The 57,671-nt window shown below is 49.4% G+C and carries 59 protein-coding genes (2 of these 59 cut by a window edge); 33 read left to right on the top strand and 26 right to left on the bottom strand.

Annotated features, from left to right (window positions below; all coding sequences use genetic code 11):
- The 12 genes from rfaP to coaD form a co-directional block, all read left to right on the top strand.
- Window positions 1-355, top strand: the final stretch of a protein-coding gene (rfaP, locus tag A8F97_RS19585; RefSeq protein ID WP_025919720.1) for a lipopolysaccharide core heptose(I) kinase RfaP. The gene continues 446 nt to the left of window position 1, outside the view; only the last 355 of its 801 coding nucleotides appear in the window; the start codon falls outside the window, past its left edge; the stop codon is at window positions 353-355.
- 22 nt (window positions 356-377) lie between these two features.
- Entirely contained in the window at window positions 378-1,466 is a 1,089-nt protein-coding gene (gene waaB, locus A8F97_RS19580; RefSeq protein WP_025919721.1) for a lipopolysaccharide 1,6-galactosyltransferase, read from the top strand.
- 18 nt (window positions 1,467-1,484) lie between these two features.
- Window positions 1,485-2,507 (top strand): lipopolysaccharide 3-alpha-galactosyltransferase, encoded by a 1,023-nt coding sequence (waaO, locus tag A8F97_RS19575; RefSeq protein WP_033072469.1) that lies wholly within the window; start codon window positions 1,485-1,487, stop codon window positions 2,505-2,507.
- A 1-nt stretch (window position 2,508) separates the two neighbouring features.
- Window positions 2,509-3,510, top strand: coding sequence for a glycosyltransferase family 8 protein (locus A8F97_RS19570; RefSeq protein ID WP_025919723.1), 1,002 nt, complete (start codon window positions 2,509-2,511; stop codon window positions 3,508-3,510).
- 11 nt (window positions 3,511-3,521) lie between these two features.
- On the top strand, window positions 3,522-4,505 hold the full coding sequence (locus tag A8F97_RS19565) for a WaaS/CpsH family glycosyltransferase (protein ID WP_033072468.1): 984 nt from the start codon (window positions 3,522-3,524) through the stop codon (window positions 4,503-4,505).
- A gap of 38 nt (window positions 4,506-4,543) precedes the next feature.
- Window positions 4,544-5,317, top strand: a complete 774-nt coding sequence (locus A8F97_RS19560; RefSeq protein ID WP_033072467.1) for a CatB-related O-acetyltransferase — start codon at window positions 4,544-4,546, stop codon at window positions 5,315-5,317.
- A gap of 203 nt (window positions 5,318-5,520) precedes the next feature.
- Window positions 5,521-6,213: an inositol monophosphatase family protein gene (locus tag A8F97_RS19555; protein WP_049825599.1), complete on the top strand. Its 693-nt coding sequence runs from the start codon at window positions 5,521-5,523 to the stop codon at window positions 6,211-6,213.
- Window positions 6,170-7,672 (top strand): N-acetylneuraminate synthase family protein, encoded by a 1,503-nt coding sequence (locus A8F97_RS19550; RefSeq protein ID WP_158515011.1) that lies wholly within the window; start codon window positions 6,170-6,172, stop codon window positions 7,670-7,672. The genes A8F97_RS19555 and A8F97_RS19550 overlap by 44 nt, the downstream gene beginning before the upstream one ends.
- On the top strand, window positions 7,641-8,387 hold the full coding sequence (locus A8F97_RS19545) for an acylneuraminate cytidylyltransferase family protein (RefSeq protein ID WP_050512700.1): 747 nt from the start codon (window positions 7,641-7,643) through the stop codon (window positions 8,385-8,387). Before A8F97_RS19550 ends, A8F97_RS19545 begins: the two co-directional genes overlap by 32 nt.
- Window positions 8,388-8,964: 577 nt before the next feature.
- Window positions 8,965-10,218, top strand: coding sequence for a hypothetical protein (locus A8F97_RS19540; protein WP_025919729.1), 1,254 nt, complete (start codon window positions 8,965-8,967; stop codon window positions 10,216-10,218).
- 122 nt (window positions 10,219-10,340) lie between these two features.
- Window positions 10,341-11,618: a lipid IV(A) 3-deoxy-D-manno-octulosonic acid transferase gene (gene waaA, locus A8F97_RS19535; RefSeq protein ID WP_033072465.1), complete on the top strand. Its 1,278-nt coding sequence runs from the start codon at window positions 10,341-10,343 to the stop codon at window positions 11,616-11,618.
- Between the two features lie 36 nt (window positions 11,619-11,654).
- Window positions 11,655-12,143: a pantetheine-phosphate adenylyltransferase gene (gene coaD / locus A8F97_RS19530; RefSeq protein ID WP_033072464.1), complete on the top strand. Its 489-nt coding sequence runs from the start codon at window positions 11,655-11,657 to the stop codon at window positions 12,141-12,143.
- Window positions 12,144-12,148: 5 nt separating this feature from the next.
- Here coaD and A8F97_RS19525 read toward each other — a convergent pair whose 3' ends face one another.
- From A8F97_RS19525 to radC, 5 genes are all read right to left on the bottom strand, one after another.
- Complete coding sequence (locus A8F97_RS19525) at window positions 12,149-13,138, bottom strand: glycosyltransferase (protein ID WP_033072463.1); 990 nt, start codon at window positions 13,136-13,138, stop codon at window positions 12,149-12,151.
- Window positions 13,139-13,191: 53 nt separating this feature from the next.
- Window positions 13,192-14,001 carry a bifunctional DNA-formamidopyrimidine glycosylase/DNA-(apurinic or apyrimidinic site) lyase gene (gene mutM / locus A8F97_RS19520; protein ID WP_033072462.1) on the bottom strand — a complete coding sequence of 270 codons (810 nt, stop codon included), beginning with the start codon at window positions 13,999-14,001 and terminating at the stop codon, window positions 13,192-13,194.
- Between the two features lie 206 nt (window positions 14,002-14,207).
- Window positions 14,208-14,375, bottom strand: a complete 168-nt coding sequence (gene rpmG / locus A8F97_RS23600; RefSeq protein WP_002208990.1) for a 50S ribosomal protein L33 — start codon at window positions 14,373-14,375, stop codon at window positions 14,208-14,210.
- A gap of 11 nt (window positions 14,376-14,386) precedes the next feature.
- Complete coding sequence (gene rpmB / locus A8F97_RS19510; protein WP_005967968.1) at window positions 14,387-14,623, bottom strand: 50S ribosomal protein L28; 237 nt, start codon at window positions 14,621-14,623, stop codon at window positions 14,387-14,389.
- 237 nt (window positions 14,624-14,860) lie between these two features.
- Window positions 14,861-15,526: a RadC family protein gene (gene radC / locus A8F97_RS19505; protein WP_014701965.1), complete on the bottom strand. Its 666-nt coding sequence runs from the start codon at window positions 15,524-15,526 to the stop codon at window positions 14,861-14,863.
- A gap of 153 nt (window positions 15,527-15,679) precedes the next feature.
- Here radC and coaBC point away from each other — a divergent pair, with 153 nt between their 5' ends.
- The 3 genes from coaBC (at window position 15,680) to slmA (ending at window position 18,108) form a co-directional block, all read left to right on the top strand.
- Complete coding sequence (gene coaBC, locus A8F97_RS19500; protein ID WP_373370592.1) at window positions 15,680-16,957, top strand: bifunctional phosphopantothenoylcysteine decarboxylase/phosphopantothenate--cysteine ligase CoaBC; 1,278 nt, start codon at window positions 15,680-15,682, stop codon at window positions 16,955-16,957.
- On the top strand, window positions 16,935-17,393 hold the full coding sequence (gene dut, locus A8F97_RS19495) for a dUTP diphosphatase (protein ID WP_005967975.1): 459 nt from the start codon (window positions 16,935-16,937) through the stop codon (window positions 17,391-17,393). The genes coaBC and dut overlap by 23 nt, the downstream gene beginning before the upstream one ends.
- A 118-nt stretch (window positions 17,394-17,511) precedes the next feature.
- Window positions 17,512-18,108 (top strand): nucleoid occlusion factor SlmA, encoded by a 597-nt coding sequence (gene slmA, locus A8F97_RS19490; protein ID WP_005967978.1) that lies wholly within the window; start codon window positions 17,512-17,514, stop codon window positions 18,106-18,108.
- Window positions 18,109-18,199: 91 nt separating this feature from the next.
- Here the strand turns inward: slmA and pyrE are convergent, their stop codons facing one another.
- Together pyrE and rph are read right to left on the bottom strand one after the other, a co-directional pair.
- Window positions 18,200-18,841 (bottom strand): orotate phosphoribosyltransferase, encoded by a 642-nt coding sequence (gene pyrE, locus A8F97_RS19485; RefSeq protein ID WP_015731500.1) that lies wholly within the window; start codon window positions 18,839-18,841, stop codon window positions 18,200-18,202.
- Window positions 18,842-19,026: 185 nt separating this feature from the next.
- Window positions 19,027-19,743 carry a ribonuclease PH gene (rph, locus tag A8F97_RS19480; protein ID WP_014701968.1) on the bottom strand — a complete coding sequence of 239 codons (717 nt, stop codon included), beginning with the start codon at window positions 19,741-19,743 and terminating at the stop codon, window positions 19,027-19,029.
- Between the two features lie 245 nt (window positions 19,744-19,988).
- On the opposite strand from rph, the gene ycjG reads away from it, so the two are divergent.
- The 13 genes from ycjG to A8F97_RS19415 all read left to right on the top strand — a co-directional run bounded on the left by ycjG (window position 19,989) and on the right by A8F97_RS19415 (window position 33,202).
- A complete protein-coding gene (ycjG, locus tag A8F97_RS19475) occupies window positions 19,989-20,954 on the top strand; it encodes an L-Ala-D/L-Glu epimerase (protein ID WP_025919733.1) in 966 nt (321 codons plus the stop codon).
- A 44-nt stretch (window positions 20,955-20,998) separates the two neighbouring features.
- Window positions 20,999-22,870 carry an ABC transporter ATP-binding protein gene (locus tag A8F97_RS19470; RefSeq protein ID WP_014701970.1) on the top strand — a complete coding sequence of 624 codons (1,872 nt, stop codon included), beginning with the start codon at window positions 20,999-21,001 and terminating at the stop codon, window positions 22,868-22,870.
- Between the two features lie 87 nt (window positions 22,871-22,957).
- The gene (locus A8F97_RS19465) at window positions 22,958-24,499 is read left to right on the top strand and encodes a glutathione ABC transporter substrate-binding protein (protein WP_014701971.1); all 1,542 of its coding nucleotides are present in this window, start codon (window positions 22,958-22,960) and stop codon (window positions 24,497-24,499) included.
- A gap of 18 nt (window positions 24,500-24,517) precedes the next feature.
- The gene (locus tag A8F97_RS19460; protein ID WP_005967994.1) at window positions 24,518-25,438 is read left to right on the top strand and encodes an ABC transporter permease; all 921 of its coding nucleotides are present in this window, start codon (window positions 24,518-24,520) and stop codon (window positions 25,436-25,438) included.
- An 8-nt stretch (window positions 25,439-25,446) separates the two neighbouring features.
- On the top strand, window positions 25,447-26,346 hold the full coding sequence (locus tag A8F97_RS19455) for an ABC transporter permease subunit (protein WP_014701972.1): 900 nt from the start codon (window positions 25,447-25,449) through the stop codon (window positions 26,344-26,346).
- 8 nt (window positions 26,347-26,354) lie between these two features.
- Window positions 26,355-27,437: a DmpA family aminopeptidase gene (locus A8F97_RS19450; RefSeq protein ID WP_033072460.1), complete on the top strand. Its 1,083-nt coding sequence runs from the start codon at window positions 26,355-26,357 to the stop codon at window positions 27,435-27,437.
- A 2-nt stretch (window positions 27,438-27,439) separates the two neighbouring features.
- A complete protein-coding gene (locus A8F97_RS19445; RefSeq protein ID WP_014701974.1) occupies window positions 27,440-28,261 on the top strand; it encodes a M55 family metallopeptidase in 822 nt (273 codons plus the stop codon).
- Window positions 28,262-28,310: 49 nt separating this feature from the next.
- Window positions 28,311-29,258: an isoaspartyl peptidase/L-asparaginase family protein gene (locus tag A8F97_RS19440; protein ID WP_033072459.1), complete on the top strand. Its 948-nt coding sequence runs from the start codon at window positions 28,311-28,313 to the stop codon at window positions 29,256-29,258.
- Window positions 29,259-29,730: 472 nt separating this feature from the next.
- Window positions 29,731-30,639 carry a LysR family transcriptional regulator gene (locus A8F97_RS19435; protein ID WP_033072458.1) on the top strand — a complete coding sequence of 303 codons (909 nt, stop codon included), beginning with the start codon at window positions 29,731-29,733 and terminating at the stop codon, window positions 30,637-30,639.
- A gap of 98 nt (window positions 30,640-30,737) precedes the next feature.
- Entirely contained in the window at window positions 30,738-31,601 is an 864-nt protein-coding gene (locus A8F97_RS19430; protein WP_033072457.1) for a YicC/YloC family endoribonuclease, read from the top strand.
- Between the two features lie 134 nt (window positions 31,602-31,735).
- Window positions 31,736-32,062, top strand: coding sequence for a helix-turn-helix domain-containing protein (locus A8F97_RS19425; protein WP_033072456.1), 327 nt, complete (start codon window positions 31,736-31,738; stop codon window positions 32,060-32,062).
- A 262-nt stretch (window positions 32,063-32,324) separates the two neighbouring features.
- On the top strand, window positions 32,325-32,498 hold the full coding sequence (locus tag A8F97_RS24470; RefSeq protein WP_014702006.1) for a hypothetical protein: 174 nt from the start codon (window positions 32,325-32,327) through the stop codon (window positions 32,496-32,498).
- Between the two features lie 146 nt (window positions 32,499-32,644).
- Window positions 32,645-33,202, top strand: a complete 558-nt coding sequence (locus tag A8F97_RS19415; protein WP_014702007.1) for a hypothetical protein — start codon at window positions 32,645-32,647, stop codon at window positions 33,200-33,202.
- Between the two features lie 47 nt (window positions 33,203-33,249).
- On the opposite strand, the gene A8F97_RS19410 is transcribed toward A8F97_RS19415, so the two are convergent.
- Window positions 33,250-33,795 (bottom strand): hypothetical protein, encoded by a 546-nt coding sequence (locus A8F97_RS19410; RefSeq protein WP_183042269.1) that lies wholly within the window; start codon window positions 33,793-33,795, stop codon window positions 33,250-33,252.
- 113 nt (window positions 33,796-33,908) lie between these two features.
- Here A8F97_RS19410 and A8F97_RS19405 point away from each other — a divergent pair, with 113 nt between their 5' ends.
- A complete protein-coding gene (locus A8F97_RS19405; RefSeq protein WP_183042270.1) occupies window positions 33,909-34,295 on the top strand; it encodes a hypothetical protein in 387 nt (128 codons plus the stop codon).
- Between the two features lie 154 nt (window positions 34,296-34,449).
- On the opposite strand, the gene A8F97_RS19400 is transcribed toward A8F97_RS19405, so the two are convergent.
- From A8F97_RS19400 to A8F97_RS19340, 13 genes are all read right to left on the bottom strand, one after another.
- Complete coding sequence (locus A8F97_RS19400) at window positions 34,450-35,619, bottom strand: AI-2E family transporter (RefSeq protein WP_014702010.1); 1,170 nt, start codon at window positions 35,617-35,619, stop codon at window positions 34,450-34,452.
- Window positions 35,620-35,712: 93 nt separating this feature from the next.
- Window positions 35,713-36,213, bottom strand: coding sequence for a GrpB family protein (locus A8F97_RS19395; protein WP_014702011.1), 501 nt, complete (start codon window positions 36,211-36,213; stop codon window positions 35,713-35,715).
- A 112-nt stretch (window positions 36,214-36,325) separates the two neighbouring features.
- Window positions 36,326-37,486, bottom strand: coding sequence for an FMN-dependent L-lactate dehydrogenase LldD (gene lldD / locus A8F97_RS19390; protein ID WP_033072454.1), 1,161 nt, complete (start codon window positions 37,484-37,486; stop codon window positions 36,326-36,328).
- A 184-nt stretch (window positions 37,487-37,670) separates the two neighbouring features.
- The gene (gene aldA, locus A8F97_RS19385; RefSeq protein WP_033072453.1) at window positions 37,671-39,110 is read right to left on the bottom strand and encodes an aldehyde dehydrogenase; all 1,440 of its coding nucleotides are present in this window, start codon (window positions 39,108-39,110) and stop codon (window positions 37,671-37,673) included.
- 289 nt (window positions 39,111-39,399) lie between these two features.
- Window positions 39,400-40,329 carry a lysozyme inhibitor LprI family protein gene (locus A8F97_RS19380; RefSeq protein WP_033072452.1) on the bottom strand — a complete coding sequence of 310 codons (930 nt, stop codon included), beginning with the start codon at window positions 40,327-40,329 and terminating at the stop codon, window positions 39,400-39,402.
- A 66-nt stretch (window positions 40,330-40,395) separates the two neighbouring features.
- The gene (locus A8F97_RS19375; protein WP_014702015.1) at window positions 40,396-41,487 is read right to left on the bottom strand and encodes a fatty acid desaturase family protein; all 1,092 of its coding nucleotides are present in this window, start codon (window positions 41,485-41,487) and stop codon (window positions 40,396-40,398) included.
- Window positions 41,487-42,626, bottom strand: coding sequence for a fatty acid desaturase family protein (locus A8F97_RS19370; RefSeq protein WP_033072451.1), 1,140 nt, complete (start codon window positions 42,624-42,626; stop codon window positions 41,487-41,489). Before A8F97_RS19370 ends, A8F97_RS19375 begins: the two co-directional genes overlap by 1 nt.
- Window positions 42,619-43,743: a sterol desaturase family protein gene (locus A8F97_RS19365; RefSeq protein WP_033072450.1), complete on the bottom strand. Its 1,125-nt coding sequence runs from the start codon at window positions 43,741-43,743 to the stop codon at window positions 42,619-42,621. Before A8F97_RS19365 ends, A8F97_RS19370 begins: the two co-directional genes overlap by 8 nt.
- 4 nt (window positions 43,744-43,747) lie before the next feature.
- On the bottom strand, window positions 43,748-44,401 hold the full coding sequence (locus A8F97_RS19360; protein ID WP_014702018.1) for a phosphatase PAP2 family protein: 654 nt from the start codon (window positions 44,399-44,401) through the stop codon (window positions 43,748-43,750).
- On the bottom strand, window positions 44,401-45,687 hold the full coding sequence (locus tag A8F97_RS19355; protein WP_033072448.1) for a F390 synthetase-related protein: 1,287 nt from the start codon (window positions 45,685-45,687) through the stop codon (window positions 44,401-44,403). Before A8F97_RS19355 ends, A8F97_RS19360 begins: the two co-directional genes overlap by 1 nt.
- Window positions 45,684-46,490 (bottom strand): MBL fold metallo-hydrolase, encoded by an 807-nt coding sequence (locus tag A8F97_RS19350; protein WP_033072447.1) that lies wholly within the window; start codon window positions 46,488-46,490, stop codon window positions 45,684-45,686. The genes A8F97_RS19355 and A8F97_RS19350 overlap by 4 nt, the downstream gene beginning before the upstream one ends.
- Window positions 46,483-47,511 carry an NAD-dependent epimerase/dehydratase family protein gene (locus A8F97_RS19345; protein ID WP_015731515.1) on the bottom strand — a complete coding sequence of 343 codons (1,029 nt, stop codon included), beginning with the start codon at window positions 47,509-47,511 and terminating at the stop codon, window positions 46,483-46,485. The genes A8F97_RS19350 and A8F97_RS19345 overlap by 8 nt, the downstream gene beginning before the upstream one ends.
- On the bottom strand, window positions 47,508-48,521 hold the full coding sequence (locus tag A8F97_RS19340) for a 3-oxoacyl-[acyl-carrier-protein] synthase III C-terminal domain-containing protein (protein ID WP_033072446.1): 1,014 nt from the start codon (window positions 48,519-48,521) through the stop codon (window positions 47,508-47,510). Before A8F97_RS19340 ends, A8F97_RS19345 begins: the two co-directional genes overlap by 4 nt.
- Window positions 48,522-48,722: 201 nt before the next feature.
- Here A8F97_RS19340 and A8F97_RS19335 point away from each other — a divergent pair, with 201 nt between their 5' ends.
- From A8F97_RS19335 to A8F97_RS19325, 3 genes are all read left to right on the top strand, one after another.
- Window positions 48,723-49,064: a GlpM family protein gene (locus A8F97_RS19335; RefSeq protein WP_005968046.1), complete on the top strand. Its 342-nt coding sequence runs from the start codon at window positions 48,723-48,725 to the stop codon at window positions 49,062-49,064.
- A gap of 28 nt (window positions 49,065-49,092) precedes the next feature.
- A complete protein-coding gene (gene pemB / locus A8F97_RS19330) occupies window positions 49,093-50,295 on the top strand; it encodes a pectinesterase PemB (RefSeq protein ID WP_033072445.1) in 1,203 nt (400 codons plus the stop codon).
- A gap of 351 nt (window positions 50,296-50,646) precedes the next feature.
- Window positions 50,647-51,375 (top strand): helix-turn-helix transcriptional regulator, encoded by a 729-nt coding sequence (locus A8F97_RS19325; protein WP_033072444.1) that lies wholly within the window; start codon window positions 50,647-50,649, stop codon window positions 51,373-51,375.
- On the opposite strand, the gene carI is transcribed toward A8F97_RS19325, so the two are convergent.
- The gene (gene carI / locus A8F97_RS19320; protein ID WP_033072443.1) at window positions 51,359-52,009 is read right to left on the bottom strand and encodes an acyl-homoserine-lactone synthase CarI; all 651 of its coding nucleotides are present in this window, start codon (window positions 52,007-52,009) and stop codon (window positions 51,359-51,361) included. The genes A8F97_RS19325 and carI overlap by 17 nt on opposite strands.
- A gap of 265 nt (window positions 52,010-52,274) precedes the next feature.
- Entirely contained in the window at window positions 52,275-53,621 is a 1,347-nt protein-coding gene (gene argG / locus A8F97_RS19315; RefSeq protein WP_014702026.1) for an argininosuccinate synthase, read from the bottom strand.
- 536 nt (window positions 53,622-54,157) lie between these two features.
- Here argG and A8F97_RS19310 point away from each other — a divergent pair.
- Window positions 54,158-54,733 carry a DJ-1/PfpI family protein gene (locus A8F97_RS19310; protein WP_014702027.1) on the top strand — a complete coding sequence of 192 codons (576 nt, stop codon included), beginning with the start codon at window positions 54,158-54,160 and terminating at the stop codon, window positions 54,731-54,733.
- A 70-nt stretch (window positions 54,734-54,803) separates the two neighbouring features.
- On the opposite strand, the gene xylR is transcribed toward A8F97_RS19310, so the two are convergent.
- From xylR to A8F97_RS19295, 3 genes are all read right to left on the bottom strand, one after another.
- The gene (gene xylR, locus A8F97_RS19305; protein ID WP_014702028.1) at window positions 54,804-55,982 is read right to left on the bottom strand and encodes a D-xylose utilization transcriptional activator XylR; all 1,179 of its coding nucleotides are present in this window, start codon (window positions 55,980-55,982) and stop codon (window positions 54,804-54,806) included.
- 136 nt (window positions 55,983-56,118) lie between these two features.
- Window positions 56,119-57,249 carry a xylose ABC transporter permease XylH gene (gene xylH / locus A8F97_RS19300; protein ID WP_220273881.1) on the bottom strand — a complete coding sequence of 377 codons (1,131 nt, stop codon included), beginning with the start codon at window positions 57,247-57,249 and terminating at the stop codon, window positions 56,119-56,121.
- Between the two features lie 28 nt (window positions 57,250-57,277).
- A protein-coding gene (locus tag A8F97_RS19295) for a xylose ABC transporter ATP-binding protein (protein WP_033072442.1) crosses the window boundary here: on the bottom strand, window positions 57,278-57,671 show its 3' end. Its footprint extends 1,148 nt past the window's final position; the window shows 394 of its 1,542 coding nt (coding positions 1,149-1,542); its start codon lies beyond the right edge, outside the window; the stop codon is at window positions 57,278-57,280.

The raw sequence follows: 57,671 nt of genomic DNA, 5'->3' as shown, positions 1-57,671 counted from the left end.
GGTTAGAAAGATGCATGCTGGTGGTGTTAATCATAGAGATTGTTATATTTGCCATTTCTTACTGCACTTGCCGTATCAACCAACGGATACACAATTTAAAATTTCAGTTATTGACCTACACCGAGCACAAATTCGCGATCGTGTACCTCTGCGCTGGCGAAATAAGGATCTTATTGGCCTTTATTTTTCATCGCTTGATATTGGGCTAACAAAAAAAGATTTACTGTGGTTTTTAAAGATATATTTTTATCGGCAAACGTTGCGCAGCACATTGCAACACGAGCAGTCTCTATTTCAACAAGCACGCGTGAAGGCAGAAAAAATTCGTGTGCGTACGGAGCGTAAGGCATTGTAAATGCCTGTATCTGATAACACTTATGAATATACTCTTTGTTGGTGAGGCCACTTCCGGGTTTGGCGGTATAGAAACCGTGCTGCAAAAAGTGACCAGCTTTCTCGAAAATGACGTCGAGACAAAAAACGATTACACCCTATACTTTCTGTGTCGCGACGATCGCATGGATAAAGCCTGGCTGGCGGGAAAGCGGTTTGTTTGCCATCGCTCCAGCATTAAGATCTCGTTTCTGCGCCGAATGAATTACTCCTGTACACTCGCTCGTTTCATTAAGCAAAACCAACCCGATGCTGTTATTGCTTTTGATGCACCATCCTGTCGAGTTGCAGCACAAGCGATCCGTTATAGTAAAAAAACGCTGCCTTTGATTTCATGGTTGCATTATTCTCTCGATCATAAAAAACATGCGGAGCAGGTACTGGCTGCGAATTATCACTTGGCTATTAGTTCAGGTATCAAGCAGCAGTTAATAAAGCGTGGCGTACCTTCGGAACGTATTTCTGTCATTTTCAATCCTGTCACACCACAGAACACTGTCATCCCTCGCCCGACGGATAAAGCCGTCTTTATCTATGTAGGGCGCCTTAAGTTTGAGGGGCAAAAGCGCCTCAAAGATATGTTGGACGCTTTTTCTGGGCTGAACGGCGATTGGGAATGTCATTTTATTGGCGATGGCTCTGATGCCAAAGTGTGCCAGTCCTACGCGCAACAACTGGGTATTACGGATCATTTACACTGGCACGGTTGGCAAGAAAAACCGTGGGAATATATTCAGGATAAAATCAAACATGTCTCGGCTTTTGTTATGAGCTCTGCTTTTGAGGGGCTGCCTATGACGTTGCTCGAAGCAATGTCTTATGGAATTTACTGTGTTAGCAGTGATTGCCCTTCTGGGCCGGAAGATATCATCAGGAATGGCATCAATGGGCAGCTTTATCCACCTAGTGATACGACCACACTGCGGAGTAGTTTGCAGGACGTGGTCAATAGACAGACTTTACTGGATGCGAAACAAATCTCAGTGTCCATTCACCGTTTCTATGATGAAACCTATTATAAAGAAATGAAAGCAGTTATCAATACCGCCATCCACCACCAAGTGATGGAATAATCACCTACTGGATTTCTTATGTATTTCAAAAAAGAAGATGTCATAACAGAAACGCTCTGTTTCTCATATATTCCGGTGGATCCCGATAAAAACCCATTGAATATTGCATTTGGCACCGATAAAAATTTTCTATTTGGCTGTGCGATTGCGATTACTTCAATACTAATTAAAAACCCTAAGCAGCAGTTGGCATTTCACATATTTACCGACACATTAAACGAAGATAGCAGAAAACGTTTTCAAGCACTCGCCGAGCAATACCACACCACCATTACCTTATATAAGGTTAACTGTGAGTGGCTTAAACGTCTACCTAGTACCAAGAACTGGTCATACGCTATTTATTTTCGCTTTCTCGTTACTGACTATTTTTATCAACAACTCGATAAGATTATCTATCTTGATTCAGACATTGTGTGCAACGGTTCCCTACAAGAGCTCGCCACGCTTAATATCGGCGAAAATATTGTTGCTGCCGTCGCTGAAGGCGAAAGTTCGTGGTGGGAAAAATGTGCACAGCGCCTAGAAACACCAAGTATTAAAAATGGCTATTTTAACTCAGGTTTCCTACTCATTAATCTGGCTAACTGGCATAAGCATGATGTTACAACCAAAACAATGGCCATGTTATCAGATCCCCAAATCGCAAATAGGATCTCTTATCCGGATCAAGATATCCTGAATATGCTTTTACCGGGTTATATTCAGTTTCTGGATAAAAAATATAACACACAGTTTAGTCTTAATTATGAGTTGAAATGCAAAACGGGTGAAGCCTATCCACACCCCATAACGGTGTCGACAGTTTTTATCCATTATATTGGGCCAACTAAACCTTGGCATGAGTGGGCGGTTTATCCTAGTTCAAGTTATTTTTATAGTGCTAAGGAGTCTTCGCCATGGAAAGATGTACCGCTGGAAAAAGCCACGTCAGCTAATCAACTTCGTTACAGTGCAAAGCATGAAATGCATAAAATAAAGATACTAAAAAGCATAAAGCATTACATACTATATTTTATAAAGAAAATAAATAGAGAATAACATGAAATTTGAAATAGAAAATATTATTTTAAAAAAAACATCCATTAACGAGAAAAATATTCACTCAGACTATTTTTTCGACGTTTCATATGGCGTAGATAGAAATTTTTTATTTGGCGCAGCCATTTCAATCACATCATTGATTATTAATAATAAAGAAATTAACTTCAGATTTCATATATTTACGGATTACATAAATGATGATTTTATTGAAAGAGCAAGGGAGTTAAGTAAAAAATTTAATACTACAATAGAAATTTACTTAATTGATTCGAGCTATCTTAAAGAGTTACCAAGTAAAAAATGGCCACTAGCAACATATTTTAGATTTATAATTTTCAAATTACTTAGCAGTACGATATCTAAACTTCTTTATCTCGATGCAGATATTATTTGCAAAGGCCCTATTAATGATCTTTTAAAAATAAACCTAGATAATAAATTTGCATGCGTCGTTCCAGACATTGAGCCAATGCAAGCTCTAGCGGCCGAGAGACTTGAAGTGGAGGAAATAAATGGATTATATTTTAATGCTGGATTTTTATATATAAACCTAGAAGAATGGGAAAAACATGGACTTACAGAAAAAGCGATATCGCTGTTATCTGACCCTATAAAAGGGAAAAATTTAAAATATCAAGATCAAGACGTATTGAATCTATTCTTCTTAAAAAGAACAATTATCTTACCACGTAAATTTAATTGTATTTACTCAATTAAAAGCGAACTAAAAGATAAAACACACCAGAAATATAAGGAAATAATCACAGAGGAAAGTATATTCATCCATTATGTAGGCGCCACTAAACCTTGGCATAGTTGGAGTATATATCCTTCAACATACTTTTTTCAAAAAGCACATATAGAGTCCACATGGGACAATGTGCCGTTACTTGAACCAATAACAGCATTACAATGGAAGAAAAAATCAAAACATGAGTTTAAAAAATTTAAATTTTTAAAAGGGATATTGAGCAGAGCACATTATTATCTTTTTAGATAAAAGGAGAATATATGAAGGTATTCTTTATAGAATGGAATGCAAGCTATGAAAAGTTGATGATTACGAATTTAAAGAATGAATATGGTATTATAGACATCAATAATGCCATGAAGCATTTTACAAAAAAAAATATAAAATTAAAAAAAATTGGCATTAACTCTTGGTTTGTTAATATTCATGCTTTTATAAAGTTAAGGAAAATAAAAAAAGACGATCTTTTGATTTGTAATGGATACAGTATTTTAGGTTTTTTAGATTTAATAAAAAAAATAAAATGTAATAAAGCATTGGTTATTCGAGATACGATAATTCATCTTGAAAATGAAATGATATATAGAAAAAAATGGCTTATATCGGGAAATGAGTTTATAAATGAGGTCAAAGACCATTTTGATAAAATTTATAGCTTTGATCCAAGTGATTGTCAAAAATATAACTTAATATATTTGAATCAGTTTTTACCATTCACATATCCCAATATAATAAATATAAAGCACAACTCTTCATTATTGATTGAGAAAAAAGATAGAAACTGTTTCTTTGTCGGCGAGTACAGAAAAGATAGAGAAGAATATTTAAAATCCATAGCTTCACTATTGAAAAAAAATGAATACATTTCAGATTTTTATCTTATTGATAGAAAAAATGAAGGGGGTAATTATTTCAATGGGAAACAGCTAAATTATGAAGAAAATATAGAAAAGGTTATTTCTTCAGAAATAGTAGTAGAGATAAATCACAAAGGGCAAGATGGATTGACATTAAGAACTATTGAAGCCCTTACATTTAATAAAAAAATAATAACAAACAATATTAAGGTAATGGACTATGATTTTTACACACCAAATAGATTTTTTATATTAAACTATGATACCGAAGATAATTTCCATACTTTTCTTTCTTGCAAAATAGAAGAAGAAAAAATTGAGGTAATAAAAAAATACACAGCAGAACATATGCTCCAGCGTATTAAAAAGGATTTTGATTTATTTTAATGTCCTATTAATAACACTCAAATGCATTGAGATAAAAAATGAATTATCCATTTACATTTAGATGGACAAAAAAACACGAGAATTTTTGTATATCTAAAAAAATATTTCTTGACTCTATATTTAGAATAAAAAACGTTTACAAGAAAAGAAATCTCCTATTGCTAAGGCCTGGTAAAAAAATCACATTAACTTGTGATATCTTCGCTGAACCATACGCAACTATGCCACATAAAAGTTTTTGTTCAATAGGTGCTTATTCATATAGCAGCAGTGCTTTTCCGAATGAAATGTCGATTGGTAGATTTTGTAGCATTGCGTCAAAAGTGACTATCATGGGAACCATGCATCCAACCGACAGATTTACAACAAGCCCATTAACATACAATAAAGAGTTTTCAAAAATACTGAAATTAGAAAATGAAAATAATATACATGAATTTAATGAAAACCTACCACTTCCAACTATCGGACATGATGTTTGGATTGGAGAGAATGTCGTTCTAAAAGGAGGCATTACAATTGGACACGGAGCTATCGTCGGCGCGAATGCGGTTGTTACAAAAAATGTACCACCTTATGCCGTAGTGATCGGAGTACCCGCTAAAGTTATTAGATTTAGATTTAACAATGATATAATAGAAAAATTATTATCTTTAGCATGGTGGGAATACCAGTATACCGACATTCCATTTAGGCATCTTCATGATATTAAAGATTTTATTTTTTCACTAGAGAATAAAATAGAAAACAAAGAGATACATAAAAAAGCCCATGCTAAAATAAATTTATCCGATGAATTTATGAATTTATGAATTTATGAATTTATGAATTTATGAATTTATGAATTTATGAATTTATGAATTTATGAATTTATGAATTCATTTTCAATAAAAAATAAATTATTTTTTGAAAAAATCGGAGACAAATTGGTTCCTTTGTAGTCTGCACCTGCAGACTACAGGCTTTCCTAATATTCCCCTAACACTTATCATAAGAAATTTAATAAGGATATAATGTGGAAATTGAAATAAGAAATTTATTAGATGAATGTGCCGATATCGTAACAAATAACTTATCTGAAATTAAAAAATTACGTTATAAAATAAAATATAAAGAAGATAATAGTCCAGTAACAGAAGCAGATCGGTTTATTGAAAATTACATTTCTGAATGGCTGAAAAATAAATTACCAAACCTCACATTTGTAGGTGAAGAAAGTTTTGATTTCAGGATTCAAAAATATGATGGCTACGTTGCACTACTCGATCCTATTGATGGTACAGAGAATTTTTGTTCCGGCCTAAAAGAATGGGGAACATCACTAGGAATATGGAGGGATGGCCAACACCTTGGTAGTATGCTGATGATGCCAGAATTAAATGAAAAACTTGTTACAGGGGATAAAATCCCTTATTTAAATTCACGAATTACTGGGTTTTCTTCATCATTTCATGAAGACATACCAAAAGGTATGTGCCTAGCAGAAGAATACAGAGTGACAGGTTGCGCGGTTTATAATTTATACAACGTAGCAAGGGGCGCATTTAAGCGCTTTATTAATCCTAAAGGTGCTTACGCTTGGGATTTATTACCTGGATTAATGATTGCACTTGAACATAACTGTGAGATTAAAGTAAACGATGAGCCATTCCATGGACAATTTCTTGAGCCAACTAAAAAATATCGCGTCGACATACAGCACCAATAATATTTTCATTTTGGGTAAAGGCCCTTCTGCAGATCTCGTCCGCCCAGAAATTTATGCTGGATCATTAGTTATTGGCGTAAATGATTCTGAACGTATTGCGCCAACTGATATCACTATTTTCCATGAGAATTGGGTGGCAGCAGGGCTACAAGAAGGTGGATTTCGTTCCCAACTATACATCACCTCGATGAGTGATTTCTCCCCGAAAAACCGGACGATTGTACACGCACCATATATCCCATTGACGCAGGAATCCTCAGAGTTAATTATGCAGCGTCTAATGAGCCATGAACTGTATATCGAAGATATGCTGTTTATGACCGCGCTAAAAGTAGCTCGTAATGTAGCAGATATTCGAGGAAAACCTCAAAATGTTTACATGATCGGATTTGATTTTGACCCTAATGCTGGATACAGTAAACAACTTGGCCATGACTATTCGCCATATCGCGAAGAAGAAAAAACCATTAGAATATCATTACAAGAATTTTATTTTATTAATGCATTATATTTTCTACGCAACACCAATATTTCTGTCAACCATGTTGGAAAACACGGATTTAGCTCACTGACACCAGATGAAATGAACCAAACGGTAGAACGCAAGGTTCAAGGAAAAAATAAGTATGATGTATCTATTGTTGCTGAACTAACAACTAATCATTTCGGTGATCGCCTTCGCTTGGAGAGAATGATAAGAGCGAGCAAAGCGGCCGGAGCTGACTTTATTAAATTACAAAAAAGGGATGTTGATAGTTTTTATACTAAAGATCAGTTGAAATCGCAGTACATTTCACCATTTGGTAAAACATTCGCTGATTATCGACACCATTTAGAACTAAGTAAAGATGATTTTGAATTCGTTAATAATTTGTGCAAAGATCTCAATATAAACTGGTTTGCTTCTGTTTTGGATAAAGCATCGTTTCAGTTCATGATGGATATTGGCTTATCAATGGTAAAATTACCATCGACAATTTCAGAGCATACTGATTACCTCACTTATATTGCCAATAATTATAGAGGTTCGGTCGTTTTATCAACGGGAATGACTGACAGTAAATATGAGAAATTTATAACGGAAACATTTATTCATTGCGAAAATTTATATCTATTGCAATGCAACTCTGCTTATCCAACCCCACTTGAAGATTGTAATATCGCAGTTGTGAGACATTATCATGAACTTTCCAAGGCAGATCCTCGTATCATTCCAGGTTACTCAAGCCATGACTTCGGATGGAAAGCGTCTGCTTTAGCGGTTGCAGCTGGGGCAAAGATGGTAGAAAAACATGTTAAACTTGGGAATACAGAATGGGCACACTTTGATGCAGTAGCTATTGATTTAACAACTTCAGCATTCAAAGAATATGTTGATCAAATTCGGGATGCAGAAACAATATTAGGTTCTAGTGAGAAAAAGGTGAATGAAAGTGAACATCATAAATATAGAAAATAATAACTTATGGGCCGTAGTACCTGCCAGATGTGGCTCTAAAGGTTTTCCCGGGAAGAATATATATCCATTAGATAACACGCCCCTTCTTGCACATTCAATTATGTTTGCGAAGTCATTACCATTTGTAAATAAAGTCATTCTTTCTACTGATAGTGATGAATATTCTGTTATAGGAAAACAATATGGTGCTGAGATTCCTTTTCTTAGGAGCTCTAATGCAGCAAAAGATGACTCTATGGAGGAGGATGTTCTTTTAGATATTTTAAACCAATGTATAGTAAATGGAATTACGCCTCCCGACCATATTCTTTGGCTACGCCCAACACACCCTTTTAGAGATAAAAAAACATTCTTAGACGCATATGAAAAATATCGTACTGAAGAATTTAGCTCTATTTGCATTGTCACAAGAGAAGACCCTAGAATATTTAAAGAAAAAAATCATATATTGACACCATTAATAAAAGAGTTTGAAGACCGTTCTATGGTTAGACGACAGGATTGTGAACCGTCATTTAGGATATTCTCAGGTGAATTATTTAAGTTCCCAGGAAAATATGAAAAGAAATTTTTAGGGGAAAAAATTGGTTATGTTGTTTCCCCAAACGTTTGCAAATTTGATATAGATTACAAAGAAGATATAGATTATATAAATTATTTGCTGTCTACAAAAAATGGAAGGGAAATATATGGTCCATACCTTAAAAAATATTAACACGACCTCCTTGTCATTCCTCCTAAAAATGAATTCAGAGGGCGACGAAATGACAAATGAAACATATTTCCTCAGAACGTAAGTTTCTCGCGTGGATAAACTGCCCGTGCCAGCTGAGCTGGTGGCCTGCCGCGATATTAAGCGCGCCTAGCAACACTGGCAAATAAAGGGATTTATCTGGCGAGTGAATCGACCTTTTATCAAGTACTGCGGCGCCATGGAGAGCTCACCACAGCAGCCATCACATCAAGCAGAGTCGGGTAAAACCACCAACTACGCTCAGGGCATCCGGCTCCTGTCAGGTATGGGCGTGGGACATCACCTTGGTGCGAGACCGTTGCAGCGGCATACAAGCGTTGTTGGTGCACCGAGGTTTATCAAGTAGCGAGAACAGCCAACCCAAATATTGTTCACAGCAGACGCAAAACTGGCAATGGCAGAAAAGCGTGACATTAAATCCAAAGCGGGAAAAACAAGCCGCGCAAATTAACTTAAGGCGACAACTGCATTGACATTTACCGACATAACCTTCTTGTCATGTAAAATACAATATAACTAAAAAAGTGATAATGGAATAATGTATAAAAAATACCTAAAAAATAGAAAGGAAATGTCTCTTATTTATAATGGATATGATTTATCCAACATAATGTCTTTTGATATAGCATGCCTATCTTATGGACAGAAGAAATCATTCCGCAAACATTTAATCAACATTTTTTTTGCGCAAAAAATATCCATCCCGTTATTTAATGATGATATTTTATTTAGCATGGGCCCATATGGGAAAAGAGCGGACTATAATGAAATAATACATCACGCAATGTCTGAAGTTGATATTAAAAACATATTCAAGGTTGAGGAAAAGCCAAAACTTGAATTTTTATTCTCTCTTAAAGGATTTAAATTTACGACATTCGAATTCTTTAAAAGAAAGATAGATCTACCAATTAAAAGCAAATTGATATTATTTCTAACCATGTTGCACTATATAAACACTATAGAGTTGTTACAAAAAAAATCAATATCATGGAAATACAAAAAATATTGTAGCTTTTGTAGCTCATTACCTTTAGAAGCTATTATTGATAATTATTTCAGATTACATAATGTCACAACATACACCCTGCAACATGCTATTTACTCATTCCCTAACACACCTCAAATAGATATTGTCACTCTTGACAACATGCCTTCTGATTATATATTGTGCTGGGGGGAATATACAAAGGATGAGTTTTTAAGGTACGGTAGCATCTCCCCAGCGAAAATAAAAATTAGTGGGTATCCACATCCAATAAAAAACCTCTCCCCATACGAAATAAAAGGTAGATGTAGAATTTTATTCTTATGTTCTAGAAAAATTTATAGCGATGAGAATATTAAAATAATTAGCATTATATCTTCTTGCCTTAACGAAATAAACATTGACGTCACAATAAAACCACACCCCGGGTTAGATATAGAAGAGTATAGAAAAATCTCAGAGTCATTCGGGTTAAAATTTTATGAGTCTAGTTCTGTGAGTGATGCTCTAAATTCGAAAAAATTTGATATTGTCATTACTTATAATTCGACTGCATATTATGATGCTTACATGAATAATATAATTGCATTAAAATACAAAAATGATAGAAATGAAATAAATTTTGACATTATGGAAAATGACAGTTTCTCCTCTAAAGCTGAGTTATTAGCTCAATTAAAAATAATAATAGAAGAATCTAAAAATGAAAATACGTGGATTAATATAAAAAATAAATTACATTATGCCACTGGGTATGGAATAAATAATTATTCTGATTCCCTTGCGTCTTCAGTACCCGCATAAAAATCACATAGAAATATATTAAATCTTTGAGTATATGAAGAGCTATCATTTTGATAACTCATAGCAATCGCCTCACGAACCCGATAAAATCCCCCCAGCGATAACTGATAACAGTAGATCTTATGTTACAAACTCTCTACACCATCATCCTGTACCTCATCCAACCGTTGATTTGGCTCCGCCTTTGGCTTCGTGGCCGCAAGGCACCTGCCTATCGCCGACGCTGGGGTGAACGCTACGGTTTTTGTGCAGAGAAGGTTAAACCAGACGGTATCATGCTGCATTCCGTTTCGGTGGGTGAAACACTGGCCGCCATTCCCTTGGTGAGGGCACTGCGCCATCGTTATCCCAATCTGCCGATCACGGTGACAACCATGACGCCAACTGGCTCCGAGCGCGTGCGTTCGGCTTTTGGCGACACGGTCTATCACGTTTATCTACCTTATGATTTGCCCTGTGCTCTGAAACGCTTTTTTGACCAGGTTCGCCCGAAGATCGTCATCATTATGGAAACTGAGCTGTGGCCAAACATGATCGCGGAACTACATAAACGCGACATTCCGCTGGTCATTGCAAATGCACGGCTGTCTGAGCGTTCTGCTGCTGGTTATAAAAAGATCGGGAAACTAATGCGCCATATCTTACGGCGCATTACCCTTGTCGCCGCACAGAATCAGGAAGATGGGAATCGATTTATCGATCTTGGCCTGAAGCGTTCAAGCCTGAAAGTGACTGGTAGCCTCAAATTTGATATTTCCGTGACACCGGAACTGGCAGCACGAGCGATTACATTACGCCGCCAATGGGCGCCACACCGTCCAGTATGGATAGCGACCAGCACACATGAAGGTGAAGAAGAAATCGTTCTGGCCGCTCACCGCCAGTTGCTTGGCACTTACCCTGACTTATTATTGATACTTGTGCCTCGTCACCCAGAACGTTTCTCTACCACACAGGCGCTGGCAGAAACTCAGGGATTCACCTACACGCTGCGCAGCGGTGGTGAGCAGCCTTCTGCGAACACGCAGGTGGTAATTGGTGACACCATGGGTGAGCTGATGTTGTTGTACGGCATCGCCGATCTGGCGTTTGTTGGTGGGAGCTTAGTTGAGCGTGGCGGACATAATCCGCTAGAGGCTGCGGCCCACGCCATTCCAGTCTTGATGGGACCACACACTTTCAATTTCAAAGACATCTGCAACAAACTCGATCAAGCTGATGGGTTGATTACCGTGACCGATGCAGACTCACTGGGAAGAGAAGTGGGAAAACTGCTCGCTGACGAAGACTATCGTCTCTACTATGGTCGACATGCCGTAGAAGTATTACACCAAAATCAGGGTGCGCTACAGATGCTGCTAACGCTATTGGAGCCTTATTTGCCCCAGCGGACACAGTGAAGTAGCTACCGAGATTGTGAATAAAGGGCTGATGTAATGACAACCAAAGCGATTTATCCTGGAACGTTCGATCCATTAACCAATGGCCATTTGGATCTGCTGACGCGTGCATCACGACTGTTCGACCATGTGGTGCTGGCCATCGCTGCCAGCCCGAGCAAGCATACACTTTTCACTCTGGATGAACGCGTGGCGCTAGCAAAGGGGGCGACGCAGCATTTATCGAACGTCGAAGTAGTCGGTTTCAGCGATCTTATGGCGCACTTCGCACAACAGCAAAAAGCCAATATTCTTGTGCGTGGTTTGCGAGCCGTTGCCGATTTCGAATATGAACTCCAGCTCGCAAAAATGAATCACCACCTGATGCCTACTCTCGAAAGCGTCTTCCTGATGCCATCAGAAGAATGGTCGTTTATTTCATCTTCTCTGGTCAAAGAAGTGGCTCGCCACGGCGGTGACGTATCGCATTTCTTACCCGATGCCATCGTGAGCGCACTACACAGCAAATTATCGGAGAATCTGTAGTGAAACTATTTTTTCTTTGAAAATAGATAAACAGTAAGATTGAAACGTAGGGCATACCAAAAATCATTAAATGAACCCATTCCCTTGAATAAATTCTTACCGATACCAGTAGCCATGAATTTCTGGGCTAATTGTTTCCGCATAGAATGAGACGATATTTTTTTACGCAAAAGCCCAAAAAAATGGCGACTCTCTCGGTTGGTATGACGAGTTAATGCTTTATTTAAAATAACGTTGTCTTTTTTCAGGTTAGCAAGGTCAACCAGGCCATGCATGATGTCAATATAACTGTTTGCTCTGCGTGATATTTTCTCAATCGACACGGATTTTGTGATCGAATTCGCATTACCCCTTCGATAGCCATAGCCTACTTTTTCACAAAAACCTACTCGTTTAGCTACCAGCGCTAAATTTGCCGTCCATAGAATATCTTCATGCATCATATCCGGGATAAAGCTTAATTTATTCAATGAAATGATATCGCGGTGTATTAGCTGCAACCATGCAAAATGGCACCATTCGTTATTTCTTACGCTACGAATGATCCATTCGTCTCCGCTAATTACCTCATCCCAAGGTTGCTTTGTCTGAATAGGCTCTTTTACTTCTTGTTCTGGGTTTTCATTAAACTTAAAACCGTTGCCTATCAATAGATCGAGACGTTGTTCCTGCGCTTTTTCAAACCATGTCGATAGCGTACTTTTTTCCAACCAGTCATCACCATCTACGAATGCAATCCACTCCCCACTGGCGTGCCGAATTCCTGTATTTCTCGCCTCAGACAACCCTTTATTCTCTTGGCTGACAATAATCAAATTCGTAGCCGACTTGCCTATTTCATTCAATTTCAGAAGACTGCCATCTGTGGAACCATCATTCACTGCAATAATTTCAAAAGCGACATTATCCTGAGCAAGCAACGACGAAAAAAGAGGCTCGATGTACTCTTCACAGTTATAAATAGGAACAATGACACTGATATCCACACGACTCATAATGCCCTCTAAAGCATCTTATATTTAAGCGACAAAAGCTGAATTAAATGATATTAATGCTGACAACAGCGACAAAAAAAAGTGCTACGCTGCCCATGTTTCGCGGTTTCTATTGGTGTCCCACATGTCCGGCAAGGTTCGCCGCTGCGGCCATAGACTCGTAGCTCCTGCGCGAAATAACCGGGCTTACCATCTGATTGCAAAAAGTCACGCAGCGTCGTGCCACCCTGCTCAATCGAAAGCTGTAGCACCTGTTTAATCACGCGAACCAATACCGTTGCATCGCTTTCATTTAACGATCCGGCCGCTCTGTCAGGGTGGATACCAGCAGCAAACAACGATTCGCTTGCGTAAATATTACCTACGCCAACCACCACTTTGTTATCCATAATCCACTGTTTGATCGCCGTTTTTTTATTTCGTGAAGCCTGATAGAGATAATCCGAGGAGAATTCCGCCTCTAATGGCTCCGGCCCCAGATGTGCCAATACCGAGCAGGTTTCTAGATTATCCGTCCACAGCCAGGCACCAAAACGTCGGGGATCGGTGTAACGCAGCACTTTACCGCTGTCCATCACCAAATCAACATGATCGTGCTTTTCAGGTTCGGTATATTCCGGCAACACCCGCAGGCTGCCAGACATACCAAGATGCACGATAATCCAGCCACGAGTGAGCTCAATCAGCAGGTATTTTGCCCGTCGACGCACGCTTAGCACAGGCTCATCGCTTAGTGAAAGAATTTCAGCCGATACCGGCCAGCGCAGGCGCGAATTCCTCACTTCTGCATAAAGGATGGTATGGCCGACGAGATAGGGTGAAATTCCCCGGCGACTGGTTTCAACCTCAGGTAATTCAGGCATGTGCGTCTCCTGATAAAGGTGGCTACATTAGCATACACAACAAGATATCATCTGTGGCGGCCCGCAATGCCGCGGGAAACAGCGCTACCGCTGGCATATTTTCCCACGGTAGTGAAAACAAATCGGTTAAACAGCTCAAGAGATACTGGCTAGCATTTACCAAAAAAAACCCGGCCAAGGCCGGGTTTTTCATAAAGGAGCAAAAATTACTTAATTTTAGCTTCTTTGTAGAGAACGTGCTGACGGACAACTGGATCGAATTTCTTCAGTTCCAATTTTTCCGGCTTAGTACGTTTGTTCTTCGTAGTGGTATAGAAGTGACCAGTACCAGCAGAAGAAACAAGCTTGATCTTCTCGCGAACACCCTTAGCCATGATTCAGTTCCTTAATACTTTTCACCACGGGCACGCAGATCGGCCAAAACCGTCTCAATACCCTTCTTATCAATAACACGCATACCTTTAGCAGATACACGCAGTGTTACAAAGCGCTTCTCGCCTTCAACCCAAAAACGGTGTGAATGCAGGTTCGGCAGAAAACGGCGTTTGGTCGCATTCAGTGCGTGGGAACGGTTGTTCCCGGCCACCGGACGCTTGCCAGTAACTTGGCAGACTCGGGACATGTCTATTCTCCAAAAATCAAATCAGCTCGAGCTTCGTATAGGGTTTGACCGCCTCGTCAGGCTTTAGAGCCCATCTCAGCAACTTCACTGAAAAGACTCTGTCATCAGGATAAACCTGCTGAGATAGGCTCTTAACGCCACACCCAAGATTCTCAAAGGTGGCGTAGTATACGCTCTGAAGCGTAAGTGCTCAAGTCCCGAACAGCTAAAGATCCCACTGGATCGCGGAAATATCTGTTAAATCCAGCCACGCTCGGCAAAAGAAACGTATTCGCCATGCCCAATGACTAAATGATCGAGCACGCGGATCTCCATTAACAGGCACGCTTTGACAATCTGTTCGGTTATCGCACGGTCAGCCTGACTCGGCTCCGCTTTTCCCGACGGATGATTATGCGCCAAAATCAGCGCGGCGGCATTCGCCTTTAGCGCTTCACGCACAATTTCACGCGGGTGTACTTCCACACTGTTAATCGTACCAACAAACATCTCCTGATGGCGAATAACATGATGCTGATTATCCAAAAACAGGACTAAAAAAACCTCGCGCTCACGTCGCGACAGCAGCAACTGCAGATATTGACCGGTCGCTTCCGGGTTTAGCATCGCATCCTCTTTCGCCAGGCGGGAGAAAAACAGCCGCCGCGACAGCTCTGCGATCGCCTTAAGCTGCGTATATTTTGATATTCCTACACCTCTGGCACTGTGAAACGCAGACTGATCGGCCATCATAAGTTGATAGAGCGACCCAAACTGCGCCAATAATCCCTCTGCCAACTGCATCACATGCACACCGGGTAGCCCTGTGCGTAGAAAAATCGCCAGCAGTTCGGCATCCGTCAGCGATTCCGCACCTAAACGCACCAGTTTTTCACGTGGTGCCAATCCCTTTTCCCAACCCATCAGCCTCTCCCTGTACCGCTCAACAACATCATGTCACACCAGCAAAAACAGGACGATATCGCCGATAAAAGGCTGCGAAGTGCCTCGCAATCTTCTTAGGGAAACCCTGGCAACAACCTTAAGATTCTTATCTGACCGCAAGGTTATGATAAAATGACGCCTCTTCGGACTTTTAATCGGACCATGATGATGACGGAATTTTCCAGCCTGAATGCACTCTCCGGCAAACGAATCGTGCTGGGTATCAGCGGCGGCATTGCTGCGTATAAGTGCCCGGAACTGGTACGGCGCCTGCGCGATGGCGGAGCCGACGTTCGGGTTGTCATGACCTCTGCCGCTAAAGCTTTCATCACTCCACTGACGCTACAAGCCGTCTCTGGCTATCCCGTATCAGACGACCTGTTAGATCCCGCAGCAGAAGCCTCAATGGGCCACATCGAGTTAGGGAAATGGGCTGATTTAGTCATTCTTGCCCCCGCCACCGCCGACCTGATTGCCCGCGTCGCCGCTGGCATGGCAAACGACCTGTTGACCACCCTTTGCCTGGCGACATCCGCCCGTATCGCCGTTGTCCCTGCGATGAACCAGCAGATGTATCGCGCAGAACCCACGCAGGACAACCTGCGCACGCTGGCCGCGCGAGGCTTGCCGATCTGGGGGCCGGATAGCGGCAGTCAGGCGTGTGGCGATGTTGGGCCAGGCCGCATGATCGACCCGATGGACATTGTTGGGCAGGCGCAGCGTCATTTTTCTGCCATCAACGATCTGCAACATCTGAACATTCTGGTCACCGCTGGGCCGACGAGAGAAGCACTGGACCCGGTTCGCTTTATCACCAACCACAGCTCTGGGAAAATGGGCTTTGCTATTGCGCAGGCCGCTGCTGCCCGTGGCGCTAACGTCACACTGGTAAGCGGCCCCGTCTCGCTTGCTACACCGCAGGGCGTCACGCGTATTGATGTCGGCAGCGCGCTGGAGATGGAGCATGCTGTGATGGAACACGCAGCACGGCAGCACATTGTTATCGGTTGTGCTGCAGTTGCAGACTACCGCGCCAAACACATCGCCGATGAGAAGATTAAAAAACAGAACCAGCAGGGTGATGAAATGACTCTCACTCTGGTCAAAAATCCAGATATTATCGCCGGTGTCGCCGCGATGACGAAAAATCGTCCTTATGTTGTCGGGTTTGCTGCCGAAACCCAGAATGTGGAAGAATACGCCCGGCAGAAACTGGCGCGTAAAAAACTGGACCTGATTTGCGCGAACAACGTCTCTCTTTCCGGGCATGGTTTTAACAGTGAAACCAATGCGTTACACCTTTTTTGGCAAGATGGAGACACGCCGTTGCCGCAGTGCGACAAACGTCTTCTTGGCCAAAAATTAATCGACGAGATTATCAGCCGTTATGATGAAAAAAATCGACGTTAAGATTGTTGACCCACGCGTTGGGCAACAATTCCCGTTACCAACCTATGCCACACCGGGTTCTGCCGGGCTCGATCTGCGTGCCTGTCTGGATCAGGCGATTGAACTCAAAGCCGGAGAAACTACTCTGATTCCAACCGGGCTGGCGATTCACATTGCCGATACCGGGCTAGCGGCGGTTATTCTGCCTCGTTCTGGGCTAGGCCATAAACACGGCGTAGTGCTGGGGAATCTGGTTGGTCTGATCGATTCAGACTATCAAGGGCAACTAATGGTTTCCGTCTGGAACCGTGGTCAACAGTCGTTTACGGTTGAACCGGGCGAGCGCATCGCACAGATGGTTTTTGTGCCCGTCGTTCAGGCCGAATTTAATCTGGTCGAAGATTTCGTCGGCAGCGAACGTGGAGAAGGCGGCTTCGGCCACTCCGGCCGTAGCTAACGCGCTCCAGCCACCCCATAAAATTCATATAAGCCACAGCACCTATCCAAGAGGAAATGGCGACTGTGGCACTAACGGGTGCTTGTCAGTCAAATATTTAGCAAGGGTCTTTTCAGACATGGCAGAAAAAGAAAATACGAAAAGGAATCGCCGCGAGGAAATTTTGCAGGCGCTGGCGCAGATGCTGGAATCCAGCGACGGTAGCCAACGCATCACCACGGCAAAACTGGCTGCGAACGTTGGCGTGTCCGAAGCGGCGCTCTACCGGCATTTCCCCAGTAAAACGCGGATGTTTGATAGCCTGATTGAATTTATTGAGGATAGCCTGACCACCCGCATTAACCTGATTCTGCAAGACGAAAAAGAAACGTTTAATCGTCTTCGTCTGATTTTGCTGCTGATTTTAGGGTTTGCGGAACGGAATCCTGGTCTGACTCGTATCATGACAGGTCACGCGCTGATGTTTGAACAGGATCGCCTGCAGGGGCGTATTAACCAACTGTTTGAGCGTATTGAATCGCAGTTACGTCAGGTATTACGCGAGCATAAGCTACGCGATGGCAAAGGTTTCCAACATGATGAAACGCTGTTGGCTAGCCAGTTATTAGCGTTTTGTGAAGGGATGCTGTCGCGCTTTATTCGCTCTGAATTCCGCTATCGTCCGACGCAAGAATTCGATACCCGCTGGCCGCTGTTGGCCGCACAGCTAAACTAAACGTGATTTATCGCACCGCGATTTAACTTGTACAGCACCTAAATAAATAAGATTCCGCCAGATATTTCTGGCGGAACCCTGATTGATAACATTAAATCCCGTAGTGCTCACGATAGGCTTTCACCGCATCCAGATGCGCCGCCATTTCCGGCTTTTCTGCCAGATAGGCGATCAAATCCGTCAACGTAATAATCGAAATCACCTTACACTGGTAGTCGCGCTCAACTTCCTGAATGGCAGACAGATCGGCACGGCCACGCTCTTGACGATCCAGCGCAATCATCACACCTGCCAGCGTCGCACCGTGCGCACCGATGATTTCCATCGATTCACGAATCGCCGTGCCTGCCGTAATCACGTCATCAACCAGCATCACGCGGCCCTGCAATGGGCTACCGACCAGGCTGCCACCCTCACCGTGATCTTTGGCTTCTTTGCGGTTAAAACAGTACGGCAGATCGCGATCGTGATGTTCTGCCAGCGCTACCGCGGCAGTGGTGGCAATAGGAATACCTTTATAGGCTGGCCCGAACAGCAGATCGAACTCCACACCGGAATCAACCAAAGCTTCAGCATAAAAACGCCCCAGTAAGGCCAGGTCGCGCCCGGTATTAAACAGCCCGGCGTTAAAGAAATAGGGACTGATACGCCCGGATTTCAGCGTAAACTCGCCGAACTTCAATACCTGCTTGCTGAGTGCAAACTCAATAAACTGGCGCTGGTAGGCTTTCATTACTGCATCTCCTCGTTTTACGGATTAATCACGTTGTTGATCAGAATTAAAAATTGATCGGACATAAAAAATTTCCAGGAGAAATTTTCAACGTCGCTTGCGACGGCCCGTAAGGGTGGCGACCAGGGATGGGATGGCACGCCATAAAAAAAAGCGACCATCTGGTCGCTTGTCGCTTTAACAAATCAATCGGCTAAGGCCGCTTTCTGCGCCTGAACGATGGTATCGATTCCCCCTCGGGCTAGCGCCAGCAGGGTGAGTAATTCTTCGTGGCTAAACGGCTCACCTTCGGCCGTCCCCTGCACTTCAACCATGCGGCCATCTTCGGTCATGACCACATTCATGTCAGTTTCAGCAGCAGAATCTTCCACGTATTCCAGATCGCACAACGCTTCGCCGTTAACGATACCGACGGAAACCGCCGCGACCATACCTTTCATCGGGTTCTTTTTCAGCTTACCCTTGGCAACCATCTGGTTCAACGCATCTGCTAGCGCAACGCAGGCACCGGTGATGGACGCAGTACGCGTGCCACCATCCGCCTGCAACACATCACAGTCGAGCGTGATGGTGTATTCGCCGAGCACTTTCAGGTCGATAGCCGCACGCAGGGAACGTGCGATCAGACGCTGAATCTCCAGCGTCCGCCCACCCTGCTTGCCTTTGGCGGCTTCACGCGCGTTACGGCTGTGCGTCGCACGTGGCAGCATACCGTATTCGGCAGTGACCCATCCTTGCCCCTGACCTTTCAGAAAGCGCGGAACACCCTCTTCTACCGTGGCATTGCATAACACTTTGGTGTCGCCAAACTCGACCAAAACGGAACCTTCGGCGTGTTTCGTGTAATGACGGGTGAATGTAAGGGGGCGTACTTGCTGTGCACTTCGGCCTGTTGGGCGCATGGCTCATCTCCGGTGGGTCAATGAAAACTGGCGCGCATTATACGGTCTTCACGGCGCGCTGCCTAATCTTACCCTGCGCCAGCACCGATAAATTTGCAAGATTAGCGGTTAATTCTTCATCAGCCATACCTTATCCTTATGGTATAACCTGAGGTTATACCCTACTCATAAACAAGTATTCGTCAGTGATGATGCATCATGAAATAGTCCGTTCATCCCTTGAGCGTGAATGAGAAAAAATCATGATGCGGCATATGCACATTGAAACCGTCAATCTGCCACTGGCTCGCCCCATCACGGCCGATAACGGCACGCGTCATGTAGTCAGCGTTATCCGCGTCTCGCTGGAAGAAAAAGGATTTATTGGGCAAGGCGAATGCACGCCTGCCGCCTATTATGGCGAGTCTGCCGACAGCGTATGCCGCCAACTTTCTGCGATCCGTGAGGCAGTAGAAAACGGCCTCACCATTGAACAACTCCAGCAGGAGTTATCGCCAGGCGCGGCCAGAAATGCGCTGGACTGTGCGCTGTGGCGGCTCAACACCGCATTGAAAAAACAGACGCTGTGGCAACACCTCGATATCCGTCCACCGGCATCCGTGGTCTGTGCGCAAACGTTGGCGCTCGACAGCGTGGAAAAAATGGCCGCTGCGGCCTCAAATGCCATTTCCCACGGCGCACTACTGCTGAAAATCAAGTTGGATCGTGAACTGATTCTGGAACGGGTTGCGGCCATTCGTGCCGCCGCGCCCGATGCCAGATTGATTATCGACGCGAGAGCAAGCTGGAGCGGGCTGGATTTACACAGCCTATCCAAGGCTCTGCTGCCTTATCAGGTTTCGATGATCGAACAACCGCTTCCTGTCGGTAAGGACGACGATTTACAACGCTTTGCCCATCCGATCCCCATCTGCGCGGATGAAAGCTGCCGCCACAGCGGTGACATCGTCGGGCTGCGCCGTCGTTATGACATGATCAACATCAAGCTGGACAAGTGTGGCGGACTGACTGAGGCGCTGGCAATGGTACGCGAGGCAAGATTCCACGGCCTGCGCATTATGGTCGGCTGCATGCTGGGCTCGTCGATGGCAATGGAGGCCGCTTTGCCGATCGCGGCAGACGCCGACCATGTCGATCTCGATGGACCGATCTGGCTAGCAGCAGACAGCTCACCTTATCTAACCTATAACCTTGGCCGAATCTGGCTATGACGCTATCAACTGACGCAACCCTAAAACCCTCAACCGGAGTGACCATGACGGATATCATGCACGCGGGTGCCGCCACAGCACCCGGTAACGCCTCCAGACCTGTACTGGAAATCGACGATCTGAGCGTTAGTTTTAGCGGCCGTTCCGGCACGCATCAGGCACTAAAAGGCATTTCCTTTACCGTCAATAAAGGGGAAGTGGTCGCCGTGGTAGGCGAAAGTGGTTCAGGTAAATCCGTGACATCACTCACCGTGATGGGATTGCTGGCAGATTCTGCCAACATCGGGCACGGTGCAATCCGTTTCACCGCACGCGACGGCCAACAACATGACTTGTTGAGCATGAAAGCAGAAGCGCGCCGTAAGCTGCGCGGCCGCGAGCTCGCCATGATCTTTCAGGAACCGATGACCTCACTGAATCCGGTGCTGAAAGTCGGCGATCAGCTCACCGAAGCCCTGCTTGATCACGAAATCTGTGATGCCGCCAGTGCCGACAAAAAAGCCCGTGAACTGCTGCGCAAAGTGCGCATTGCAGACGTCGATCGCGTGATGAAAAGCTACCCGCACTCGCTGTCCGGCGGGATGCGCCAGCGTGTGATGATTGCCCAGGCGCTGGCCTGCGATCCGCAACTGTTGATAGCTGATGAACCCACCACCGCGTTGGATGTCACCGTGCAGGCACGCATTCTGCAAATCCTGCGCGACCTGCAACAACAGAGCGACATGGCGGTATTGTTTATTACCCACGATATGGGCGTAGTCGCAGAAATCGCTGACCGCGTCGTGGTGATGTATCGCGGCGAAATCGTAGAGCAAGGCACTGTCGAACAGATTTTCGCAGCACCGCAGCACCCATACACCCAATCGCTGCTGGCCGCCGTACCCAAACTGGGCGACATGCGCGAGAGCCTGTGGCCGAAACGCTTCCCGCTGTTGGGGCAGGCCGCCGACCCAGACAACATTGAACAGGTTACCGCCCGTTATGATGCTGAGCCGCTGTTAGATATTCGCGGGCTGCGCGTCTATTACCCGATACGCAGTGGGATTTTATCTAAGGTGACCCACCACGTTCACGCGGTAGAGCAGATCGATTTTAACGTCTGGCCGGGCGAAACGCTGGCGATCGTCGGCGAAAGCGGTTGTGGCAAATCCACCACCGGACGCGCCCTGCTGCGTCTGGTACAGAGCGAAGCCGAGAGCATTCATTTTCAGGGCAACGAAATTTCTCAGATGAAAGAGCGCGATTTCCAACCGCTGCGTCGGGAAATGCAGATGGTGTTTCAAGACCCGTATGCCTCGCTCAATCCGCGCCTGACGGTCGGCTTCACCATCGCTGAACCGCTGCTGCTGCACGGGTTGGTGAAATCACTGGAAGAGGCAACGCCGCAGGTACAGGCGCTGCTCAAAAGCGTCGGTCTATTGCCTGAACACGCTCGCCGTTATCCACACGAATTTTCCGGCGGACAGCGCCAGCGTATCGCGATCGCTCGTGCGATGGCGTTGCAGCCGCAGGTCATCATTGCTGACGAAGCCGTCTCGGCGCTCGATGTGTCAATTCAGGCGCAGGTCGTTAACCTGATGATGGATCTCCAGAAGAAAACCGGCGTGTCGTGGATTTTCATCTCACACGATATGGCGGTGGTCGAACGCATCGCCAACCGCGTCGCGGTGATGTACCTCGGCCAAATTGTGGAAATCGGCCCGCGCCAGTCGGTGTTTAACGATCCGCAGCATCCGTATACCCGCCGCCTGTTGGCCTCGGTTCCGATTGCCGATCCAACCCGTCGTGGTACACGCCAGTTTGACGACAGCGAAATCCCCTCCCCCTTACGTAAAGCAGGTGAGGCCGTCGCCAAAACGCGCTACCGCGAGGTTGCGCCGCAGCACTGGGTTGCCGACAACGAATCGGCTGCCTGAAGCACGATGTAGTTACAAAAGAATAGCGACAAAACACAACATTTATAAAACACAACACACGTTCATTGCTGACCAGGAGAGATAACCATGAAGCCATTCGTTCGCCGCTCTGCCGTTGCCCTCGGGCTCTCACTGTGTCTGGCTGCTGTTGCCCAGGCGCAAGACCTTCGTATTTCCATTTATGCCGATATCACCGGGCTCGACCCGCACGACACCTCGGATACGCTGAGCTACTCCATTCAGAGTGGTATCTTCGAGCGTCTATTCCAGTTCGATAATAAAATGAAGCTGGTGCCGCGTCTGGCGACGGGCTATACCAGCAACGACACCGCCACCGAGTTTGTCGTAACGCTGCGCGAAGGTATCACCTTCCAGGACGGCGCACCGTTCAACGCCGACGCCGTTAAAGCTAACCTCGACCGTTTGGCCGATCAGAGCAAAGGCTTAAAGCGCAACAGCCTGTTTAACATGGTGCAAACCGTCACCGTACTGTCGCCAACGCAGGTCAAAATCGAGCTGAACAAATCCTTCGGCGCCTTTGTGAACACCCTGGCGCACCCGTCAGCCGTGATGCACAGCCCAGAAGCGCTGAAGAAATATCCAGATGAAGCACAGTTGCGCGTACACCCAGTCGGGACGGGTCCATTCAAGTTCACCGAATGGCAGCAGGGTAAAGACGTGAAGCTGGTGAAATTCGACAGCTACTGGCAGAAAGGCTGGCCGAAAGTCGATAGCGTCACCTTCTACCCAACGCCGGAAGATTCCACCCGCGTAGCATCACTGAAATCTGGCCAGGTCGATGCGATCTATCCGCTGCCTTCCGACCTGATTAGCACCGTACAAAACGACAGCAAGCTGGCGATTCAGCGCGACCCAAGTATTTATCAGTTCTGGTTGGCGATGAATAACCTGCGTCCGCCGCTGAACGATATCCGCGTGCGTCAGGCGCTCAACTACGCCATCAACCGCGACATCTGGCTGAAAGTGGGCTTTGCTGGCATGGGCGTTCCTGCTTCATCCGCGATGGCACCGGACGTACAGTTCTTCGCGCGCCAGACCTCGCCGAACTACACCTATAACCCAGAAAAAGCTAAGGCACTGCTGAAAGAAGCGGGCTACGCCAACGGCCTGAGCCTGAAACTGTGGACGACGAACCGCACCGACTACATCCGCAGCGCACAGTTTTTCAAACAGCAGTTAGAGCAGGTCGGCATCAAAGTCACCGTCACTCCGATGGATTCCGGGATGCGTAACGCCAAACTGTTTGGCGTAAAAGACCCGAAAGAAGCCGAATTTGACCTGTTCTACAACGGCTGGTCTCCGTCTACCGGTGATGCCGACTGGGCGCTGCGTCCGCTGTTCGCGACTGAATCCTGGGTGCCAGCCGCTTATAACGTCTCCTACTACAGCAACCCAGTAGCGGATAAGGCGATTATCGCCGGGTTGGCGACTGCCGATGCTGACAAACGTGCCACTGCTTATGCTGATGCCCAACGTCAGATTTGGCAGGATGCGCCCGTAGTCTTCCTGGGTACACCGGACAATATCGTCGGTAAAACCAAGAACCTCGACGGCGTGTACATGCTGGCTGATGGCTCACTGATCTTCGATCAAGCTGAATTTAAGTAATCGGTCAGGGAGAACGCCATGTTTGCTTATATCGTCCGACGTTTGCTGGAAATGATCCCGGTTCTGCTGGTGGTCTCCCTGTTAGTGTTCGGTTTTATCAAACTGCTGCCGGGTGATCCGGCACGTATTTACGCTGGCGCTGACGCGACCATTGAGGCGGTGGAAGCCGCCCGTCAGCAGCTAGGGTTAAACGATCCGCTGCCACAACAGTATGTCCGCTGGCTCGGCGGCTTGTTCAGCGGCGATTTGGGTGTGACATACCGCACGCAGCAGCCGGTCATCGACGTCATCAGCAAAAGCTTTATGCCCACCATGTGGTTGGCGCTGGCGGGTTTTGTCTGGTCGGTGCTGCTTGGCCTGCTGATCGGCGTGGTTTCCGCGCTCAAACGGGGGAAATGGCAAGACTGGACATTAATGAGTTTCGCGGTCGGCGGGATTTCCATGCCGCCGTTCTGGCTCGGCCTGTTGCTGATTCAGTTTGTGGCCATGCCGTTCGGCGTCTTTTCCGTCAGCGGCTTTAATCAGCCCAGCGATATCATTCTGCCCGCACTGACGCTCGGGGCATCGGTGGCTGCCGTGATGGCGCGCTTTACCCGATCCGCGTTTCTGGAAGTCGCACAGGAAGATTACGTGCGAACTGCGCGCTCCAAGGGGCTACGCAATCGGCTGGTCACCTGGAAGCACGTGATGCGAAACGCGCTGATCCCAGTCATCACCATGTTGGGGCTGCAATTCGGCTTCCTACTCGGTGGCTCCATCGTGGTTGAAAGCGTGTTTAGCTGGCCGGGACTGGGCTGGCTGTTGATTGAGTCGATCAAAACGCAGGATCAGCCGGTCATTCAGGCGCTGGTGATGCTGTTCGTGTTTGAATTTATTGTCATTAACCTGTTGGTGGACCTGCTGTACGCGGTGGTCAATCCGGCGATTCGCCTACGTTAGGAGACACGATGAACCTCCCTTCCGAACCCGTCGTGGCCGTTGCCACGCTTGATGAAGAAACGATACGTTCGCCGTGGCGCGATTTCGTTCAGGTCTTTATCCGTAACCCGATGGCGCTGGTGTCCAGCGGCTTCGTCCTGCTGCTGGTGCTGGTCGCCATTTTCGCCCCTTGGCTGGCACCGTGGAACCCGATGGAGCCAGACTGGGCAGAGCTGGCGTCCCCCCCTTCGGCAGCACACTGGATGGGCACCGACGATCTGGGGCGCGATGTGATGAGCCGTATCATCTACGGCGCACGTATCTCGTTATACATCGGTATTTTCTCCGTCACGCTGGGCATGCTGGTCGGTATCGTGCTCGGCCTGTTAGCGGGGTACTACGGTCGCTGGGTGGATACGCTGATCATGCGCGGTTCCGACGTGCTGTTCGCCTTCCCTGGCATGCTGCTGGCGATTGCGGTCGTCGCGATCCTCGGCCCCGGCCTGAATAACGTAATTATCGCCGTGGCAGTCTTCAGCGTGCCGGTCTTCGCCCGTATCGTGCGAGCCTCCACGCTGTCGCTGAAACAGGCGGCCTATGTAGAAGCGGTACGCTGCGCTGGTGCGCCGGATCGCATCATACTCATGCGCCACATCCTGCCCGGCACGCTGCCTAACGTGATCGTCTATTTCACCATGCGTATCGGCACCAGCATCCTGACCGCAGCAGGGCTGAGCTTCATCGGCCTTGGTCCAGAGCCGGACGTGCCTGAATGGGGCAATATTCTGGCGATGAGCCGCAGCCTGATGATGGCAGGCGCGTGGCACGTCAGCGTGTTCCCCGGTCTGGCGATTTTCTTCACCGTGCTGGCGTTTAACCTGCTTGGGGATGCGCTGCGTGATACGCTCGATCCCAAACTGAAAAGCTGAGGAAGCCGATGCACGACTATCACCAGCAGCAGCAGGCGCTGTTGCTACAACGCTGGAAAACGACGCGGCAATTGGGTACGCCGCGCTCGGCCAGCGGGCCGCATAACAGCATTAGCGATGTGGCAGGCGTGCGCGTCGGCCACTGCACGCTGGCAGCGGGGGAAGTGCAAACCGGCGTGACCGCGATTGTGCCGCCCGGCGAAAATCTGTTCACTCAGCCCCTACCCTGCGGCGCAGCGGTGCTGAACGGCTTCGCTAAGCCCGTCGGACTGGTGCAGATTGAGGAGTTGGGGCTACTGCAAACCCCTATCCTGCTAAGCAATACGCTGGCAACCGGCACGCTGTTTACCGCGCTGGTGCGCGACGCGATTGCCTGCAATCCTGAATTGGGCCGCACGCTGCCGACGGTGAACCCGCTGGCGCTGGAGTGCAACGACGGCTGGCTGAACGACATTCAGGCGCTGGCGGTAACGGAACCGATGGCGCGGCAAGCGCTGGACAGTGCAACAGACAGCTTCGCACGCGGCAGCGTCGGTGCCGGACGTGGCATGAGCTGCTTTAGTCTGAAAGGCGGCATCGGCACTGCATCGCGCCAGATCCCCGAATTGAACGCCACGCTCGGCGTGCTGGTGCTGGCAAACTTCGGCACGCTTTCCGCGCTGACGCTGGACGGCGTACAGATGGGAGACGCGATAGCACCCCTTTTACCGGGGCTCGCACCGCAGCAGGACGCGGGATCGATCATCATTATCATGGCAACGGATGCACCGCTCGATGCACGCCAACTCAAACGCATCGCCAAACGCGCGGGTGCAGGATTAGGTCGGCTCGGCAGCTACTGGGGACACGGTTCCGGCGACATCGCTGTAGCGTTCTCCACCTGTCCACAACCGCAACCGCCGGAGGATGCGCAGCTTGAACCGCTGTTAAGCGCCGCCGCCGATGCGACCGAACATGCGGTGCTCGACGCCATGCTTCAGGCAGACGCCGTTACCGGTTTTCGCGGCCATCATCGCCCGACACTGCCACAAGCGTTGGATAAGCTAGCCGCGGCTCTCTCTTCTGTAGGACATTCTCCCGTAGGAAATTGATTATGAAAATTTTTATCTCCGCTGATATTGAAGGGATCGCGGGCGTAATGCGCCCAGAGCAGTGCAGCCCTGGCACCGCGGAATACCAACTGGCACGCGGCCTGATGGAACAGGAAGTGAATGCCGCCATCGACGGCGCGTTCGCGGGTGGCGCAACAGAAGTGGTGGTCGCCGACAGCCATGCGGCCATGGTTAACCTACGCGCGGAGAACATCGACGCACGCGCCCGATTGGTGCAAGGCAAGCCGCGCGGCTATTCGATGGTCGAAGGGCTGGAGCAGCAACAGTTCGACGGCCTGATGTTCATCGGCTACCACAGCGCCGCAGGCGAATTTGGCGTGCTATCGCACACCATCAACGGCCGCGCCTTCTACCGCGTGCGCATCAACGGTGAAATCATGGGCGAGAGCGACATCTACGCCGCTGCCGGCGTGGAACAAAAGACGCCGCTCTGGCTGGTCAGCGGCGACGACACGCTCCAGAATTGGATCGCCCGCTACTACCCCACCACTGACTACGCCTGCGTCAAACGCGCTATCTCGCAGCACGCGGCGGAATCCCTCAGCACCGAACAGGCACGCAAGGTGATTCGTGACGCTGCAAAGGCGGCGGTGGAAAAAGCACACCGTACACTGACTTCGCGGATTCAGGCACCTTACCGTCTTGAACTGATGGTGGCAAAACCGGTGCTGGCCGATCTATTCTGTCTGCTGCCGAACATTGAACGTTTGGATGCTATAACCGTAGGTTATACGGCACAAAGCATGCGGGAAATCACCAGTCTGCTGGGTGCATTTTCCTATCTGGCGACAACACAAAACTGATTCCGGTCTATTCGCGGCGCGAAAACCGATTGAAAAGAGAATTTATCGCATGACGAAACCCGTGATTGTGATCCACGGTGGCGCAGGCGCGCTGACCCGCTCAGCCATGAGCGCTGAAAAAGAGCAACGCTATCTGGCAGCGCTGTCCGAGATTGTCGCCAGTGGACAACGCATTCTAGCTGAAAATGGCAGCGCGCTGGATGCCGTGACGGAAGCTGTCCGCCTGCTGGAAGAGTGCCCGTTGTTCAATGCCGGACACGGTTCAGTCCTCACCCACGCGGAAACCCATGAACTGGACGCCAGCATCATGGATGGACGCTCGCTGGATGCCGGAGCCGTCAGTTGCGTCAGCCATATCCGTAACCCGATTCTGGCAGCGCGTACCATACTCGAAGCCAGTCCGCATGTGATGTTTACCGCCGATGGCGCAGAAGCCTTTGCAGAACAGCACGGTCTGGAAAGGGTTGATCCTGCATTTTTCTCCACCGACGAACGCCGTCAGCAATTACATAACGCACAGGCCGGTTCAGGCCGCGTCATCCTCGATCATGACGGCCAAAGCGACCCTATCGATCCCGACCGTAAATTCGGCACCGTAGGCGCAGTTGCTCTCGACAGTGCAGGTAACCTCGCTGCGGCCACCTCGACGGGCGGCATGACCAACAAACAAGCCGGACGCGTGGGCGATAGCCCAATCATCGGCGCAGGCTGCTACGCCAATAACCAGACGGTCGCGGTTTCCTGCACTGGCACAGGCGAAGTCTTTATGCGCGCCGTCGCCGCTTACGATGTCTCAGCGCTGATGGAATACGCTGGACTGACGCTACAACAGGCCAGCGATCGCGTGGTTATGGAGAAACTGGTGCAGATGGATGGCAGCGGCGGGATGATTGCCGTCGACAAAGCGGGCAATATCGCCCTGCCGTTCAACAGTGAAGGAATGTACCGCGGCTATGGCTACGTGGGAGAAGCACCCGTCGCCGATATCTATCGTTAAGTTGGCAGCCGCAATCGGGATAAAACGCACAATATTGGTGCAGGCGCACCAATATTGTGCGCCAAAATAGTGCAAAAATCGTTCTCATCAAGGGTTAATGTGCCATTAATCGCGGCCTTATAACCTAAATAATTCGAGTTTCAGGACAAAACGTTAGCGTTTTGAACAACGCAAAGCGTTGGCCCGCAGGGTGAGGCTCATTTATGCGCCTCGTAACGCGGCAAGCGAAGGAATCCCGATGAGCTTACTCAGGTAAGTGATTCGGGTGACTGACAAATCTGCCAGAGGCAGGTTTGAACGCTGCTTGCAGCGGCCCCAACGGGGTGAGACACACGCTAGTGTGTCGAGTAACGTAGCCAACGCACATGCAACTTGAAGTATGACGGGTATATAACCTGGCGTAATACTTGCAGGCATTTTGGTTATTACTCATACGACGTTCATCAGAAAGCGTCAGCCGGAGCCTGCATTCATGCGATTACGCCATATTGAAATCTTCCAGGCCATTGTTCAAGCAGGCACCATCAGTGGTGCAGCCCGTTTGCTCAACGTCTCGCAGCCCAATGTCAGCCGGGTATTGAATCATGCGGAACAACAGCTTGGGTTTTCTCTGTTTGAGCGGCGCACACAGGGGATGATCGCCACCGAAGAGGGGCTGCGGCTAATCCCGAAAGTGCAGGAGCTTTTCAGCCACCTGCAAAGCATCAGTTCACTCACCGAACAAATCAAAACCAGCAAAGCACACTCCGTGCGGCTGGGCGCGGCACACGCGTTTGGGCAAATGATCGTCGCACCGACACTGGTCGAATTTCATAAGCAGGCAGCCTCGGTTAACGTCGAGCTGGTGACCGAGCACTTCAGCACGTTGTGCCAGAACATCCTGCAAAACCAGCTCGATTTCGCGCTGATCTTTGGCCAACAGGTGCCGTCCGAGCTGCTGGCAGAACCGCTGTTCCAATCCACGATGGTCGCCTTGTTGCCGAAAAACAGCCCAGTGGACGGCCCAGTATCACTGGAATGGCTGTGCAACAACAACCTGCTGATGATGCAGCATCAGGACCCGCTCGGTCAGGTGGTACACCGTGCACTGCGCGACAAGGCGCTACAGCCGACGGCTTCGCTCTACATCAAGACTTACTCGGTGATTGCCGATATCGTACTGGCGGGTGGCGGCGCGGGCATCGTCGATCTCTTCACCGCCTGCCGCTACGCCGACCAACTCAAAATCGTTCCCATCGACCAGCCTCTGCCCTTTGAAGTCACGCTGATTAGTCGCCGCGACAACCCGCAATCGCAGGCAACGCTACAGTTGAAACAGATGATGAAAAACCGCTGTCGCGACATCGCCAGACAGCACGAGACGCTGCTTTACGCCGTCTGATTCGCGACAGACGCCACGCCACGGACGGTTTTTCCTATCCCCTGCGAGGGACTCAACGCTATAATCCTTCCCATCATTTGCTTTACAGGTATGCACCAATGATTCGCAGCATGACCGCTTACGCCCGCCGAGAAATCAAGGGCAACTGGGGAAGCGCAGCCTGGGAACTCCGTTCCGTTAACCAGCGCTATCTGGAAACCTATCTTCGTTTACCGGAACAGTTTCGCAGCCTCGAACCCGTGGCTCGCGAGCGTATCCGCGCCCGTTTAACCCGTGGAAAAATCGAATGCAACCTGCGTTTTGAACTCGACCCCAGTGCGCAAAGCGCGCTGATCCTGAACGAAAAGCTGGCGAAGCAGTTGGTTAATGCTGCCAACTGGGTCAAGATGCAGAGCGGTGAAGGGGAAATCAATCCGGTTGATATTTTGCGCTGGCCGGGCGTGATGTCGGCAGAAGAGCAGGATCTGGACGCCATCAGCACCGAGCTGCTGCAAGCACTGGAAGGCGCGTTGGATGACTTTATCGCCGCTCGTGAAAGCGAAGGCAATGCGCTGAAAGCGCTGATCGAACAGCGTCTGGCTGGCGTTAGCGCTGAGGTCATCAAAGTCCGTGCCCAGATGCCGAATGTCCTGTTATGGCAGCGCGAGCGCCTGCAAAGCAAGCTGGAAGATGCACAGGTACAGTTGGAAAATAACCGTCTGGAACAGGAACTGGTGCTGATGGCGCAGCGCGTCGATGTCGCTGAAGAACTCGACCGTCTCGACGCCCACGTCAAAGAAACCTACAAAATCCTGAAAAAAGAAGAAGCCGTCGGCCGCCGCCTCGACTTCATGATGCAGGAATTCAACCGCGAATCGAACACGCTGGCCTCGAAATCCATCAACGCCGACGTCACCGCTTCAGCCATCGAGTTGAAAGTACTGATTGAGCAAATGCGGGAACAGATTCAGAATATCGAGTAATTTCCACTCAAGTCTATCAAATTCTATAATGCCCTGTTTTCAGGGCATTTTTGTTTTATAATCACTACTAACCGAATCAACAGCTACGATATACATAGTATCTAAGACCTTACATAACTACGAATATCGTAGTTATGAATACTCGTCAGCAACATCGTGATATTTTCAGTCAACGTCTCAAGGATGCCCGATTATTAAGGGGGCTGTCTCAGAAAGGGCTGGGCATTGCAGCCGGAATTGATGAGTTCGTGGCAAGCGCCCGAATTAACCGCTATGAGAAAGGCGTCCACGAAGCAAGTATTGAAACTGCTCAGCAGTTGGCAGAAACACTAGACGTACCGCTTGCCTACTTCTATACAGAGAACGATGAGTTAGCCGAAATGATGTTAGCGTTTTTGGCGCTATCACCAGAGAAGAGAGCAGAGGTTTTGGCGTTGGTGAGAAATGATAGACACGCATGACAGACTGTTAAGCTGTTACCTCTAACCTCTGCTGTATATTTCGCAACCAGACAGCAAATCTCGCAAAAAAATGGGCCTATATTCCCATTTTTGGCGGCATTATAGGAATATAGTCCCATTCCCCACTCTATCTCATGCAAATGACGACAAAATCATCCCACGTTTTCATCCGTCAGATGATTGACCAATTTTTCCACCATCAGTAGGCTCGTTCATATAAACCGACTTTTTTGAGAATGTTGAGCAGCGTTTCGGAGGATTAATGGAAAAGGTGAAGCATTACGAGGGAAATCCACATTTCTCTGAAATGATCAATCAGGTACCTGAGGCGAATGAAGACTATCTGAACGCCCACCGTACTATCATTCCTTCTGCCGTCATTAAGCACTTGCCACGCATCGGTTTCATGAGGGGGACAGGTTTCAGCCCCAGATAATTTTAATGATTTGAATAAAGACGAAACTATCGACATGTTCAATGGAAAATTATGACGGTTATCAACAATGTCGATGCCAAAAACCGTCACTGAACACCATCTCAGGAACATCTTCACCCGCAACAAAACAGGGAAAAACAACCGACATGCGTTATCTCGTTCTCCCCCTCATTCTTCTTGCCTTAACAGGCTGCCAGGCGTTAACCACCTTCGATAAATACGCCACGCTGCGTCTTTACGAAGTCTATGAAGCCGAGAATCTTTCTGCCTGTAATTACAAACCGCAGTTTCGTGACTGTACTGTGGATAAGCGATCTTTTAACGTCAGGATTACTGACGATAATAGCAAAATTGCATTAGTGGTAAGAACCGAATACGCCTATTTCGGCTTTACACGCGATGATTTTGTACGGCAGACGCAGCCACTGCGTGATTTCCTGATCTGGACAGAAGATCCGAACGCGCAAGATAAACAGATCAAGCAATTACGTAAGGCCGGAAACGTTGGCGGAAGCCTGTTTTACAACACCGAGGTGGAATATCAGTTCGATTATCTGCACACGCGTGCCGATGTTCCGCTGCTCGTCGTTAAACCTCATGAAAATGCAAATTCTTACGGCCTGACCGTCGAAGAAGTGAAAAACCTACTGTCGGTGATGGATGCCTGGTATGCCGGCACGTTCTCAGGGAAACAACTGACGTAAACGCGGTAAAGACGGCCAGACAAGTTTACGTCTGGCCGAGTATTTAATTAAAATTTCTGCATTCTGGAAGAGAACTGGCCGCAGTTTTTCAGCATCAAATCTTTGACTGGTCTGCGATCGTAGTAGCCTTTTTCCGTCTTGAACACTTCGTAGACTTCAATGCGGCGTGGCGAATAAGTATCAACAAATTTACCAGTAACATAATAGTAATTCCCCACCACTGGCTTAAAGGTCACGGTACTAAACCCACCATTCGCAGCAATCATTCTGACTGCAATATTGTGTTGTGCGCTGACCCAGAATTCACGAATCATTGTTGGCGTTTCAGGAATAGCCGGGAAGCCGAGTTCTTTATTATTGAGTTTAGTTTGGAACCCAAATGCATTATTGGTGTAGCCATTTTCTGGCGCATCAATATTAACGCATCTATCTGTCGTCGGATAAACACGAATATAGTCGAGATTACGGTTATCGAATGTGACCCCTATGCGGTCAGCCCCCTGATAATCTTCCAGCTTATGACTATAGGTCGCAACCGAACATCCGCTGAGTAATACCGCACTCACCCCAATCAGAAGAATTTTTCCCAACATAACCATCCCTTACCTTTATAAAATCAGAACTTCCTGATTATTTTACGCCGTTTTTTCTTCGAAAATTTATGTTGTATTACCTCACCTTAAACACTAATGATAAACGAGGCAACGTGGCAATTTCTCTCTATTACACCGCACGACGAAAAAAATCCCTGAACCCACAAGAGACATCCGCCGTAAAAGAGATTGTCCAACGCCATTCTGTTAATGAACAAATTGAGAACTATCTGATGACTGGTGAAGGCTTAAACTGGGAGTCATTTGATTTCACTCTCAACGTGAAAACCGGTAACGTTTTCAGGAAGGGGATCGTACTCTCTGGTTCAACTAAACTTCCCGACAACGACGAGGAAGCCGCCTGGATTGGCATGCAGCACTGGTGCCAGTGCTTATCCGAGATACGTACTGCCCTGACGCACTGTGAGTGGCGCGTCACCATTGAGGATCGCAGCATACCGTGGGACACCGAGGCAAAGGCTTACAGCCCAACGCGCTGAAACCCGTGTCTCTGGCGAAGTATGCTGAAGAGGGGAGCGAATATGGACGACAACGACCTCGATGCTGCTGCCACGATCGGCGCATACGGGTTTTGGACGTAAGAGGGATCAACTCTAGAACCAATCCCTCCTACCCACGCTCAGAGCAACTCGTTTACTCCGTGGTCTTACGTTCAGCGGCCTGACCTGCTAGCACCTCGCTCTCTTCCGGTTTTGTCACATTCGGGTGCTGACGCCCTTCTTCGATAAAATCTTCATCGATACCTTCAATATTTTCCTGATTATCACGCCCAGACAGAATGTTCCAGCAGGCGATGAACAGCGCAGCAATCAGTGGACCAATCACAAAACCATTGATACCGTAGATTTCCATGCCGCCCAGCGTGGCGATCAGAATCAGGTAGTCCGGCATTTTGGTGTCTTTCCCCACCAGCAGCGGACGCAGAATGTTATCCACCAGCCCAATCACCAGCACGAAGAACGCAACAATGAAGATGGCTTGCCAGAGCATATCTGTAGCGAACAGGAAGACGGCGGCAGGCACCCAGATAATCGCCGAACCCACGGCAGGAATCAGCGACAGGAAGGCCATCAGCGATCCCCACAGCAAGCTACCTTCTATCCCCGCGATAGAGAACGCAATGCCGCCCAGCGTTCCCTGCACAATCGCCACGACTGCGGTGCCTTTCACCGTCGCCCGCGATACGGCAGCAAATTTCACCAGCAGGTGATGTTTAACGTGGGTGGAAAGCGGCAACGATTCCAGAATCAGGTTCACCAGATAGGAACCGTCTTTCAGAAGGAAAAAGAGCAGGTAGAGCATCACCCCAAAGCCAATGAAGAAGGTGAATGTTCCTTTGCCGATCAGGAGCACACTCCCTGCCAGATATTGCCCGCCTTTCAGCGCCACCTGAGAAAGCTCTTGCTGTATTTTGGCGGCGTTATCCAGATTGTGTTCCGTCAGGAAATGTCGTGCCCATTTGGGCAGATGCTGCAACAGCTCCGCCAGAACAACAGGGAATTGCGTATTACTGTCCTGCAATCGGGTGTAAACCCCGTTAATTTCCACCACCAGCGAAGAAACAATGATCCCCAATGGAATGAAGACGATCAGGAAGATAATCAGGACAGTCAACAGCGAGGCAATGCCGTTGCGGTCATTCAGTTTTTGCCGAATCTTGCTTTTCAGCGGATGGAAGATAATAGCCAATACTGCCGCCCATAAAATGGCAGAATAATACGGCGCGAGTATGTCAAAAAACGCCAGCGTGACGGCAAATAGGATCAGGATGAAGAATCCCTTCGTAAGCCCTTTAATATTCACAACGATTTCCCCTTCGTTCAATCTACCCCCGAAATATAGAACGAAGTGGGGCGTTTGCAATACAGGAAAAAGCGCATAACGCTGAGGAAATAGCTATATGCTCACGTCATGTATACCGATAAAGTCATTTTTTAACTGACTATACACCGCGGCATCGTTGTCACATGCCAGTGCGGCGGCGCGCTTTATTGCCGCGTATTCCGCACACACGGCAGGATTGGCCCGCAGATAATCACGAAAAGCCAGATGCCGCTGAATGTGCGCGTCACCCACCACAAAAGCGTGAAGATGATGAGTACGCGCGTCGCCACCCTTGGTGTAGTAACGACGTCCCGCCATGCCATTTTCGCCGCGCGGACGATAGCCCAAATCGACCATGACGTGATCTAACCGATCCAGATCGGACAGCGAAACCACCTCAAGCAGCATATCAATCACCGCTTTAGCAGGTAACCCCGGCACGGCCGTGCTGCCGATATGATGTACTCTCACCGCAACCTCGCCGAGTGCCTGCGCTAGCGCCTTTGCCGCCGTTGCGTAATTCGTCGCCCACAGTGGATCGTAATCCACCACGGCGATGATTCGTCCACCCATTCACTGATCCCCGATGCGGTCTTATCGCGTAAAGGTTATCAACGTTTAGGGGAAGGTTCAAAAACCATCAGGAAACACAGCGAGAGGATCGCTCTCGCCGCCTGATTTGTGCTTACAGGCCATCCAATCGCCGTAGGGTCGCCTGCACCAGAGAATCTGCGGTAATGTCGGCAATAGATTTGGCACCCGTGAGCGTCATCGCCACACGCATCTCTTTTTCGATCAGGTTCAGCAGGTTAACCACGCCCGCTTCACCTGCCGCCGCCAGTGCGTAGACAAACGCACGCCCGAGCATCACGCCATCCGCACCCAGCGCAATCATGCGCACCACATCTAGCCCGGTACGAATACCGGAATCCGCCAGAATGGTGATATCGCCTTTTACCGCATCGGCTATTGCTGGCAGCGCACGTGCCGTCGACAGCACGCCGTCCAACTGACGACCACCATGATTGGAAACCACAATCCCGTCTGCGCCGAACCTCACCGCCTCTTTGGCATCTTCCGGGTCGAGGATACCTTTAATGATCATCGGCCCTTTCCACAGCTCACGGATCCACGCCAAGTCCTGCCACGAAATAGAAGGATCGAAATTCTCCGCCAGCCAGCCGATGTAGTTTTCAAGCGTCGTCGGCGTGCCGCGATAGACAGAAACATTCCCCAAATCGTGCGGCTTACCGTTAAGACCAACATCCCACGCCCAGTGTGGATGAGTCACGGCCTGTAACATACGCCGCGCCGCCGCATTCGGCCCACTCATGCCAGAATGCGCATCGCGATAGCGCGCCCCCGGCGTCGGCATATCTACGGTAAATACCAGCGTCTTCACCCCCGCCGCCTGTGCACGTTCCAGCGCATTACGCATAAAGCCGCGATCTTTTAACACGTAGAGCTGGAACCACATCGGGCGATCGATAGCGGGTGCAACTTCCTCAATCGGGCAGACTGAAACAGTGGATAAGGTAAACGGAATCCCTTTCTGTGCAGCCGCACGAGCAGCCTGCACTTCGCCACGTCTGGCATACATCCCGGTCAGGCCAACGGGAGCCAGCACCACCGGCATCGCCAGCTTTTCACCGAACAACTGCGTCTCCAGACTCAGGTCAGACATATTTTTCAGGATGCGCTGACGCAGCGCGATATCCGCCAGATCGGCGGTATTGCGCCTGAGCGTGTGCTCGTTGTACGCCCCGCCGTCAATATAGTGAAAAAGAAACGGCGGCAGTCTACGCTGCGCCGCCGCCCGGTAGTCCGTTGAAGCAGAGATGATCATCGTCCTTTCCCATCCTTCTTCTGGTTGGTGCCGCTGTTACGGTAAGTGGAATAACCGTCACTGGAGCTAATGCCGATCGTTTAAAGAGCGAGATTCCGGGGGCTACCACGGTGCGAGGTATCCCTGCGGGAACCTCATCACCGTGTTTCCTCCTAAATCCATGCTTAGGCAAGCATCATTACCTTTAGTGAAATTGCAGGTACGCAACATGCGTTTGCAGGTATTCCTGCAAGCCGTGTTTGCCGTCCGCCCCACCCACACCGGATTTACGCCAGCCCGCATGGAACCCCTGCATCGCTTCGAAGTTTTCGCGGTTAATGTAGGTTTCGCCGAACTTCAGCCCTTTCAACGCCTTCATTGCCGTGTTGATATTTTGAGTATAGATCGACGACGTCAGGCCATATTCACTGTCGTTCGCCATCGCAATCGCGTCTTCCAGCGTGTCGAAGGTTGCTACCGGCAGCACCGGACCAAACACTTCTTCGTGCATGATCGGCATCTCCTGTTTGATGTTCACCAGCAGCGTTGGCGGATAGAAATAGCCCGTGCCGCTTTCGCGCTTGCCGCCAAGCAGCACTTTCGCGCCCTGCGATACCGCTTTGGCGACTTTATTCTCCACACGCTGTAGCGCCGCTGCACTGATTAGCGGCCCCATATCCAACGCCTTTTTCTCCGCCGTATTGCCGAAGGTCACCTGCTCCATCGCAGCTTTAATACGGGAAATAAACTCGTCGTAAATGCCTTTCTGCACGTACACACGCTCGGCGCAGTTACACACCTGCCCGCTGTTAATCACGCGGGAGCTGACAATCGCTTTAACGGCCAGATCGAGATCGGCGTCATCCATCACGATGGCAGGCGCTTTACCGCCCAGTTCCAGCGACACCTTCGTGACGTTCTGCGCCGCCGCCGTCATCGTCGCGATCCCCGCCGCCACGCTGCCGGTCAAGCTGACCATGCCAACTTTCGGGTTAGCGGCAAGCTCTTGCCCGACCGTCGGGCCGTAGCCGGTAACAAAATTGATGACGCCTTTCGGCAGGCCAATTTTGTGAATGATTTCGGCGAAAATCACCGCATTATTCGGTGTGATCTCACTCGGTTTGATAACGATGGTGTTGCCGGTGATCAGCGCAGGTGCGGCCTTACGCGCAATCAGGAAGAAAGGAAAGTTCCACGGTAGAATACCGGTCGTGACGCCAATCGCTTTGCGGAAGACAAAGATGTTTTCATTCGGGCGGTCGCTCTGAATGATTTCGCCTTCGTAACGGCGCGCCCACTCTGCCATGTAGTCGAGGTAGTCGGCGGTGAACAACACTTCCGTCTGCGCCAGACCGTGGGTTTTACCGCCTTCCGCAATAATGGTATCGGTCAGTTCAGCTTCACGCTCGCGAATACCGGCAGCTATTTTGTGTAACCAGACGCCGCGTTCAACCGCAGGCAGTGCTTCCCAGCCCGGCTGTGCGGCTTCTGCTGCATCAATCGCTCTTTTTGCATCGTCAGCCGAGCCTTCTGGGATCTGTGAAATAACCTGTTCTGTGGCCGGGTTCACCACATCAATCCACTTCCCGCTTCTGTTTTCAACAAACTCACCGTTGATGTACATACGTTTCTGGGTGATGCTCATATAAGGCGTCTCCAAAGTAGGGTAAGGGAATACAACGCATAAAGGAGTTGTTAAAAAAACACGTCTTTTTTGTGAAGTTTTGCCATGCTGCGCGTTCTGCACTGCATTTACCTTTTCATGGCTGCCATCTCAGTCTAGCAAGTGGCAAAAAAGTCATGCTGAGAACGCCTGACGTAACACTTTTGCAAAGTATCGGAGAACGCTGGGGAATAATGGCAGTGTGGGGATGAACGAGGCGGTAGCAGACGCCGTATTCATCTACGGCGTCTGTCTTTAAGGCAGGGAAATCTTACTGTTCGTCGATTTTCACTATCTCTTCTTTCACTTTCCACTTGCCGCCCACCAGCTCACGGGTTGTGGCTACCATTGCCTGCTTTTCTTCAGAATAGGCTTCCGTGGTTTCAACAATCAGGACTGGTTTATTATTGGCAATCTGGTAGGTGGACCATTGGTGCCAGCAGCAGCCGCTTTTGGTAAACGTCGTGAGGGTCTTACTTTTCTCATCGATACCGAACAGGCCGAGGTTGGAGCTGGCTAATTCAGTCAGCGACGCATTCTGGGTGAACTGCTGCTTTTCCACATCGAACAGGTACACATCGTAAGACGGCCCGCCGTAAGCCCCGTTATTCCCGTTGCGCAGCATGATATCCGCATGATGATCGAAGTTAGCGTCATCAATCACCAGCCCGCTGTTGTTCTCACCGTAGACTTCAACCAAATTCGTCGTCACTTCACCCTTACTGTTCAGCTCAATGAACACGTTTTCCATCGTGATACGCTGGAACAGATCGCCACGTCCTTTCTTAAAAATATCCAGCGTACCGGGGCCTTCGCAGGTTGAATAAGAGGAATCAAGATTGCACGTCGCGACGCTGAGCACGAAGTCCCACTGGCCTGATGCCTGTGTAATCAGGGAGATATTTTCACTACCGGAAAGCGCCTGAATACGGGAAATCATCTCATCCCCCAGACAAACGTCATCCTTACAGCGGTCACGTTCGGTCAGCCACGCACGCTGATCCTGACGTGCCTGCGCTTTGTCTGCCTTTTTTACGTAACCCTGATACGCCTGATTTAATACCGCATCGAGCTGCTGTAAGCGGCTACTGGCGCAAATCATTTTCTCGGTGTCTGTGCTGGCCTTGCTGCAATCCATCGCCCAGACGGACGAGGTGAAAAAGAACAGCAGGGATGAAACGGCCAGAGATAAATAACGCATGAAGTATCGCTCCTTGAATACAGATAAAAATCTAACAGATTGATAAAAATGGATAACAGGCTATTTTTAGCGTCCTGTTCCCATTTTTTTAAGAAAGCGCTGCTGCTCAACCAAAATCATTTTCAACGTAATGCATTGATACTCAATGCCATGACGCGGGGCAACATCCGCAATAATTTTCGATAGCGCGGGATAGTGCCGGTGATTCCAGTTGGGGAAAATATGGTGAGTCAGGTGCATATTAAGCTGCCCCAGCCAGTAACCCAGCCATGCAGGTCGGGTAGACCAATCTACCGTGGTGGAAAAGACGTGCTGGTAGCGACCATGCTTGAATAGGCCGTCTTCCGGTGCCTGATAGAACGTCCCTTTTGCCCAATGTGACCCCAAAATGAGGACGACAAAAATCAACGATGACAGCATCTGGCTCAGCAGATAAACCAGCAGCAGCGAGCCGACGCTGATGGGAGACGGAGACAACAGCCAATAGGGGATCGCCAGCGCCAGCAGGGTATGTAACGCTTTTGATAACAAGAAAATACCCCAGCCCTTCACGCCCTGAAGCGTCATATTCCGCGTTACCTGCGTTTTCCCCGCGCGATCGATCCAGTCAAAAAACCAGATGATGCAAGGGAAGGTCAACGACGCCACCATCGGCCAGTAGTAGCGCTGAGCGCGCATAAAAAAGCGAAACCGATGGTAGGGTGACTGCCGCAAGACGCCATTTTCTTCGATATCCAGATCGTAGTGCTGCACATTCACGTGTGCATGATGAAAAATCACATGCCGCACGCGCCAGCAGTCGGAATCCATACCAAGTGGAATACTCACCACGATATTGAGCAGGCGATTCGCCCACGGCAGGCGGAAAAAGACGTTATGCGAAGCGTCATGCACCACGTTCACCGCCAGAAACATAGCGGTAAAAATAAAGGCAAAATAGCAGCCAGCAAAACCCCATAGCGTCGTCTGCTGGAGGCTGAAACCATAAAACGTCAGACACAACGTCACCAGAAACAGCATCTTGCCGATAAACCCCGCATTGGCAAAACGGTGATCGCCCGTCTCTGCCAGATAGTCATTCGCGGCCTTCATCAGCGCCCGATGCAACGCCAGATCGCGACCTTGTTCATAGCGTAGTGGCTTCAACGGTGCGAGCATCATTCTTCCTCTGATTGATGTTCTGCGGTATGTGGCGCAGTACGCCGATCGTTACCTTCGCCCATCGATTTTAAAAACCGACGCTGGCTAGACAGTAGCTCACGATAGGTAATACAGCGATAGTTCATACCATGCTCGGCGGCAACGCGCCGTAAAATAGCGGCGAGCGCGGGATAATGCCGGTGATGCCATCCGGGAAAAAGATGATGCGTCAGGTGTAAATGCAGCCCTCCCGTCCAGTGTTCGAGCCAGCGCGGTGTCGGCAACCAGTCACAGGCGGTGGCAAAGTTGTGCTGATACCAGCCTTGAGGCATGGCCTCTGCATCAGCAACGGCATAAAACTCAGCCTCCGCCCAGTGCGTGCCCAGCAGTAAAAAGACCACCAACAACGAGGCCAACATCTGGCCCAGCAAATAACTTAGCAGCACGATGCCGGGACTAATGCCGTGTGCCGCCCCCACCATAATGGGGATCACCAGTAACAGCAGGAGATGCCCGACTTTACTGGCGATAAAAATCAACCATCCACCACGGCCTGATTGCGCGGTGTGGGCGTTGACGGGCGTGTTACCCAAACGATCGGCCCAGTCAAAAATCCAGGCGATATAGGGGAGCGAAAACGCGGCCACCAGCGGCCAGTAAAGATGCTGATAGCGCATGTAGGAACGGTGGCGCTGGAAAGGCGTTTGGCGGAAAATCCCGTTCTCTTCCGTATCCAGATCGTAATGCTCCACATTCGGATAAAGATGGTGGAAGTCCACATGACGCAAACGCCAATAGTCAGGATCGATACCTAATGGCAACGTCACTATGCGCCCGACCACACGATTCAATGTTCGATTGCGGAAAAACGTATTATGGGAGGCGTCATGATTAACGATGATATTCAATACCATCGACAGCATGATGAAAGAGAAATAGCTCAGGAAGAACGCCCATGCAGTCTGCTGCATCAAGCTTAAGGCATAACAAACGATGCAACCTAAAAAGAGTAATCCAGCCTTAATAAACTGGCCGCGATCGGCAAAGCGATGATCGTGATTCGCACGAAGATAGGCCGATGTTTCCCGCTGTAATGCCCGATGAAAAGCCTGTTCACCCTTCGCGGGATACGGTTTGGCAGGAAGCACGCTAGTCATTTTCATGTTCCTCTGTAAGGGGGCGTCGACCCCAGCCAGCCGTCAGCGCCAGCCCGTGTAGTGCCAACATCAGCATAGCGATTTTCCAATAGAGTGCTTCCCAAGACAAATAAACAAGGAACACGACAGGAAATAGCAGAACTACCAACAGCCAGACATAAATGCCCCACCGTCGTCCTTCGGAAATACCGCCCAGTGCGACCGCACCCGCCACCAGCAGCAGGAAGAGCGCCGCCTGCGACAGGTTGGCTGAGTCATAGCCGTAGCCATACAGATAGACGTAACCCACCACCAGCGCAAATAGCAGCATCGCCCCAGCTAGCAACGCTATCGGCGTACAGTGAAACGTCGCCTGATGAGTGCGGCGCACCGGCAGTTTCAGATACTGCATAAAAGGCAGGTTACTGGCCCAAAACGGGTTTTCCGATGGTATTTCCCTGCCTGCGCCATAGCGGAAAGGCGTGTCGGGCAGTTGCGGGCAAAAGCTGCCGAACAGTTTGTCCCAGAAAATAAAGGTGCCGCCAAAGTTCTTATCGGCGTAAGCGCGGTCGTTCACGTGGTGTACGCGATGGTGTGCTGGCGTGACCAACACCTTTTCCAGCCAGCCCAGTTTGGGTGTCATCGCGTTATGGTTAAAGAGTTGGACGCTGTAATGCAGGATAGAAACCGTAACGAACACATATAGCGGAACGCCGAGCAGCGCCAAAATCAGGAAAAACGGAATTGAAGTCAGTGAGGAATACCACGAGTTACGCACGCCCAGTGACAGATTGAAATGTTCACCCTGATGATGAACCACATGCACCGCCCACAGCACGCCGAAGGTATGGTGCAGGCGGTGTAGCCAATAAAAACCGAAATCCCAGGCGAGTATCGCGAACAGCCACATCAGCACCGGCGGCCAGGTTTCCACCCAGCCGAAACTGAAATGCGCCGCGACATAGCCATAGCAAAAAATTTCCACGCTGCGAAAGAGCCACAGCATGATATGCCCTGAATTCAGGTTGAACACCACGTCATGCCAGTTCACTTTCTCACGCTGCATCCACTGTAAAACCAGCGCTTCGCCAATCACCACGACCAGCATGAAGACGATGGGTAATGCCAAATCAATCATGATGTCATTCCTGATGGCGCTTATTGTTAGGCAGCGGAACCGGTGGAGAAATGGCCTTCACTGCCTCTCGGCTACGCAAAAAGATCCATCCGACGATTCCCGCCAGCATTGCCCCAGTCACCAAATCGATGAACAGATGTCGGCGCAGTTGCAGGATGGAAAAGGCAATCGCCGCACCCCATAGAAGATACAAGCCCGTTTTCACCTTCTGCTGGCTATCGCTCATCGCCCACACCGCCAGAACCGTTAGTGCAATGTGCAGCGACGGCAGGCAGTTTTGCGGCGAATCGATACGTTGTAAAAGCTGTAACAGACGGGCGGAGAGATCGTCCCCGACAACTTGCGGGTACACCATCGTCGTCGGAAAAATCAGGTACACCGCGCCCGCAATCAACGCAGTAAGCTGCGTTGCCCGACGTAATCCAGCCAAGCGCGTAATCGGACAAGATAAGTAAGACAGCGGGATGATGATGAAAAAGGAGAGATACAGCCAGATAGCCGAGGGGCTAAAGGGGATCCATTCATCAACCATCGAGGGCGGTAACACCGTTCCCTGCCCTTGAAACTGCGCACTCAATTGATACACCACCCCGACCGATCCCCAGCCGAAGAGCAGCGCTTTCAGCCGCAATAGCATCGTTGTTTGAGGAAATCGCATCATGCTTCCTCTTTCAGGCGGGTAATACGTCTGCGCTTTTGCGTAAATTCTGGCGCGATCTCACCAGCGCTTAACCGCCACCGTAGCCGCGACGCATCAATGCCCTGCAATGCAAACTGCTGCGACAAACTGTCCCGACAGGCTTCCAGCTCCGACAGGCTACACGCAGCGGATAAATGCAGCGTCGCGTCACCCTGCTGTATCAGCCGATAATCAGCATGCAACGGCAGCGCATTGGCGATCACCCGGCTACAGAAATCCGCAAAGACGGTCTGAGGTTCCCCGAGGTTATCCGGCAATCGTAGACTGTCATCGCTACGCCCTTCGATACGGGCTATCGCCATCGTCACCCGGCCACACGCGCAGAGCGATTTTTGCTTCACCAATACATCGTCCAGCCGATAGCGCACAATCGGCTGCGTGCTGCGAGTGAAATCGGTAATCACGGGCGTAAAGCGTTCGTCATCCAGCCACTGTGGCTCGATGTGAATAAATTCTTCGTTGAGGTGTAGCGTGCCGTGCTCGCAGGTCGAGGCCAGAAAGCCTTCCGTTGCCTGATACACTTCCCCCACCTGCCCGAACACCTGCTGCAACAGTTGCTTATCCTGCGGCTCCAATACCTCGGCCACGGAAATGACCTTCTTGACCGACAGACGCAGCTCACCGCGCTGTACCGCCAGCGCCAGCTCGCGCAGCACCTGCGCGGGTGCGACGATAATCGACGGCGACCATGCTGCCAGACGTGAGAAATGTTCGGCAAACGGCGCGAAGAGATCGTAAAACGACAGGCTGAGCCAGCGGTTATCGACGCTGTGATACAGATTGTTATCCGCCCGCAGGAACAACGCCACCCGTTCACCGGCGCGTAAACCGTCCGGCAGCATTTTTGCCAGCATACCTCCGGCCCAAATCTGCTGTTCGCGCGGGCTGACGACAAACAACCCGCGCTGACCAGAGGTGCCGGACGACAGCCCGACGCTGAACCCGTTTACACTCGGCGTGAAGTCGCGATCGTCCTCACTGCGACGCGCGCAGGTAAGCAGTTCATCCCGCTTAAGCCCGGCGGTATTCATCCGATCGAATTCGGCCATCATCACGGCTTTATCCATCATCGGCCAGGAGGTAATGGGGAGATGGCAGTACGGACGGAAATGGGGGCTACGCGCCAGCACCTGGCGCGCAAAACGAGAAAGCTGTCGCTGCTGATGGCGTTCGAGCGCCTGACGAGTAGTAAAACGCAGGCGTCTGGCACGTAAATAGTGCCAGATCGTCATCAGCGGAATCATAAGTCGCCCTCGTGACACAGCCGAATCTCAACCTGCCCGTTCAGATGCAACTGATGTAGCTGGTCTAACGTTTGGTAATAGGCTTGTGGATCGTCCATCACCAGATTCGCCAACCGCGACGGCCCACGACCTTCACGATAGCTGTGCGGCGACCAGGCGGCATCGCTTGCCAACAGCACCCAGCCAGTTTCGGTCAACACAAACGCACCGAGGTGTCCGGCGGCATGGCCGGGCAGCGGCACTAGCACGATCTCTTTATCGCTCCCCGGCAGCACATAGCCTTGCGTAAACGGTGCCAGCTCGGCGGGCAGATCGGTAAGCGGGAAGTTTTCGACAAACTGGAGCACCTGCTCAAAATGTTCAGGGATCAACGCGGGTACAAATGCCCGCTTCAACGCCGCGAAACCACGCAAATTCCGCGTCTGCTGCCAGCCCAGCGCCGAACAGATGAACGGTACAGTGGGGAAATCCCGCAGCCCTGCGATGTGGTCGCCGTGAAAGTGGGAAATAATTAGGCCGTCGATGTCCGCAGGCTGAATACCCTGCGCGTGTAGCTGGTGAACCAACGCGTCTTTCGTCTCGAAATGCACCGGCGTCATTCTGCTGTACAGTTGAAATAGGCCAGCACGCGTGGCGTCGGTGAAATGCTGCGCATAACCGGTGTCCCACAGCCAGCGCTTGCCCTGGCTTTCCAGCATCCAGACCCGTGCTGGAAAACGGCACACCTTCCACCCCGCACCGCGCAACGCCATGCAGCCTGGATGCAAGCAGTACCCGACTTCAAACGTTGAAATATTAGCCATGTTGGTCAGTATCCCTCTGTGCAAGGTGCGCGTTGAACCAGTTACCCGTTAGCTCGATGCCCTGCTGAAGGGAGAAACGCGGCCGATAGCCCAACTCTTGCTGCGCTTTTTCCGCGCTGAGCGTCATATCGAAATTCACCGCGCCCGCACTGTAGCGCGTCAGCAGCGGCTCTTTCCGGCTAAACCACGAGAACAACTCCATTCCCCCCGCTACCGCATGCAGCAGCGGATACGGCACCGCTTTGACGCGATAACGCATCCCCAGTTGCCCCGCCAGCAGTTGCTCAAGCATGTCTGCAAGCCGCGCAGGTTCATGGTTGGTGATGTTGTACGCTGAACCAGAAACTAACCCCGTTCGCTGGCTGGCAAGCGCCATCGCTTCTACTACGTTGCCGACAAACGTCAGATCCAGCAACGCCTCGCCGCCGCGCGGGAGCCGTAGCACGCCACCGCCCACCGCGATCTGTTCCAGAATACGCGGCAGAATCACGCGGTCATGTGGGCCGAACAGACCACGCGGACGCAGGATCACATAAGTCGTTTGCGGATAGCGCGGCGTCAGCGCATGGAGCCGTTCTTCCGCCAGAAATTTGGTCTGCGCATAGTGATTGGCAAAACGCGCCGCGCGGTAGCTTTCGTCAATATTCAGGTGATGCTGATAATCGAAGTAAATCGCCGGCGTGGAGATATGGACAAAGCGCGGAATACCCAACTGTCCGGCAGCCTCAGCCAGTCGTTCCGTCACTTCAGTATTATTCTGATAAAAATCCTCATATTGACCCCAAGGCGATGATTTCGCCGCACAGTGCCAAACCACATTGCAACCCGCCATCAGCGATCGAAATTGCTCTATCGAGGTTTCGACCAAATCGATGCAGGCAAACTGCGCACCCAACGCTTCAAGCTGCTGCCCCACCGTGCGATCGCGCCCACAGGCCAGCACCTGATGCCCAGCCTGAAGCAGCCATTCCACCGCGTTACGCCCCAACCCGCTGGTTGCGCCAGTGACGAAGACCTTCATGGAATCAGTACCATTCCGCCCAGCGTCAACCCGGCAGCCGTACCGACCAGCATCGCGGGCTCGCCTTCAGGCAGGCGTTGCGTCACGATGGCATGGTGCAGCGCTGTCGGAATCGAGGCCGCCACCTGATTACCGTGATAGCGGTAAATATCAATCAATCTTTCTGTCGGGATCGCCAGCCGTTTACGCATATGCTCCAGCGACAGATGGCTGGCCTGATGCGGAACCACCGCCGCCATCTGCTCAAGCGTGAAACCACTGGCGTCCAGTAGCCGTTGCAGATAGCCCTCGATCAAAGCAGAAGCCTGCCTGAATAACCGTTTTCCCTGCATATGGAACAGAAAATCATGCAGTTCCATGCCCGCTCGCGGATTACGCAACGTACCACCTGCGCGGATCTGGCACAGTTCATTGCCCTTCGGATAGGTTTCCAGCAGACACGCCGCAATCCCGCTGCGACCGTCACCCCGTTCGACAATGGCACAGGCGGCACCATCACCAAAAATCAGCGACGACTCTTCGTCATCCCAGTCGATACCGCGTGAAGCAAGTTCGGTAGATACAATGGCAATACGCCGATAGGCTCCGGTATTTAACAGCCCAGCCGCCACCTGAAGGGCGGAAATAAAGCTGACGCAACTACTGTTAATATCAAAACAGGCCGTCCCTTTCGGCAGGGATGATGCTTTTAATAAATGGCTGGCGCTGTAAGGCAGCGCCTGAATCGGGATCGCGGAAGCAAACAACAGCAGATCGATGGACGCGGGTGGAATAACGCCCCGTGTCAGCGCGTCATTTAACGCCGCCACGCCAAGTTCAGCCTGGCTGGCATGATTATCCGCATGGTGACGATAGATAATGCCTGAACGGCTTTCGACATAGCCTGCCGGTTTATTAAGCCGCACATCTAATTCAGCCGAGGTCACCCGCTGCGCAGGAAGCGCGCTGCCAGTAGAAATAATCTTGAGTGGAACCAATCCCTGAGTAAATGCATGACTTTGCGTTTTCAACGTCAATCCTTTCCAGATTCATTATCGTTTTACCTGTACTGAGCAGGTTATCACGTACAGTATTTATTCATTCTGCTGCTAAGAATAACGAAATCGCCACGAATTGAAATCTTAAGCTGTGTGGTCGCACTATTCCATCCCGGTACTTTTTCGCTATTCTCTGTTCATTCACGATACTTAATGAAGCCAGAAGTCATACTTATGTCACTGTTTATCAAATCGGTTATCGGCGCGTTGATCGTATTGCTCATCAGCGTACTGGCGAAAAGCCGAAACTATTATATTGCCGGGTTGGTACCGCTTTTTCCCACATTCGCCCTGATCGCCCATTACATTGTTGGCAGTGAACGCGGGCTGGATGCGCTACGTACTACCATCCTGTTTGGCATCTGGTCCGTCATTCCTTATCTGGCTTATCTCATCTCACTTTATTACTTTACCGCATGGATGAAGTTGCCACAGGCACTGCTCGCGGCGGTCGTATGCTGGAGTGTATCGGCGGCACTGTTGATCAAAATCTGGACGTGGTATCAAGGAAATTAGCTTCTGACTTCTTTATTAGGATAGCGCAATGACCAAAACAACCTATCCCGGCACCGCTTACCGCCCCATCCTCTCTGAGCAGGAAGCGGATCGCTTCACGCTCCCGCACTACTTTACGCGGCGTGGGCACGATGGACATTCTGACACTGACGTTTGGCAACCTACGTCGATTGAGGTCGATCCGGCTACGCCGTGGGTTGTCGGGCCACAGGTCGGGGTGGATGGCGCAACACACGGTACAGTGCAACAGGCAGTCAACGCCGCGCTACGGGCGCAGCAGGATCGGCCGTGTATTGATATTAAATTACTACCGGGCATCTATACTGGAGCGGTCTACATCCCTGCCGATGCGCCACCGCTCACGCTATTTGGCACAGGAGAGCAACCGAACGACGTGGTGATTCAACTCGCGCTGGATTCGATGTTTTCACCAGCAACCTACCGAGAAACAGTGAACTCACATGGTGAATATCAACCCGGTGACCCAGCCTGGTACATGTACGATCTCTGTGCATCAAAGCAAAACGCGACAATTGATACTATCTGTGCCGCCGTGGTCTGGTCGCAGAGTGACAATTTACAGATGAAGAACCTGACGGTGGTAAATGCATTGCTGGATTCAGTCGATGGCCGAGCACATCAGGCCGTGGCGCTGCGCACCGATGGCGACAAAATACAGCTTGAAAGGGTTCGCCTGATCGGGCGTCAGGATACATTTTTCGTTAATACTAGTAACCTCCGCAACGAGTACGTCACAGACCGCTACAGCCGCGCCTACATTAAAGACAGTTACATTGAAGGTGATGTCGATTATGTTTTTGGCCGGGCGACCGCAGTATTCGATCGCGTCCACTTTCACACGGTTTCCAGTCGCGGCGCAAAAGACATTCATGTTTTTGCACCTGACAGCATGCCGTGGGCGCAATACGGTTTTCTGGCGGTAAGTTGCCGCTTTACGGGAGACGAAGGCTTCAGTAGGGGAAGAAAGGCCAAACTGGGACGCGCCTGGGATCAGGGGGCAAGGCAGACAGGATACCAGCCCAACAAGACGGCAAACGGCCAGCTAGTCATTCGTGACAGTACGATTGACACCAGCTATGACAGAGAACAACCTTGGGGAGTTGCTGCAACTACCGCGCGGCCTTTTGCAGGTAACGTGGATTCAGCCCGTAATCTGGATGATGTGCAATTCAATCGGCTGTGGGAATACAACAATATCGACGAGGTGTGATGTGCAGCGAAGGAATACATAATATTCAAGGTGGATGCGGCTCGTGAAAACATCACATTGATATAACTCATGCCATTGAAATTTGATCGGCCTGTAAAACAATACAGGCCATAGAAAAGAAAAATTATTTTTTATTATATTACTGATAAATCTCGCTTAATTAGCATTCCCTGATGTCAGCCAATCATCACGCTTATCCTGAGCGATGTTTATTTCTTTTGCTTTACGCTCTTAACAACGTCGTAAGATTGTATGTTTTTTCACTCACGCATAACAATTAGACTTAGGTCGAGGTGTAGGTATATACTTTTCCGTTACAGGGATGTTGATTCTTCAGACTGAGGTCATGAAATGTCGCCATTATTCACCAATAGTGAAATAATAAGCAAGGTAATCAAAAAGCACTTCAATAAAAACCTTGCTCACTATGATGGCATAAGATTTTCATTTATGGTTCTTAATAAAAAGAACCCTTCACAAATGGTCATTATTTCCAGTTATCCCGATGAATGGGTCAATCTCTATAAAGAAAATAATTACCAGCACATTGATCCTGTTGTTCTTGCTTCATTCAATAAGATATCGCCTTTCTCTTGGGAGAAAAGTCTGGTCATTAACACACGATTACAGCTTGCGAAAATATTCGACCTCTCTAAGAAATATAATATCATCAACGGATATACTTTTGTCCTTCACGATCATAGTGACAATCTTGTCATGCTATCTATTATTGTAGACAGTTCATATCCAGATGATGTTGAAAAGTTTATTGAAGAGAAAAAAGACACCTTTCAAATGTTATTAATTGAAGCTTATGAAAAAATCATCTCTCTTTGCAGAGAGATGATTGGAAATAAAAAACAATTAAATAATAAAGAAATATTCTCTCAACGAGAAAATGAAATTCTTTACTGGGCCAGCATGGGTAAAACCTATCTGGAAGTTGCTATTATTCTCGGTATAAAAACTAGCACGGTAAAATTTCATATCGGCAACGTTGTAAAAAAACTTGGAGTCCTGAATGCCAAGCATGCCATAAGGCTCGGCGTTGAGTTACAACTCATTAAACCTGTGCAATAGCGGCCGGTACCCTCAGAGGCCACTGCTTCAATGCATTGCTTATAAAGGTACCGCTGCGATTAATACGACGGGCCAAAGCTTCCTGATTCTCATCATCAACAGGAAGGAAGACTAAATAAACTCTTTCCTGTTTTTCTGATAAACCTTGCTCAACCACGCTAATCCCCCAACCAGAACGCTTTAATATCGTCAGCATAGGGTGACTAACTATAGTATAAATCCCATCATAGCCTTTATCTCTCGAATAATTAATCATCGACAGAAACAACATCGAACTAATTGGATATTCGTTGCCAAGAATATCTTTAGCTCGTGATTTATCCACAAAGAACCGACTAGATTCTAGATAATTCCCTTCAGGGATATTGATCTCCTTGAAGTAAGGGAAAAATGTTCCAGTAATCATGTTAGGATATTTTGTTTCGATAAATCTCAAACTACAGATAACAGTATTGTCTTTTATGCCGAAAAGATACGTTGTGTTATTATTATCATACTGATCAAATTCCATCCCATCAGTACATTGCACAGCCCAGTTCAGTCGATCTTTAAACGTCTCTTTTCTGAGGGTAAATAGCTCTTCTGATTTCGTTTCTGACAACAAGGTGTGATTTACATCAAATATCTCTAACATTTTTCCTCCATTAAAAAGTTAATTTATTGCCTAAAAAAATACACCATCCCACAAATCCTTCGCCTTCAGATTATTTTCCCACCTGATTATTTATAGGTATTCTGTCTCTTTCTACGGCGGTTGTACAGATGCAACCTGCATTGTCAGCAAGAGTTCACACACGAAAAAAAATCGCGAGAAAATCAAACATAAACATAGGGTAAACAGATAAAAAAAATCCGGAACGCGAGGCGGTTCCGGATTTTTATATAACCCAATCTGTGCGTTACTTCTCTGCTTTATCCTGCAATTGCCCGACTTGCGGCAAACCGGTGCTGGCAGAAGAAGAAAGCAAGCCTGTTTCAGCATAGTTAAACAGTTTTTCACGCGTGTCCGTAATATCCAGGTTGCGCATGGTCAACTGGCCAATACGATCATCCGGTGAGAAGACCGAGTCGCCTTTCTCCATCGTCAGACGTTCTGGCTTATAGGTCAGATTGTCAGACACCGTGTTCATGATGGAGTAATCATTGCCACGACGCAGTTCCAGCGTCACTTCGCCGGTGATGGCACTGGCGATCCAACGCTGGGAAGAATCACGTAGCATCAGCGCCTGAGAGTCAAACCAGCGCCCCTGATACAGGAAACGACCTAGTTGACGGCCATTCGCGTGATATTGCTCGATGGTGTCTTCGTTGTGGATACCGGTAACCAGACGCTCATAGGCAATGTGCAGCAGTGCCATTCCCGGCGCTTCATAGATGCCGCGGCTTTTCGCTTCAATGATACGGTTTTCAATCTGGTCGCTCATGCCCAAACCGTGACGCCCGCCGATGCGGTTCGCTTCCAGCATCAATTCGACATCGTCGGTAAAGGTCTTGCCGTTCAGCGCAACCGGGTGACCACGTTCAAAACGAATGGTCACTTCTTCTGCCGGAACCTTGACGTTCTCGTCCCAGAATTTCACGCCCATAATCGGGTTAACGATTTTGACGCTGGAGTTCAGGAATTCCAGATCCTTCGCTTCGTGCGTCGCACCCAAAATGTTGGAGTCAGTCGAATAGGCTTTTTCGGCTGACATTTTATAGCCGAACCCTGCCTGTGACATAAACTCGGACATTTCCTGACGGCCACCCAGCTCATCAATAAAATCGGTATCCAGCCACGGCTTGTAAATCTTCAGTTCAGCATTGGTCAGCAGGCCATAGCGATAGAAACGCTCAATATCGTTGCCTTTATAGGTGCTACCGTCACCCCAGATGTTCACGCCGTCTTCTTTCATCGCGGCAACCAGCATCGTACCAGTCACGGCACGGCCCAGCGGTGTGGTGTTGAAATAGGTCACGCCTGCCGTTGTGTTATGGAATGCGCCACACTGAATGGCAGCGATACCTTCAGCGACCAATTGTTTACGGCAATCGATAAGGCGAGCATTTTCTGCGCCATATTCCATAGCCCGACGTGGGATTTCATCGTAGTCATCCTCGTCTGGCTGCCCCAGATTTGCGGTATACGCATAAGGAACCGCGCCCTTTTGACGCATCCAAAGCAGCGCAGCGCTGGTATCCAGACCACCCGAGAACGCAATACCAATACGCTGACCAACCGGAAGATGCTTGAGAATCGTTGTCATATATGTAATCCCTGCTCGAAAGATCTATGGTGATATACCCGTTATACTTCAAGCTGCATGTGCGTTGGCTTCTCTTACTCACCCCAGTCACTTACCGATGTAAGCTCCTGGGGACTCGCGCGATTGCCGCCTTCCTGCAACTTGACTGATTAAGGGTATAAGCTTAGCCGCCACACCATTATGTTACGCCATACATTCCTGAGCGTTCATGCCCTGTGTACATCCTACATCAAACGGGCCGGTCGATGACCAAAATCGATACGCTCATAAATGCATATTTATGCAAAATAAGTGAGTGATAATTTAAACATCTTTTTGGCGGGACAGGAAGAGAAGAGTCATGCTTTCGTGCAAAAAAATTCGTGGCTAATTCACGACCAAGTTAGCGAGTATACCGCCATCTTCTCTTTAGGCTAAGCAGCAAAAATCGTTTACGCGACTCACTCGACATTCATAAAACATCGTTTCATTTTTACGACATTTCTTTGCTATCCTCTGGCGGTTAACACCTTCCCTTGCATATTGCTGGAGATGCTATGTCTAAGAAAGTCGCCGTTCTGCTAGCCCCTGGGTTTGAAGAAGCGGAAGCGATTATGGTGATTGATGTACTGCACCGTATGAAGATAGAAGTCACCATGCTGTCATGCTATGACAGACTGGAGTTACACAGTTATCACAATATTCGCATGTTTGCCGATGCGCTGCTGGAAAGAAACCAGGGCACGCTGTTTGATGCCGTGGTCATTCCTGGCGGCCCGCAGGGTACAGTGAACCTGGCCGCAAACCCGATGGTTGTCGAGTTCATCCGCCGTCATGACGAGGCAGGCAAGCTAATCTGCCCACTGTGCTCAGCAGCCGCACGTGTGCTAGGTGGCAACAAACTGCTTAAAGGCCGTCGCTATGTCTGCTCTGGGGATTTATGGCAAGACGTGACCGATGGCGTTTATGTCAACGAGAAAGTCGTGGAAGACGGCAATCTGATCAGCGGCAAAGGGCTGGGCGTGTCGTTCGATTTTGCCTTTACCATCGCCACCCGCCTGACTGGTGACAAGGAAAACGCTAACTTCCAGGTTGAGCACATCGATTACGATTACTGGCGCGTACCCGCGTAACCGTTCACCAGCCTAATGATAAGGCGCGCACCGCCGCGCCTTCCTGCTTGACCTTCCTACTTGAATAAACTTAATAGCCTTCCCCATAGCGCTCGCGGTACTCTTTCGGCGTGATGTCATACCCTTTCTTAAAGACAGCGTAAAAGTAAGGCAGTGAAGGGTAGCCACACATCAACGAGATCTCACTAATCGAGAGCGAGGTCGAAATCAGCAAATTGCGCGCCCGATCCAACTTCTCTGCGTGAATCACACCGTGAATCGTCTGACCGATCTCATCTTTGAAGCGCTTTTCCAAATTTGAGCGGGAAATCCCTACCGCATCCAGCACCTGCTCGACCTTAATGCCTTTACAGGCGTGATAGCGGATAAAGTGCATCGCCTGAATAACAGCAGGATCGTGCACAGAGCGATAGTCCGTAGAGCGGCGCTCGACCACTCGAACCGGCGGCACCAGAATACGTTGCAGCGGCAAATCGGCCTGATTCAGCAATAGCTGATGCAGTAGTTTCGCGGCACGATATCCCATTTGACGCGTACCTTGCGCCACCGATGACAACGCCACGCGTGAAAGATAGCGAATCAGATCTTCGTTATCGATCCCGATGACGCACAGCTTTTCTGGTACGGCAATATTCAGATGCTCGCATACCTGTAACAGGTGGCGCGCGCGGGAATCCGTCACCGCGATAATCCCGGTCTGCGGCGGTAACCCCTGAACCCAATCGGCCAGCCGATTTTGTGCGTATTGCCAGTTATCCGGTGAGGTTTCCATTCCCTGATACACCACACCCTGATACTTTTCTGCCGCCACCAATTGCCGGAAAGCATGCTCCCGCTCCTGCGCCCAGCCTTTCCCACCCGATGCCGGCAGGCCATAAAAAGCAAAGCGGTTCAGCCCTTTCTCTTTAAGATGCATAAACGCGCTTTCCACCAGTGCATAATTATCTGTGGCGATATAATGCACTGGCGGGTAATCCTCGGGCTGATGGTAGGAACCACCAACCCCCACCAATGGCACGTTCACATCCTGTAATAGCTGTTTGATCTGGCCATCGTCAAAATCGGCAATCACGCCATCGCCTAGCCATTCTTTGATGTTATCAATGCGGCAACGGAAATCCTCTTCAATGAAGATGTCCCAATCACACTGAGAAGCCTGTAAATATTCGCCAACTCCCTCAACCACCTGACGGTCATACACTTTGTTGGCGTTGAACAGCAGCGTGATACGATAGCGTTTTTCAAACATGGTAATCGCCGTTCATTAATCGCAAGTTCCTTGAATAAAATCCTCTTTCTTGAATAGCACAGCGCCCCCAGAGGCCAAAATAATTTGCTGATTATTGCGAGCCGCCACGTGTTTCCTCCACAGACCCAGCATCACATCATACTCGCCGTTTTGTGGCAGTATCCATCCACACCGCCAGCAGCAAGATCCCGCCTTTCACGACGTATTGCCAGAACGTCGGCACATCCAGCATGCTCATCCCATTATCCAGCGACGCCATGATAAATGCCCCCATCACCGCACCCGCCACACTGCCAATACCACCTGCCAGGCTGGTGCCGCCAATCACGCAGGCCGCAATCGCATCCAGCTCGGCAATATTCCCAGCGGATGGCGATCCGGCCCCCAATCGTGAACTGAGAATTAGCCCGGCGACCGCGACCATCAGGCCGTTAATCGCAAACACCGCCATTTTGGTGCGTTCGACATTTACCCCCGATAAACGCGCAGCATCGATGTTCCCGCCCACCGCATAGATTCGGCGGCCAAACGCGGTTCGCGTCGCTAGAAAAATCCCGCCCAGCATCAACAACGTCAGCACCAGTACCGGCGTTGGCACGCCGCGATAGTCATTCAGCAGATAGATCGCACCCAGTACGACGAGTGCCGTCACTGTCTGCCGGCCGATATCACCTGCGGGTGGATTTATCGGTAATCCTAACCGGGCACGGCTACTGCGCCGACGCCACTGCCAGCCAATGAACACCATCAGCCCGATGGCACCGAACATAAAACCGATGCCAGAAGGCAGATAGCTTTGCCCAATCTGCGACATCGCCTCACTGGTCGGGGAAACCGTCGTCCCATTGGTAATGCCGATCAAAATGCCGCGAAAAGCCAGCATCCCTGCCAGCGTTACGATAAAAGAAGGGACTTTCCGGTAGGCGACCCACCAACCATTCCACGCGCCAAGCAGCAACCCAAGCGCAAGTGTCACAACGATAGTCAACGGTAAAGGCCAGCCAAACCAGACATCAAAAATAGCCGCCGCGCCGCCCAATAGCCCCATCATTGAGCCAACCGACAGATCAATCTCGGCAGAGATGATGACGAACACCATACCAACCGCCAGAATGCCAGTGATCGCCGTTTGCCTCAGCAGGTTGGAGAGATTGCGCGCACTAAGGTACGCCCCATCGGTCATGTAGGTGAAAAAGAGCATGATGGCGATGATGGCAGCAATCATCACGTAGACCTGAAGATTGATGCTTTTCAGCCGTTGCAGCATCGAGACAGATCCGGCGACATGTTGTTGTTCAGACTGCGATGTTTTCAGCACGATGTTCACTCCTCAATGCAGCTTCCATAACCTGTTCCTGGGTTAAATCGCGATTGACCAAATCTGCTTTGATACGCCCCTGATGCATCACCAACACCCGATCGCTCAATCCCAATACTTCAGGCAATTCTGAAGAAATAACGATGACGGCAATATGCTGTTTTACCAGCGCATTGATGAGCTTATAGATTTCATATTTGGCACCGATATCGATACCGCGCGTGGGTTCATCAAGGATCAGAATGCGAGGATTTAGCAGCAGGCATTTCGCCAGCACCGCTTTTTGCTGGTTACCGCCGCTTAAGCGGGCGATCGCCAGATCCGGGCTGGAGGTTTTCACCTTCAGATTTGCTAACGACTGCCGGATGATG

Origin of the sequence: Pectobacterium parmentieri (assembly GCF_001742145.1) — a bacterium.
GTDB classification, from domain to species: Bacteria; Pseudomonadota; Gammaproteobacteria; order Enterobacterales; family Enterobacteriaceae; genus Pectobacterium; species Pectobacterium parmentieri.
This window is presented reverse-complemented; position numbering and strand designations above follow the sequence as displayed.

Excerpts from the sequence above, each read along its gene's own strand:
- dut (WP_005967975.1), top strand. The coding sequence starts at position 16,935 with ATGATGAAAAAAATCGACGTTAAGATTGTTGACCCACGCGTTGGGCAA.
- mutM (WP_033072462.1), bottom strand. The coding sequence starts at position 14,001 with ATGCCTGAATTACCTGAGGTTGAAACCAGTCGCCGGGGAATTTCACCC.
- A8F97_RS19425 (WP_033072456.1), top strand. The coding sequence starts at position 31,736 with ATGAATACTCGTCAGCAACATCGTGATATTTTCAGTCAACGTCTCAAG.
- A8F97_RS19395 (WP_014702011.1), bottom strand. The coding sequence starts at position 36,213 with ATGGGTGGACGAATCATCGCCGTGGTGGATTACGATCCACTGTGGGCG.
- argG (WP_014702026.1), bottom strand. The coding sequence starts at position 53,621 with ATGACAACGATTCTCAAGCATCTTCCGGTTGGTCAGCGTATTGGTATT.
- A8F97_RS19355 (WP_033072448.1), bottom strand. The coding sequence starts at position 45,687 with ATGATTCCGCTGATGACGATCTGGCACTATTTACGTGCCAGACGCCTG.
- rpmB (WP_005967968.1), bottom strand. The coding sequence starts at position 14,623 with ATGTCCCGAGTCTGCCAAGTTACTGGCAAGCGTCCGGTGGCCGGGAAC.
- A8F97_RS19525 (WP_033072463.1), bottom strand. The coding sequence starts at position 13,138 with ATGAGTCGTGTGGATATCAGTGTCATTGTTCCTATTTATAACTGTGAA.
- xylR (WP_014702028.1), bottom strand. The coding sequence starts at position 55,982 with ATGTTTGAAAAACGCTATCGTATCACGCTGCTGTTCAACGCCAACAAA.
- A8F97_RS19545 (WP_050512700.1), top strand. The coding sequence starts at position 7,641 with ATGAAAGTGAACATCATAAATATAGAAAATAATAACTTATGGGCCGTA.
- waaB (WP_025919721.1), top strand. The coding sequence starts at position 378 with ATGAATATACTCTTTGTTGGTGAGGCCACTTCCGGGTTTGGCGGTATA.
- A8F97_RS19470 (WP_014701970.1), top strand. The coding sequence starts at position 20,999 with ATGACGGATATCATGCACGCGGGTGCCGCCACAGCACCCGGTAACGCC.
- A8F97_RS19540 (WP_025919729.1), top strand. The coding sequence starts at position 8,965 with ATGTATAAAAAATACCTAAAAAATAGAAAGGAAATGTCTCTTATTTAT.
- A8F97_RS19445 (WP_014701974.1), top strand. The coding sequence starts at position 27,440 with ATGAAAATTTTTATCTCCGCTGATATTGAAGGGATCGCGGGCGTAATG.
- A8F97_RS19570 (WP_025919723.1), top strand. The coding sequence starts at position 2,509 with ATGAAATTTGAAATAGAAAATATTATTTTAAAAAAAACATCCATTAAC.
- A8F97_RS24470 (WP_014702006.1), top strand. The coding sequence starts at position 32,325 with ATGGAAAAGGTGAAGCATTACGAGGGAAATCCACATTTCTCTGAAATG.
- A8F97_RS19440 (WP_033072459.1), top strand. The coding sequence starts at position 28,311 with ATGACGAAACCCGTGATTGTGATCCACGGTGGCGCAGGCGCGCTGACC.
- slmA (WP_005967978.1), top strand. The coding sequence starts at position 17,512 with ATGGCAGAAAAAGAAAATACGAAAAGGAATCGCCGCGAGGAAATTTTG.
- A8F97_RS19365 (WP_033072450.1), bottom strand. The coding sequence starts at position 43,743 with ATGATTGATTTGGCATTACCCATCGTCTTCATGCTGGTCGTGGTGATT.
- A8F97_RS19430 (WP_033072457.1), top strand. The coding sequence starts at position 30,738 with ATGATTCGCAGCATGACCGCTTACGCCCGCCGAGAAATCAAGGGCAAC.
- A8F97_RS19375 (WP_014702015.1), bottom strand. The coding sequence starts at position 41,487 with ATGCTCGCACCGTTGAAGCCACTACGCTATGAACAAGGTCGCGATCTG.
- xylH (WP_220273881.1), bottom strand. The coding sequence starts at position 57,249 with ATGCTGCAACGGCTGAAAAGCATCAATCTTCAGGTCTACGTGATGATT.
- A8F97_RS19345 (WP_015731515.1), bottom strand. The coding sequence starts at position 47,511 with ATGAAGGTCTTCGTCACTGGCGCAACCAGCGGGTTGGGGCGTAACGCG.
- A8F97_RS19565 (WP_033072468.1), top strand. The coding sequence starts at position 3,522 with ATGAAGGTATTCTTTATAGAATGGAATGCAAGCTATGAAAAGTTGATG.
- A8F97_RS19450 (WP_033072460.1), top strand. The coding sequence starts at position 26,355 with ATGCACGACTATCACCAGCAGCAGCAGGCGCTGTTGCTACAACGCTGG.
- waaO (WP_033072469.1), top strand. The coding sequence starts at position 1,485 with ATGTATTTCAAAAAAGAAGATGTCATAACAGAAACGCTCTGTTTCTCA.
- A8F97_RS19415 (WP_014702007.1), top strand. The coding sequence starts at position 32,645 with ATGCGTTATCTCGTTCTCCCCCTCATTCTTCTTGCCTTAACAGGCTGC.
- A8F97_RS19465 (WP_014701971.1), top strand. The coding sequence starts at position 22,958 with ATGAAGCCATTCGTTCGCCGCTCTGCCGTTGCCCTCGGGCTCTCACTG.
- A8F97_RS19455 (WP_014701972.1), top strand. The coding sequence starts at position 25,447 with ATGAACCTCCCTTCCGAACCCGTCGTGGCCGTTGCCACGCTTGATGAA.
- A8F97_RS19380 (WP_033072452.1), bottom strand. The coding sequence starts at position 40,329 with ATGCGTTATTTATCTCTGGCCGTTTCATCCCTGCTGTTCTTTTTCACC.
- aldA (WP_033072453.1), bottom strand. The coding sequence starts at position 39,110 with ATGAGCATCACCCAGAAACGTATGTACATCAACGGTGAGTTTGTTGAA.
- A8F97_RS19360 (WP_014702018.1), bottom strand. The coding sequence starts at position 44,401 with ATGCGATTTCCTCAAACAACGATGCTATTGCGGCTGAAAGCGCTGCTC.
- rph (WP_014701968.1), bottom strand. The coding sequence starts at position 19,743 with ATGCGCCCAACAGGCCGAAGTGCACAGCAAGTACGCCCCCTTACATTC.
- A8F97_RS19335 (WP_005968046.1), top strand. The coding sequence starts at position 48,723 with ATGTCACTGTTTATCAAATCGGTTATCGGCGCGTTGATCGTATTGCTC.
- ycjG (WP_025919733.1), top strand. The coding sequence starts at position 19,989 with ATGCGGCATATGCACATTGAAACCGTCAATCTGCCACTGGCTCGCCCC.
- A8F97_RS19370 (WP_033072451.1), bottom strand. The coding sequence starts at position 42,626 with ATGACTAGCGTGCTTCCTGCCAAACCGTATCCCGCGAAGGGTGAACAG.
- A8F97_RS19350 (WP_033072447.1), bottom strand. The coding sequence starts at position 46,490 with ATGGCTAATATTTCAACGTTTGAAGTCGGGTACTGCTTGCATCCAGGC.
- coaBC (WP_373370592.1), top strand. The coding sequence starts at position 15,680 with ATGACGCCTCTTCGGACTTTTAATCGGACCATGATGATGACGGAATTT.
- pyrE (WP_015731500.1), bottom strand. The coding sequence starts at position 18,841 with ATGAAAGCCTACCAGCGCCAGTTTATTGAGTTTGCACTCAGCAAGCAG.
- A8F97_RS19325 (WP_033072444.1), top strand. The coding sequence starts at position 50,647 with ATGTCGCCATTATTCACCAATAGTGAAATAATAAGCAAGGTAATCAAA.
- coaD (WP_033072464.1), top strand. The coding sequence starts at position 11,655 with ATGACAACCAAAGCGATTTATCCTGGAACGTTCGATCCATTAACCAAT.
- A8F97_RS19460 (WP_005967994.1), top strand. The coding sequence starts at position 24,518 with ATGTTTGCTTATATCGTCCGACGTTTGCTGGAAATGATCCCGGTTCTG.
- radC (WP_014701965.1), bottom strand. The coding sequence starts at position 15,526 with ATGGGTTGGGAAAAGGGATTGGCACCACGTGAAAAACTGGTGCGTTTA.
- pemB (WP_033072445.1), top strand. The coding sequence starts at position 49,093 with ATGACCAAAACAACCTATCCCGGCACCGCTTACCGCCCCATCCTCTCT.
- A8F97_RS19560 (WP_033072467.1), top strand. The coding sequence starts at position 4,544 with ATGAATTATCCATTTACATTTAGATGGACAAAAAAACACGAGAATTTT.
- A8F97_RS19435 (WP_033072458.1), top strand. The coding sequence starts at position 29,731 with ATGCGATTACGCCATATTGAAATCTTCCAGGCCATTGTTCAAGCAGGC.
- lldD (WP_033072454.1), bottom strand. The coding sequence starts at position 37,486 with ATGATCATCTCTGCTTCAACGGACTACCGGGCGGCGGCGCAGCGTAGA.
- A8F97_RS19310 (WP_014702027.1), top strand. The coding sequence starts at position 54,158 with ATGTCTAAGAAAGTCGCCGTTCTGCTAGCCCCTGGGTTTGAAGAAGCG.
- rpmG (WP_002208990.1), bottom strand. The coding sequence starts at position 14,375 with ATGGCTAAGGGTGTTCGCGAGAAGATCAAGCTTGTTTCTTCTGCTGGT.
- waaA (WP_033072465.1), top strand. The coding sequence starts at position 10,341 with ATGTTACAAACTCTCTACACCATCATCCTGTACCTCATCCAACCGTTG.
- A8F97_RS19410 (WP_183042269.1), bottom strand. The coding sequence starts at position 33,795 with ATGTTGGGAAAAATTCTTCTGATTGGGGTGAGTGCGGTATTACTCAGC.
- carI (WP_033072443.1), bottom strand. The coding sequence starts at position 52,009 with ATGTTAGAGATATTTGATGTAAATCACACCTTGTTGTCAGAAACGAAA.